This window comes from Pandoraea morbifera (assembly GCF_902459575.1).
Taxonomy (GTDB): Bacteria; Pseudomonadota; Gammaproteobacteria; order Burkholderiales; family Burkholderiaceae; genus Pandoraea; species Pandoraea morbifera.
In genome coordinates this window covers 1-51,124 of the sequence record NZ_CABPSD010000016.1, presented here as the reverse complement: position 1 = coordinate 51,124, position 51,124 = coordinate 1, and the positions used below count along the sequence as shown (strand labels likewise).

Below are 51,124 nucleotides of genomic sequence, written 5' to 3'. Positions count from 1 at the left end.
CCGTCGATCCAACCCCGTGTGCGGCTCTCGCTGGTGGATGGCGGACACATGCTGCCCGTGACGCAACCGGAAATGACGATGCAGTGGCTCCTGGACGTGGCGGCACGCAACCCATCGGCGACGTACTACGGCGTACGCAACGCACCGACCGTCTCGACGCATGCGGCCAACGACGCGGCTTGAGCGCCGCTTGTCGGCCACATTCCGGGAGAGTGCTGCCTGCGGTGGCGCGCATCCGGTGGCACACTAGGGACTTTCCGACTTCGCACGCCGCGCCGCGGCTCGCCCCATGTCCGATCGTCCCGAAGCTTCTTCGGCCCCGACCAGCCTTCGCCTGGCGGCCAGCCTCGTGGTGCTGCGCGAACGCGCGAGCGGCATGGAGGTGCTGCTACTGCGACGCGCCGTTCGCGCCAACGACCACAGTTCGGACGCGTACGTCTTTCCCGGCGGGGTCGTCGATGCCGGCGACCGGCGCGCCCACCTCACCTGCCCCCGGCTCGACGACGCCACGGCAAGCCGGCGACTGCAAGTGCCGCAGGGCGGTCTCGATTACTTCATCGGCGCGATTCGCGAGTGCTTCGAGGAGACCGGCGTGCTGTTTGCAGACGACCTCTCGGGCGCGCCAATCGACGGTGCACGGTTGGCGGCCATGCGGGCACAACGCGACGCCCTGCACGACGGCAAGATCGACATCGCCTCGCTTTGCCGCGCGTTCGACGTGCAACTCGCGGTGCAGCGATTGCATTATCTGAGCCATTGGGTCACGCCGCTGAACCTGCCCAAGCGTTTCGACACGCGTTTTTTCCTGGCATCGGTTCCCGAGGGCCAAAGCGTCGAGGTCGATGCGCTCGAGACCGTGGCACACCGTTGGATGCGTCCGGCCTACGCGCTCACGTATGCGGATCAACTTCGATTGCTGCCGCCCACGCGCAAACTGCTCGAATGGCTGACGCGCACGAAGACGGTCGACGACGCGATGTCGGCCGCCGCGGCGTTGGATGACGTGCCACGCATCCAGCCCCGCCTGGCGTTGGGCAAGCGCGGGCGCTGGCCCATCGCGCCCGACGACCCGGCATGGGCCGAGTTGGTGCTCACCGATCCGCAGGACACCGCCACCGGCAGTTACGAAATCGTGCCGGGCCGCGTGACCTCACTGATGCCGGGCGTGCTGCGGGTGACGGCGGCCAACCCCGGCATGATGACCGGCCCCGGAACGAACACGTATCTGGTGGGCGGTGGGCCGGAGAATGCGTGGGCGGTGATCGATCCGGGCCCTGACGATCCCATGCACATCGAGGCGATCCTGGCGGCGGCACCCGGCCCGATCCGGCAGATTTTCGTCACGCATACGCATCGCGATCACTCGCCCGCCGCGCGAGCGCTGAAGCAGACGACCGGTGCACTGACCTACGGCATGCGCGCCCTGCATCACGAGGGGCAGGACACGTCATTCGATCCGGACGTGGCGCTCGCGGACGGGGCTGCCGTCACATTGCCCGATGGCCGGATCCTGCAGGCGATACATACGCCCGGTCATGCCGCCAATCATCTCTGTTACGCGCTTGACGAGGCTGGCCTCGTCTTCACGGGCGATCACGTCATGCAAGGCTCGACCGTCGTCATCAATCCGCCGGACGGTCACATGGCGACCTACCTCGCCTCGCTCGCCAAGCTCGCGGCACGGGCGCCGGCATGGCTGGCGCCGGGGCATGGCTTCGTGATGGATCGTCCGGCGCAGCGCATCGCACGGCTCGTCGACCATCGGCTTGCGCGCGAGGCTCGCACGGTCGACGCGCTTGGGCAGCTCGGTGCGGCGACGCTCGACGCGCTCACGCCGGTGGTGTATCGCGACGTGCCCGTGGGACGTCATGGAGTTGCGCGTCGCTCGCTGCGCGCCCATCTCGACAAGCTGCGGGAAGACGGTCGGGTGCGCTTATCGGCGGATGGCGAATGGCAGCTGACGGGCGACGGCTGACCGTGGCGGCGATCAGGCGTCGCCGTCGCCGAGCAGCTCGTCCACAATGCGCTCGCCCGCCTTGCGCCCGGCCATTTCGGCGTCCTGGCGGTTGTCGCGATGCCCGTCCGGCGAGCGCACTTCCGGACCTTCCGGCTTGCCGTGACGTATCACCTGCACCCGATAGTCCCAAGGCCCGGCGTATTCGTTCTGGAACGCGTGCACGCGAATCTGATAGCCCGCGCGATAGTCATAGACCTGCTCATGCGATTCGTAGCTCATGACGGACTCCGGTAGCGATGTGGACGGAATGCGGAAATGATGCCGGGGTGGCGGACATGCGGGACGAGATGCACTCAGGCAACGTCGACGACGACCGGCTCGACGCCGGCGCCGTGCAGGATGGTGTGTGCGGCACGCTGCACGATTTCCTCCTCGAACGTTTCGAATCGCTCGAAGAGTGCCTCGTCGTCAGCCTGCGCGTCCGTGGCATCGGTGGCATCGGCGGCGTTGGCCAGACGATTGAGCGAGGCACGGGCGATGTGGCAGGTCCAGACCTTCCCGTCGACGTTGACATTGAAGCGCACGAACTCGCCCCCGGGGACCAGTCCGATGCCGCCGTGCAAAAAGGGATCCATAGCCGTCTCCGCGGTGCTCTGGTATTCGATAACGTCCGGCTTACCGAAAAATGCTAGCACGTTCGAATGCGATGGGTGACATGGCGGCGTGACACCGACAGCGCGGCCCATGCGGCGCGCCCATGAAAAAAGACCCGCCTGAGGGAGGCGGGTCTAAAAGCCGGGATGCATGGGGCACCATGGCAACCCCGGGAAGACAGGGTCATGTGAACATGACGAGTCCATTATGGACGGGCAAATCCGGTGTGGCGCCTACCGACGTATGCACAATTAGACGTAGATCAAGGTTTGTGAATTTGCCGGCCCTGGGCCTCCCTCGACGCGGGCGGAACCGTTTTCCACGGGCGGCCGGCAGCTTCGGCAACGGTTCGGTCGCGTCGGTTGATACGAACAGTGCATATCGGCGATCATGCCCTCCCCGGCTCTGCAATCCGACGAGCGGCGCGATGCATAGGCGCTGGTGCCAAAAAGCGGCAAGGATGGCGAAGGTGACGCCACGGCGTTCGTGGTTCCCGCATGCCCGGCGACATTGCGTCTCGCGGTAAGATGCGCAGGCTTGCGCGCGTGCAGCCTGCGTCGCGGCTGTCGCGAGAGACAACAATTCAACAAGTCTGACATCAACGGGGAATCTTGCATGAAGGCGAAACTCGCGCTGTTGCTGGCATTGCTGTGCACATCCTTCGGCGCCAACGCCGCCGGTGAATTCACACTCTCATACTTTGGCGATGGCAAGGCGGTGGATTTGCCGACACTGATCGGCGACCTCATCACCCCGGAATACGTGAAGCGCTTTCCAGCGAGCCAGTACGAGATCGTCCTGATTTACCACTGCACGCCGGTTACGGCGCGCGGGGACGTCGTGTGCACGGCGACGACGGGGGTTTCCCCAAAGATCAATGCAGCGGGCCGGACTGGCGGACTCGTGCCCCTGGTGCGCATCAACACCGCTGCGATCGCGCCGAAGGGTGCATCGGCGAGCGAGATGGATGAAACCCGAAACAAGGTGATAAGGGAAAGCATTCGCGCCATGATGGCGGATCTGCCCGCCGCCCCCAAGCCCCGAACCGACCGCCCTCGGATGTAAGCGGATTGCGTTGAGCGCGACGATACCGAATTCCCATCCGAGGTCATCTGGTGACGGGTTCGCCATGAGGCTGCGCCACCGGCTTGGTCGCCACCATGGCGCAGTGGGTGTAGGGAATCCAGGTTCGATGACGAACCTGACATTCTGCCGCCGGGAAATGCGATGAGAACAAGGCCCGATAGGCCAGTGCGTCCCGAACGTTCTGGCCTCGATCCTTGCTCACGAGATATCGCGCGATAGCGGATTGTTCGGTGTCATAGCAAGGATCGAGCGTAACGAGTCGACCGCCGGGGCGAAGCGCGTCGCGTGCGAGCGCAATGAATTCCGATGCGTCGTCGTCGTTCAGGTGGTGAAGCAGGCCCACAGCAAGCACAATGTCCGCGGGCTGGATCCCGTTCGCATCGTCTTTAGTGAAGAGACGACAGTGAAATCGCCCTCGGCCCGCGTGACGCTGCTGCGCGGCCGCGATGTACTCGGGACTGATGTCGAACCCCTGGTAATCGACCTCGGGAAGAAACGGCAGGATCTCGGCGGTCCCACACCCTATGTCGAGAATCCGCTGGCCCGGCATGGGCCGTACGAACTCGGTGACAAAGTCACGCCGACCTCGCTTGGCACCCAGTGAATTCTGCACGAAATCGTAAACTGCTGGCGAAGAGAGAATCGCACGAATGCCGGTGGTGATTTGGGCCATCGATGAATGTCGCGCTACTGGTCGGAAAATGTTCCGCGATTCTATCAGTCAGGATATTCATGGAGCATGGCGTCTCAATATTTGGCGATGCGACTACGCGCGGCGTCATCCGTGAACACGGCAGATGCCCAGTACCGCGACAACCCGGAGAGTCTCCTTCGACGCATTCCGCGGCCCCCTGCGATATCGTACGGCGCGAACGCGATCCGCGCTTCCGTGTGCCTGGATGTCTTCATGCAAACCTCCCGCCCGTCAGGGCTTCAAATTTGCCAGAAATCTGCCCTTCTCGACGTTATGTTCATTCGGCGGGAGGTCATCCGGTATCTCCCCCGCGCTTGCGCGTCGGGTTGCAACGGCTTGATGCATTTAAGGCAAACTCCGCAGCAATGAACCGTGACTCATCGTTTTCGGACACAGCGCGGATTCTGTCTAACGCGTCGCCGTCCGTTGCTTCCGTGAATTCACAATTTGGCGGCGACAGGTAGCCGGAATGGGGCGCCGAGACGGTTGAAAGCGTTCATCGCGGCAATCGTTATCGTGAGATCGACAAGATCCTTCGGCGAGAACGCTGCCGAGACGTTCGCGTAGGCGTCATCCGAAGCATGCGTTTCGCTGACGCGAGTCACCTCTTCGGCCCAAGCCAAGGCCGCGCGCTCCTGATCGGAGAATAGGTGCGGGACTTCGTCCCACACCGGCACCAGCGTGACCTTGTCGATAGACATGGTCTTTCGCAAATCCCGGCTGTGCATGTCGATGCAATGGGCACATCCGTTGATCTGCGAAACACGGAGGAACACAAGATGAATCAGTTCCTCGGGCAGGTTAGTGCTTTTGGTCACATAGTGATGGATACCGAAGAGCGCCTTTGCGCCGTCCGGTGCGATCTCACTCCAGTTCAAGCGTGTCATTCTGATCCTCTGCCATATGGCCATGAAATAACGTCTCTTGCGTCACGGTCGCGGTTGGCTATTTCGCTCTAGCACCTGACTCATGACGTAACGCGATGTTATTCGTTCGAGATTGCGGACCACAGGCCCAAGAATTGACGAAATGACTGGGCCAAAGCCAAGACGCGCGGCACACCGCGTAGATCGACGAGCGCGCGAAGCTGCGCGCGGCAAAAGGAAAAGGCGGAAGGCAGACTCGAGCGCATTCATGCGGCACGCTGAGTCTTTCGGGAGGCAAGACATCCGCCCGCTGCGATTTCCGCCAAGCTGCAAAGCCGCGCTGCCGACTCACAGTGACCTGCCCCCTACAAACAGGGCCAGCCGGAGTCTAGTAAAGTTCGTTTTCGGAGAAGAAGACGAACATGAAGAAGCGCTTTACGGAACAGCAAATCATCGGATTTCTGAAGGAAGCTGAAGCTGGCATGCCGGTCAAGGAACTGTGCAGGAAGCACGGGTTCAGTGACGCGTCGTTCTACACGTGGCGCGCAAAGTTCGGCGGCATGGAAGTCTCGGAAGCCCGCCGGCTCAAGGACCTCGAGGTGGAGAATGCCCGGCTGAAGAAACTGCTGGCCGAAGCAATGCTCGATATGGAAGCGTTGAAGGTCGTCGTCAAGGGAAAGCCCTGAGCCCGCAAGCCAAACGCGAAGCGGTGTCGGCGATTCGGGAGAAGGTCAACATCTCCGAGCGCCGCGCCTGCCGGCTTGTCGGGCTTTCTCGCAGCGTGCTGCATTACGACGCGAAGCCGGACCCCGAGAATGAAGTGCTAGCGGCGCGTCTGGTGGAGTTGGCGCACGAACGTCGTCGATTCGGCTACCGCCGGCTGCACGCCCTAGTGGAACGCGAAGGCACGCACGCCAATCACAAGCGCATCTATCGCCTGTACCGTGAGGCAGGGTTGGCTGTGCGGCGCCGTCGCAAGCGCCACGGCGTCATGATTGAGCGCGAGCAACTGGCATTGCCGGGCGCACCCAACGAGGTGTGGTCAATCGATTTCGTGATGGATGCGCTTTCCAACGGCCGGCGCGTGAAGTGCCTGACCGTCGTCGACGACTTCACGAAAGAGGCTGTCGACATCGTCGTCGACCATGGCATCTCAGGCTTTTATGTCGCTCGGGCATTGGACCGTGCAGCTCGCTTCCGTGGCTATCCCAAGGCGGTGCGAACAGACCAGGGACCCGAATTCACGAGCCGCGCGCTTGACCAGTGGGCATATGCGAACGGCGTCACGCTGAAGTTGATTCAGGCGGGCAAGCCAACGCAAAATGCGTACATCGAATCGTTCAACGGCAAGTTCCGCGACGAATGCCTTAACGAGCACTGGTTCACGACGCTCGCGCACGCTCGAGTTGTCATCGCGGCATGGCGTCAGGACTACAACGAGCAAAGGCCGCATAGCGCACTGAACTACCTTGCGCCGTCAGAGTTTGCGGCGAAACATCGGGCAACCGCGGATGCTCCTGCCGCTTTCCAGGAGTTGGTTTAAAGGGACTTTGCTAGAAGCCCATTGGCCCTATTGAAGGGGGCAGGTCAGCGAGAACTGCCGATTCGTTTTCGCCGATACCGGCAACGAGCACGAGGCGACTTACGAATACGCCTTGGGCTACCTGCCCGAGGCGCTCGACATCGCTGTCGAAATCGTCGCCGCCGATTTCTCAGATGAGTTCGCAACCAAGCGGGCAAACCTTGCACGGCTGGCGGCCGGCGAGCCGGAATCTGCCGTGTATGGGAAACGCAAGTTTCAATATGCGTGGACGCCGGAAGCCGCCGCACGTGCGCTTGAACTGCTCCACCCCACCGGCAACCCGTACCTCGACATGTGCATGCTTAAGGGCGGATTCCCCTCGCGGAAGCGACAGTACTGCACCGAATACCTCAAGACCCAGCCACTTACCTCGTATGCGCTGAACATCATCGACGCTGGCCGTGCCGTTTGGTCTTGGCAAGGCGTGCGCATCGATGAGAGCCTGAGCCGCCGCGAGCGGCTACAGGGCACAGGTGCATGCGTGAAATCGTTCGAGGTAGTGGGCGGAGGCCTGTTCAACTACCGTCCGATTCTGCGCTGGACCGTGCGCGACGTGTTTCAAGCGCACGAACTGGCCGGAGTTAAGCCCAATCCGCTGTACACGCAGGGAATGACGCGAGTCGGCTGTATGCCATGCATCAATTGCAGCAAGGGCGAGCTGCGCGAGATCGCGCGGCGCTTCCCCGAGCACATTGAGCGGATCGCAGCGTGGGAAAAATTGGTATCGGATGTATGCCGCCACCGCTCGCCGGTGTCGTTCTTCCACATGGGGACACAGGGCCATTCCGGACAGGACACCACGATTCACGCCGTCGTCGAGTGGAGCAAGACCACGCGCGGCGGACGGCAGTACGACCTGTTGGATGATTTCGATGAACCGCTCGCGTGCTCGTCGGCTTACGGGCTATGCGAATAATCGAGTTCAAGCGCCTCGACGGCGCAAAGGGGGGGGTGATGCTAAAGACGCAACAATGCTCCGTCCCATGCCAGCGTACTACGTTCAATGGGCACCTCGACAGCGGGCCAGTTTTCAAACAAGCCAACGTCAAGCGCACGCTGAATAGCTCGGCGGCAACAGAGCTCTATCGACTGCCCTTCGGCATATCCTCTGGGCACTCCAATCGTCACCGGATGACTATCGGCAGCGCGTGGATCGTGTCGATAAATGAGGACGGCGCTGTCCTGCGCATATGCATTGAACGAACTCGTTTTGCCGTTTCCATCGGCCACAGAAAACCGGAATCGTTCTGCCTCCGGAAGTTCGTGATCAGGCATCTTGGTCTCCTTGAGTTGCTGATTGAACACCCATCATGTGGCGCAAAAATGTCATTTGCAAGGCGATTTTCTGCGATTTCTGTGGGTGTCAAGGAAACCTAAATTGCTCGTAACTAGAATGTTCAATATGTGTCACGGAACATGTTGCATCCCTGCAACTGGCCGCAGCATGACCACCCACTCGGCTACGGCCGAAGCACCGACGTCGTCAGAGAATGGGTTGCAATTGATCTATCACTTGGCGCATCTCGCGCTCAAGCCGTGCGAAGACGTCCGCCAACGAATGCTCAATGGGAAAGGTGAATGCCTGCCAACACCGAGGGCACATCACCGGCGCATCGAAAACGACAACGTCAGCGACCCAATGCTGAGCCTCGGGCTTGACCCGAAACTCCATGTTGAATCCCCGGTATCGGCAGCGCTGGCGTTCCATCCTAGCCTCCCCTTTTGCGGCGACTCTAGCACGGCCGTTCAGATGGCTGCCGTTCCGCCACGTTTGATCTCAGCAGGCCACCAGCCGGTGATCGATCGCCAACTGAACCTCCTCGATCAGCGCCGCCTGGATGACATCGAGTTCCTCGACCTTCGCCAGCTTGAGCTTCCTGGCACCAAAAGGCTCGATAAGCTCGACGCCGTCAAACGGCGTCACCTCGATGGTGACGTCCCACAGGGTTGCGCGCTCGCCGGTCTGGATGTCGACGGTGCAACCGCGATACACGAAGTTGAGGGAAGGCATAGGGGGCGCGGCGTCCGAGAGTGGCCGAGCAACCATGATAGTACGAACGAAATTCTACGAGTGACAGCGCGAAATTGGGGAATCGCAATATGAACGACTACCTCTCCATGCACGAACTCGCCGAGCTGATCGGCTGCAAACCGAACCAGCGCTCGGCAATGATGAAGTGGCTGGACGCCAACCGATGGCGCTACGTGGTCGACAGCCACGGACAGCCGAAGGTAGCTCGCGCCTACCGCGACAAGAAGATGGGCATCGCCCAAGAAACGGAAAAGAAAAAGCATGACGAAACGCCGAACCTCAAAGCCTTCGCCCACGCGTAGAGAGCGCACCAGCGTGCCGCGCCTATATAAGCGCACCGGCGTCAACAAGGTATCGTTTATCTACCTCTTCCCGGATGGACGCGGCGAAACGCTGGCAACCGCCCCTGTGGGCGATCGTTCGGCGATCAACGCGGCTGAGTCGAGCGCAAAACGCCGAGCCCTGGACATTCAGGCGGGGCAGATCGTTTCTGGATCCGTGGGCGACATGATCGACCGTTTCCAAAAGGACTATGACGGAAAGCACTATCGCGACCAGAGCAAGGACGGTATCGCCGTCCGAAAGTCACGGTACGCCAACCTCACGAAGTTCTTCGGACGCATGTCGCCTGCGTCGCTCAAGATGGTGCACGGGTATCAATACCTCGACGCTCGTGCCGCCGCCGGCGCACCGGCAAGTGCGAACAAAGACATGGCTGCGATGCAGACGATCTGCAATTACGCGGTTCGGTGGGGGATCATCGACGTCAATCCATTCGTAGGACTGATGCTGAACGAGACCGACGTCGTCCGGCGGGACGTAACGGGTAGCCAGGTGACGCGCTTCTATTTGTGGGCAGTCCGGCAAGACCTGCCGTTCAAGACGATGGGGTGTGCCGCTATGTTCGCCTACCTCACCGGCTTTCGCGCGGCCGAGGTAAGACCGTTTCATCGCTCGGGGATTCGCGATGACGGTGTGCTCGTCGAGAGCGCCAAACGCAAACGAGGCGAGGAAAAAATAATGAAGTTGCGCGCCTGGTCGCCGCGGCTAAGGCTGGTGGTGAAACGCGCCCAACAAGGGCGTCGCATCCCGGGAATGGCGCTTTTCGGAAACCGGAAGGGACAACCGTACACGCGCAGCGGTTGGGGCAGCGTTTGGCAGGACGCTCAGTTCGCCTGGATTGCTTCGTTCGATGAGGCGGTGCGCGCCGAGTGGAACGATCCTGAGCGACGAGCCGCGTATCTGATCACTGGCCATCCGGCGTATTTCACGCTGAACGACGGGCGTCCTGTCGCGATCACGGAAAAACTTGAGCGCCGAGAGGCAGACGTATTCGACTTCGCGGCTCACGCGGATCCGGGCACGACAATGCGCCACTACGATCGCAGACGCGTGAAAAAGGCGTCACCGACGAAGTGAGTAAATTGACAAATCTGGGATTTCGTTGACAACCGAAGTGGTTACTACCGGGGAAAACAAGGAATTTTGGGGTGACCGATGGGACTCGAACCCACGACGACTGGAATCACAATCCAGTCCCGCAACACGCTATTTGTATTTTAGATCAACACGTTACGAAAAAAACTTCGGAATAAATACGCATCATCTGCACACCATTTCATGCGGGTTTCCAGAGATGCGTTCCGAATTTCTTGCCCCTTCACTTCGGGTTCGGATACACGCGCAACCGCTTCGGTCTGTGCCCAGCGAACTCCAGCCTGATGAAGATCGAGCGCCCCTTCAAGAAATCCTGAGACCAATCGAAGTGACTTTCGTTCGAGCATACGACTACGCCCGTGTCATGGGGCCTAACTTGCATCGGAAAGTACTCAAAGGGATGCGCAACCTCCTGGTCTTTGCGCCATCGCCACCCCACTCCAAGTGAAACAGTCCACCATGTAAGAATCAATGGTCGCTGGGACAAATTGTGAACGTATATCGAATTTCCCTCCGACTCGTTCGACGAGAATGAATAAGTCACAGCAACCCTTGAGCGATCCCGCCACGTTTCATAGGCCTTCCATATCGCCAGAAGAAACGACAGAGCAAATCCCAACCAGGCTACTAACGAAGTCCCCTGCGACATTCCGTCTCCCCCTTCATTATTTGCTTTTCGGAGGGTACCCGATGAAGGGTACATTTTTCACTGTTTTTTTATACAGTGTTTGTGCTAGTTTACCTCCCTCACGAGCACCACGAGAGAGGCCGCCATGCGAGATCCACACACCACTAGATTCATCGTCGTCCCGTTCCGCAAAGGGAAAGGCGACGATCTGCTTCCCGTTGAAGTGCGGCCGGCCAGCACGAGCGCCGGCGCCGTGCGCGTCGCGCACTCAATGCGTGAGCGCCACGCCGGGGTGGCAGCCTACGAAGTTACCGTTGACCCGGAGACCGGCGCTATGGACTCGCCGAAGGTCCTATTCCTGCACGGCCGCGTGCCGATGCTCGACGAGTTCGCTTCGGCATAGCGAGGGGTCCGTGGTATGCCTCTCAGTCCTCGCCCTTCTGACCTGACCATCGATCAGTTGCGCAGTCTGTGGCTCACGCACAAGGATCCTGATCTGCGGCGCGCGATCGAAGAAGTTGCCTTTCGTCGCCTCGATGCGCAGCGGCGAGACAAAGTACTCGTGGAAGTGGAAAAGCTGTACGCCATCATCCACCAGGCGTGGCGCGAGGAAGTCGGTGACACGCTCATCGCGCTCGAGTGCCTTCGTGCCCTGCTTTCGGATCAGCGACAACGCCGAGGCGAGTTGCCGGGTATCCCGGGGGCGCCCAACCGATAGAAGATAGTTTTGGATATCATTTCTCTATTTTTGATAACTATGATTATCTTTTTGGCTCATGAACCGTTCGGTGCGGAAAGCGTCCAGTGCGACGCACCGCCCAAGCGGACGCCCCAGTACATGAGCCAGCGGCGCCAGGCCGGCACGCAGGTTGCGGCGGACGCTTCGCGCAGCACGCGGTCGGCCACTGCCCGGGTCACAAGCTTCGTCGTATAGAGCCAGTCATGCACGGCGGCGGCCTCGTTCGAGGTTCCGCCGGTGAGCCAGTAGACGACCGGCAGTCGCGGTACCGACGCGAGATCGGTGACGAAACCGCGCGGCACCGTGATCACCGCCCCCGCGACATCCGATTGATAGAGCAGGTCCGCCACCAGCCGCCACCGGCCGTCGTCGCAGCCGGCGGCATTCTCGATGACTAAGCGTGTCAGGAAGCGGCTCATTTCGCCGCGGCGCCAGTCGCGACATCTTGCGGCCACGCGGCGATCGCAGCCGCGAGCAAAATTTGCGCGGTCGTCACCCCCATCACGATTCGATCCTGATCCTGCAGCGACAGCGGCGACGCCTTCACGACGGTGATGATCGCCGGCAGCCCTGCGCTCGCGAGCGACTGAAGATTCACCGCATCGACGGTCGAGCCTGCAGAACAGACAGCGTTTACGACCGGCTGCGCCTCGGCGAGCGATTGCAGCGCGCCGTTGCTCATGCCGCTGACCTGCTGCAGCGAGGCAATCGCGACCTGGACCGGCGGGCAGACCCGGGCTGCGACTTGCGATGGGGAGGGGACGGACTGGGCTGTCGTCGAGCAGGCCGCGAGGGCGCACGAAAGCATGGCCGCGCACGCGGCCAACATGGCAAAACGCTTCATGGTGGATTCCTTACGGGGTGGAGAACTTGATGGCAGCGGCAGCCGCACTCGTCACAGCAGCCGAAATGCTGGAAGCAATGCCACCGCCGGCGGTGATCGGCGCGCTGGCCGACACGCCGGTCTCGGCGAAATCGAGGGTGAAGCCCTCGGGGGTATTGGTCACGCGCACGGTGACGGCGCCGACGTCCTTGCTGCTTGAGACAGATGCCTCGCAGCAGATCAGCCGGCCGGCCGAGTCATAAAACGGCCGCACTTCGTACGAGGCGTTGCCCGCGCACGCGGCAAGAAGCAGCGCGCCCAGGCATGCGAAGGGCGCCCGTATCACTGCGGCGTGCCGGGTGCTTCTGTGCTGCCACCCTGAACCTTCGTGGCCGCCCCGGCGTGCACGGCGCCAAGCGCCGCCAGCGCGGCACCGACCGCGGCGATGAAGCCGTCGGTGGGCGTCTTCCCGAACCAGGCGAACAATGCCCAGATGGCCAGCAAACCGCCGTAGCAAAGAACCTTCACGCGGATAGTCATTTCGTCGCTTCCTTATCGTGGTGGTGGATGATTTCCGTGGGTGTGAACTGGTAGCCCTCGACGGCGTACTTCTGCGCGACGAGCAACGGGAACGGCAGCATGTGAATACCCTCGCCCTTCCCTGTGTGGTGCTCTTTACAAAGCAACATCCCGTTGACGGTCATGTCATCGACGAATCGATACGGGTCGAACGGCTGGGCGGCCAGAAAGCCATCCCAATCGAATGCCTGCGCGATCGGGCCCCACACGCCGGCGCGGCAGTCTTCGGCCAATCGCGGCCATTCGATCATGTTTGCCGTGCTGCGCTCGATCGGATGGTGATGGGCCTCGAGCGGGTGCCCGCTGTCCTGCTCAGTGCCGCCGCAGACGAAGCACCTGCCGCGCTCTCGCTCGATCAGCGCGGCCCGCGTGTGCGTGAACAACGGTGTGGTGACGCGCGGATCGTGACCGGGCAGCAGCACGTCGACGGCGAGCGTCTCGCGTTCCTCATGGGTTTCGGTAACTGACATGGCATCACCCCCGGTCACCACGCATGAAACCGCCCGCCCGGCGCTTGAGCTGCAGTTCGATGAACTGCGCGCCGACCGTGCCGAGCACACTGCCGATACCGAGCAGCGCCAGCGGCGGGATATCCGGAATCTGGATCAGCACCACGCCAGCGATCATCGATGCGCCAGCGCCCAATATCGCGCGACCGATGATCAGTCGCCACGTCAAAACCTCGTCGCTCACGAGCAGTTTTCCGAGTCCCATAGCAGCTCCCAGCACCAGCAGGCCCAGAATCGTCCAGGCAGTCTTGTGGTCTTCCATTGATGGTTCCCCGGTTACGGTGCAATGACGCCACCCGCACGCCGATAGGCGTCGAGCAGAGAGTCGAGCGTGTTTTCGTGTTGTCCGTAGCCCGCGCCCGGCAGGCTCGCCCAGATGTTTCGGCACTTCGAAATCGCTGACTCGATCCTTCCGGCCTTGATGTCGGCCAGCGCGCCGCGCTCACGAATCTGCTGGATCGCGATCTTGTCCTGGTTGACGGGAGAGAAGTCCGGGAGCCCGAGTTGCTGCTTGTAGACGTCGAAGTAGCGCGACAGTAACTGATAGCGCCCCGCGGCTGTCGACCACACGTTGAAGCGCTTGATCCATACCGACTTGCGCGGATGGTCCGCATAGCTCGTGAACAGGCCACCGCCCACGATAACGTTGTAGCCGTCATCGGAACCCGCAATCCTAGACGTGAACTCCGACCAGGCGAGCATGTCGAGGAACGCGCAAACGTTCTGGCCACCCGCGGCGATGGGGTCAATTCGAGCCATGCTGATGCCCCCAAATAACGCGGTGCTTTACCTGCACCTGCCAGAATCCCCACAATGCGGCCGTCGCGACGGCCGTGTTGAGCACCACCTCGGGGGCGCTGTGGCACGCGTTGACGGAGCCGATATTCCCGAGCGATGCTGAGTTCACGAAGAACAGGACGACGGTGCCTAAGCTGCGCGTCGGCACCCGATGAGACAGGAGTGCCCATAGCGAGAGAGCGAAAAGCGCGCCGCTCGCGATCTGATTGATGATGGTGAGCATGCTTAGCTCCCAAGAATTTTCCTGCGGGCGGCGGCCAGCCACTCGGGAATTTGCTGCACCAGATTGCTGACAAGCGAAAGCCCAAAGACCGCCGCTGCCGCAATGGCCAGCATGTGCGTGATGCTTCCCGGAATGACCTCATATCTCTCGGCCACGAACCCGCCAACAAGGCAGCCAATACCGAGACTCGCTGCAAACGAGAGCCCGCGCTGCCACCAATTCCCCGGAATAAACTTCAGCGAAACGGCAGCCCCGAACGCCGCGGAGCCCCCGATCTTCACCAGCAACGTCGCTTGATCATCCGTCATCAAATATGTCCTTTTGAGCGCCCTCGCGCTCGTTTGAAACGAAAAAGCCGCCCAAAGGCGGCTTGCAATGATCGTGTACACGCAGATCAATGAGTGTTCGGTTACTCGATGTGCTGCGCGGGCGGTAGGTCCATGTACTCTTGAGCGGCGGCCGGCTGCTCATTGAAAAAGGCCACATAACGTGGGTCGCTCGTCTGCATTTCAACGATGTAGCGCCCCTCGAACAGCGGAGAGTCTGCGGGACGCCCCATCACGCAGAGCGCACGCGACTCCGAATCGTCAGAGAATTCGACCCATACGGTAGTTGCTGCCGACATTTGTCACCTCAGAAGGAATAGGACGTCGCGTTGATCTGGAAGGTCGGCGAACCTGCGCCATTTCCTCTCACACAAACGGTTTGCGGGATCACGATCGGCACGCGCGCGTTCGACGACGTGTTAGCGGCGCCATACTGTGTAACGTACGATGCTTGGCCAATTCCGTTCGTATCCCCCGCGACGTCAAAACCCATCGTCACTCCGGTCGATCCGTTGTTGTACGTGAAGATGAACCCTATGTCCTTGGCGTTGAGCGGGATTGCCGAAGCAACGGAATACCCGAGATACGACGCTGGATACGTCCCGATAGTCGCAGCAACTCTTGGCGGAAAGCTCACCGTACGGTCGCGGAGATTCGTCCCAGCAATGAATTGCCCCGAAGCGTTCGTAGGCAACACAGCAACGAGCGCCGAAGCGGTGTAACCGGCTGGGGGCGCTGCGCCCGCGTAGATCTCGGGCGCGATAGCGCTGGTGGCATTGACGATACGCCGGATGCTGGCCTTCGTCGTCGGGTTGTAGAGCTTGTAGAGCGCGACAAAGCCCGACACCGGCGCAGTGCCAGTGTCCATGTCCGTCGTCAGGTTGAACGTGTCCGAGACGCTCGCGAGGCTGTACCGCTGGCCACCGAGAGCCGTCTCGAGAATAACTTCGTCGGCCGTGAAAGTACCCGTCGTTCCGGCCGTCGGGATGTACATCTTCGCGTTGCGCGACGTGCCGACGACGCCCACCGACTGCGCAGAGACCGCCGTTTTCAGCATCGCGAGAAGCGTTGCCGTCGTTCCATCATCCACCGCGTTACTGCCTGTCAGATCGACAGAGAACTGCGCCAGAACCGCCGACATAATGCTGGCCTGTCGCAACACTTTGTTGACCTGTGCGGACAATGCCGTACCCGCAGTGAAGCCATTGGACAGAATCGCGGTCAGTGCTGCGTAGTCGGGTTGGCTCAGCACGTTCGCGCCCGAGCCTCCCGCGAAAGTCAGGAAATCGTTCGATGCCATATTGGGACTCGTGTTTGGTTCGCTCGCGAGCGCGAGCAGGAATGAGAAGCGAGAGGACGTGTTAAATCGGGGTTGCCCAGGCGCCGGTGTCAAATCCGGCCACGTAGCCGTTGTTCATGTCGAATCCGAATATCGGGGAACTGTCGACCGACGTGACGAGGTAGTAGTTGACTCGCACCGCCTGCGGCTTCAGGGGGATGTAGCCCCCCGATAGCAACGCGAGAAACAGGGCCGAAGGGATCTTCCCAGCGATGCCGATCGTAATCGACATGTCTTGGTTGTCCTGCATGAACACGTGCGTATCACCCGAGAAAATCTGGTCGAGAATCGGCTTCGAGCCAACGAGCGTTCCGTCCCAATGGTTCGCGCCGATCCGGGCGCGGATCAACAGCCTGAACGTTTCGTCGTCCAAGGACGTGACGCCGGTGTCCGGGTCGAACGGTCCTTTCCACACGCCCTGGTCGAACCCCAGACCGCCAGTGTCGAAGGAAAAATAGACACCAGTAAGCGGCGTAGCCACGTATCGCGAGACGCCTACCCACAAGCCAACGTCGTCAAGCTGCTTTCCTATCGCGGCGTCGAGATCGAAGCTTGCAGGCATGCCCCCGAGCGCATTCTGTCCGTCGACGAAGCATTGTGCGACCGCGGCAACCATCGCCGTGAAGCGCGGTTTGTCCGCGTGCTCCGATGTGATTTTCCCGGTGTAATCTGCGATGTCAGCCATATCAGACGGGTGTCATGGTTACGCTGGCGGGCGTGCACGTCGCAGCCTGATCAAACGCGAGCGGCACATCCGGGGTGCCTGCGCCGCCCGGGCCGTTCAGCGTCAGCGTTTTGATCTTGAATGTGTTCGCCCCGGGGACACTCTTCGCGGCCGCGATGCACGCATCCCATTCGACTACGCCGGGCGCACCACCGCCGATCGCCACCGAGTTGATGTAATCGGAAATCGCCTGCTGGACGGACTGACCGATTGCGGTCGTGAACCCAGCGAGCGCGGTGAACTGGACCACGGCGGAAACGGCTTGATTGGTTGGTCGGTAGAACCGTATGACGATCGGACGGCCGTAGATGTCGTTGACGGTGATCGCCGTGGTGCCGGTTGTACCGCCGCCGGGCCCTTTCTTCGCGGCAATGGCGTTCGCTATCGCAGTTGCGTCACCGCCCTCAACCACCAACGCGATCGAGTGCGCAGGCAAACCGTTCGCATCCGTCGCATCCGTGTCGTTCTCGTATCCTGCGTAGCGCGTCACACCAGCAACGTTGGCGACGGCGCCGATGGTGCCCTCGAAAACGGTCAGCGACGGAATGGCGGTCGACGTCTTCTGGCGCGCTCGCAGCGCCGCGTCCGTTTCAACCGGCGCACCCGGCGCGGCATCAGCCGGATTGGTCACCGTCTGCCACCCCAGCGAGGGCGTCATGATCTTGACGATGGTACCGGCGGGCGCCTCGATATCGCCGATCGTGGTGCAGGTCACCGTGACGGTGATCTCGCCTTCTGGGGGGATGGTGACAGACGCGGGCAACGCCCAGTTGAGCCTATTGGCGTCCTGTACCAGACCGTTTGTGATCGTCGTTCCCGCCTGCCCGACCACCAGCACGTCCGCCGTCGAATACGACGAGTCATGCCGCCGGATGCCGTTGATTTTCACGTTGCTCGAGAGCGCAGCGAATTGCGCAGTCGCCGGGCTGAAGCTGTTGTAAATGGCGATCGCGACACCGTTCGCGTCGTTGATCGCTGACGCGATGATCGCGAGGAACTGCCCGTCCTTGCTGTCCGGTTCGAGATAGGTATCGGCACCGAAAATGGCGCGGTACTGCGTCTGCAGATAGTCGAGGACGTCAGCATATGCCGGCGCGTGGATCCCGGTCGCGTCGATAGTCGGCGCAGTCGTGGTGATGGTCACAGCGTTTCCTGTATCGTCGTCGATCCGTAGATCGTGTTGATCGTCGCGGTGACGGCGAGCGCGCGCGAATCTGCGTCGAACTCGCTCGAATAGTCCGAAATCTCGACGACGCCTTGCGTGCCGAGAATGCACTGCTTGATGGCGCTATCGGCAGTGGCCTGCGTGTTTTTGCCGAGCACCTGCTTCCAGGGCATGCCGGCCGTCTTATCGAGGAACCATTCGCCCTGGATCAAGCGCAGGCGTGTGGAAACGGCCTGCGCCACCGCCTCGGGACTATTCACAAGGAATGCAGCCGCCCCGCCGAGGACGTAATCGCCGTCAGCGTCTTCTTTTCGGTATCGCATGCTCAATTCACCGTGCCAGAATTGCCCGAACCGGGTTGCACGTTGTTGTGGGTGTGAGTGTCGTCCACTCGCTTGCCGTTGGCGGTGATCTGGCCGATCACGTTCAAGATTCCGTTGAACACGGCCGCAGCGCCGCTCGCCGCGCTGCCGACCATGCCCCCGACGAACGTCAGCAGGCCCGTGATGGTGACCGCCTGAGAGAAGGTGGCCAGCGGCGCCACGACGTCGAACCCGCCGGGCGCCACAATCTTCACCTTCTGGGTCGACGGGTTGAGATCGATGAACGTCGCGCCGTCGTCGCTGCGCAGTTGCGCCGAGGCCGTGCTTACGCCTGCCAGCGCGCGGGGCCGCGAGCGGGTGCCCAGCAGCACGAAGCCATCTGACAGGTCGTGCATGCGCGTGTCGGCCTGTTCTTGCACGCCGCCCGACTGCCACCAGGCGTCGATGCAGCGCGAGCCGAAGACCACCAGGCATTCGTCGCCCCGCTTCACCGGGAACGTCAGAGTACAATTCCCACCGGCGGGGAACTGCACGGGACAGTCCACAAGCAGCGGCAGCGCGATCGACGTGACGGTACCGTCCGGCCCGCGGGCCCGCATCTGGATCGCAGGCTGCACCGAGCAGGTCATGGCCTGCGGATCGAACGACTGGATGATGCCCGGCAGGGCCGTCTGGACGTCGGACAGAACACTTCGAAGGGCAAGCAGCAACATCTGGTTGGGGTCGCCAACGCGCTCTTGTCGATTCATGGGGAGATTCGTGTGAAAAAGCTGATGTTTCTGATACTGGCTGCGACGTCCAGCGTTGCTGGCGCAAGCGAAGCCTATGTGTTTCCGCCGGGGCAGAATCAGGTTGGCGACATCGTTCCGCGCGAAAAACTCATTTACGTGCTGTACACAAAGGAGAAATGTGCGCTTCCGGTTATCCACGCGAGCGACATGCGCCGAGCTGACGTCTTCAATCGCGCCGAAGCGGACGTCGGCTGCTGGGGAAAAACTCTTTCCGGCGATCCCAACTCTGTCGTGATCGTTGACCGGTTCGGGAACGTCACGAACTCATCGACTTCATCTTTCGCCCTAGCCGACGTTGCACGCGACGGTAGCGCCAAGATCACACGCCCATCCGCGGGCATCTCGGATTTTCGAAAGCGCTTCCCCGGCGTGCGTTAGCCGTTGGTCTTCACGGCGCCAGGAACCGGACCTATCGCTCCGAACGTCGATCTGCGTTGCATCTCCTCGCTCGGGATCACCGTCGGGTCTGCGGAAATGCATATGAGGTCGGTGTACCAGTCATTTCCCCGCGTGTCGCCCTGATGTTCAGCCACCATCACGTAGTAGTAGCCGTTGGCGTCCAGCGGGTTCGTGACCTGTACGAAAGCATTTCGTGGCTGATCTGCGTTCGCCAGTCCGTACTCCAGTTGCTGCACCGACCCAGGCCTGAGTTCGATCAGCGTCCCGATTTTGTAATTCGGGTTGAGCAGCGTACGCACCTGCACGCCGTTCTGGGTTTGCACCGGCAGACCAACCATTCCAGTGTCTGAATTTACGACCTGAATTTCCGCGGGCATGTAGCTCGATTCTGGTACGACCTGAAGTTTTCCGTCCTGAATGGACCAAGTCGTTTCTGTGTTTCGAGCAGTGCATGCCAGCACGTCCCGCGCCATCCCGAACATCACCTTGCCGCGCGGCAGCGGATTCGATTGCAGCCCCGCCGTGTACCCGACCCCCACACCGTGCTTCGCCATAGACTGCGCGGCAACATTGAAATGATCCTGGGCAGTCGATCCAGCCGCCAGCGTCGTGCTCACGATCGCGAAGTTGTACGCCGCGTCGCCATCGGCTGCCGTGATGTCGAGGTGCGTATCGACCTGGCTGGTGCGCCCTCGCCGGGTTTGAACGACGGTCCCGTCGAAGATCAGCCCGAAATTCCCCCCATACCCGGCTTGTAGCACGACGCGTTTGAACTCCTTCTGCACGCGGGCCATCGTGTCCGGATTCATGTTGTAGACCCGGATGCGCGCCGAGTTCGGCGTTTGGAAATCGCCGCGCTTCACCACGAATGAGAAGCGCAGCTCGGACAGGTCGAGCGCGTCGCCGGCGTTCTCGCCGATGATGAGCGACGCCTTGCGTAGGTATTGATCGGTCATCAGTCGGTCACCCAGAAGACATGCGACCCAGCGCCGAGGTCGTCGAACGTTGGGACATTGTCAGGGTCGTCAGCACCCTGGACCCAGATTCGGCCGCCCAGGCCAAGGTAGCTGTACTGCTCGAGCAGGTCAGCGCCGGTCACCAGAGGTATGCCCCCGATGATCGGCGCGCCGGACGAGTCTGCGATGTCGAGCACCCAGCCGGCACCACCAGCCGCGCGATACTGCACCGTTAGGGTGTACTCGACGCCTGATAGCGTGATGCGGAACGCCTGCGGCGTGGGCGAGAACGGGATTTCGTAGTAGCTGGCCATGTCATTGCGGCGTGACCGACCCGCCGGGCGCCGGCGTGGCCGGCACCGCTTGCTTCGAGCCGGTGTTCTGTGTCTCGGCGGTGCGCGACGGATCCGCCTGGTCGTCCCGAGGCGGAAGCCTCGTCGCCTTGGTCTGAACGATACGAATCTGCCGCAGCGTCGCCGTGAGCATCAGCGCGCCGCTCGTTTTCGCGTCGTGCACGACTCGCAGCCCCTGCAGCAGAACGTTCGAGTACTTCCGGCGCGACGTCACCGCGTCAAACCGAACGCGTGACTCCTGCAGCTTGAGCAGTTGCGAATACACCGCATCGATGTATTCGGACTGCGTGGTGCTGCCGAATTCGTCGAAGTCCACCACGGGCGAGCTCAGCAATGCCGCGTAGTCGGCGTTCGACCAGCCGCACTTCAGCACCACGTCGGGCTGCCGCTTGTAGGCGTGGTCCGTGATGGCTGCGCCCTGCTCCACTGGGTGTTCGGTGATCTGCAACTCGTCGTTGTAAACCTCTTCGATCGTCACACCGATGCGGATCGTGTCCAGCATCTTCGGGATGATCATCATCACGTCGAAGCCAATGGTGCTCATGACAGCGCGCCCTGCAAGTTTCGAGTGAGTTCCTGGTTCACGCCGACCTGCTCGTCGCGCACCGCGCGGCCGGCAGCCTGGGGATCATTCACGCCCGTTACGGTGATGTTGGTCTGGTTCGTCTGCGCGACGCTAATCTGGCGCGATCCGCCGCCGGACGCCCCAAGGATGGCTTCCGGTGTGAACGGATTGCGGCCGTTCTCGTGCCGCGTAATCTCCGCCGTCAGCCCAGCGATGACCTTCGGGTCATTCATGTTCAGCGCCTGGTCTTCGCCCACCCCAAGCCGCTTGGCCACAGCCCCGACATACGCGCCGGTGTCGTTCTCGCTCGGCGGTGCCCACCGGTTGATAACCCCGCGTACCGTGTTCAATCCGCGCCGCGCGTAGCTGCGCAGCAGCTCGCCCAGCGCCCGAAGACCGTCTTCGGCCGTCTGGAAGATGGCGAAGCCGCCCGAGTCCTTGCCGATTGCGCCTTGATCCTGTGCGAACTTCCCGTACCGAATATTTCCCGGGTTGTTGTTGCGCAAGCCCCGCGGTAGCGATTTGTCTTGCCCGGGTACAGCGCCGCCTGGCGGCGGAACGTTCGACGTCGTGCCGTCGGCGTTGGTGATGGTCATTCCGCGTTTGCGGCGCTCCGCCAGGTCTTCCGGCTCACCCTTATTCAGCCCCTCGCTATGGAACATCAAGCCGAGAGCGCCGCCGATGCGCGCGAGCGGCGCGAACCGGCTCAGCAAGCCAGCGATACCTGCCCCAATGCCGCCGCCAGCAGCAGCCCCACCTGCGCCGGCCGCCGCGCCCGCCGCCGTGGCGGCACCGCCGAGCGCCCTCAGAGCGGTGACCATCTTCCAGATACCGCCAATCAGTTGGAAGCCGCCGAGAATCTTGAAGATTGCGATGGCGCCGATGATCTTTGTCGACCAGCCGTCGGTAGACTTGTCGAGGTCGACGAACAGGTCGATCACCTTGGCGAGCACCGGGCCGATGGCTTCCGCCGCCGCGATGATCGCGAGCGCGATATCGCCGACGCGCTGCTCAATCACCGGCCCGTTTCGCTCGAACCACTTCTGGAACTCGGTCAACTTCGGCCCGAGACGCTGCACCAGACTGCTTTCGAGCCTGGCAGTGAAGCCGTCCCAGACCGCCCCCAGGTCGCGCAAGGCGACCATGAACTTGTGCGAGTCGCTGGCCGCCTTGTCGAAGCCGGTCTTCGCGGCCATCTCGCGATACTGCTGCAGATACTTCGAGAACTCACCGCTGCGCATGGCCAGCAGCAGATTCTCGTCGATTCCGAGCAGGTTGCCGTACTGGCTCGCGAGAAACGTTGGCTTTTTGGCGAGCTCACTGCCCAGGTCGGCCATGATGTCGACCGTGTCACGCAATTCACCGTTGGCGTTGCGCGTCTGGACACCGAGGCTTGCGATGTAGCTCTCGCCCGCCGGGTTGTTGCGCATGAAGCGCGCGAGCGCTTCCACACTTCCCCGGGCCGTCTCGGCGGATATGCCCAGGTTCTTCGCCGAGAACTCGACCGCCTTCAGGCTGGTGACCGTGGCGCCGGTCCGCTGGGAAACGAAGTACAGGCCTTCAAGCTTCGAGGCGAATGCGGCTACGCCAACGCCAATGGCAATCGCTGCTCCCTCGATCGTGGCCACCATGCGGACCACGCTCTTCGTCGCATCTTCGACACCACCCTTGAATTTCTTCAAGCCCTTCTCATCGACCTTGTATCCCAGGGCGACGAGGAATTCTCGAATGATCGTGGGCTCAGACATGCTAGTTCTCTCGCAGGCGCTCGGCCAGCGCGCGGTTATCGGCGCGCACAGACAGTGCGTCGTTCATCAGGGCTACGTCGTGCAGCCCGAGAACTCCGTCGAGCAGCGACTCGTACTTGCACATGCCGGCGAGCACAGGCGCCAGTAGCCAGTCCTCGCCGTCCGGCAGCCGCGCCCACGCTACGCCATCGTCGAAGGGTGACTCGCGGGGCTGGTAAGCCACCCGGCAATAAAAGGGCCGAGGCTATCGGCAATCACCTTCACGGAAAGCTCGATCATGGTTGCGAGGTCGATGTCCTCGTAAGTCGGCTGCTTGGCAGCCGGCGCCCAGATCGAGAACCAGGAATTCCCCTGAAAGCGCTGCACCACCGACAGGCACTCGCCGATCACATACTCCGCCTGGTCGTCCGGAAGGCTCGCCAGACCGTCCGCAAACGGCTGCAGCAACTGGGGCCGCGACAGGATGCCGCTGCCATCCGCGACCGCGGCTTCCGGTGCCGTGCCGCCAACCAGCGGGGCATCGGCTGCCGCTTGAACCGGGGCCATTCCCTTCGGCGAGGCCAGTTCCAGCATGATCGGCAGAAGCGCCGGCACCAGCGGCGCAATCTTGCGCGAGACGTGCAATTGCTTCATTGCCGAGAGCTTGCCGATGCGGTACTTGATACCGCGGATCTCGAGATCAATTGCCATCAGTAAGTCCCCAGCATCGAGTCGATCTTGCCCGCGTGGAAGGTCCATTCCATCATCGCACCTGCCTTGTCGTACACAACACGCGGCTTGCGAGCGAACGCACAATCTCGACCGACGTGCAGGTCACCTGCCGCCGAGTTCGACACCGTGATGATGTTCTTCCCGTGAAGCGAACTGCTCAACGTTTGAGCGTCATAGGCGGCCTGCAGCAGAGCATTCTGCGGGCTGGTCTTGAGCAGACGCACAGTGATCGTTCCCGACTTGTCTGCGTGCAGCGCGTGCATGACCTCACCGTCTGCGCCCACCGTCATGGTGTTCTTGTCGCCGGTGGCCTCGATGGTGATGCCCTCTTCCGAGGCTGCCGAGCCTGCGCCGATCGAGAATGCCGCGCCCGGGCCAACGATGTTGGCCTGGACGTCTTGAAAGCTGTAAGTTGCCATTCGAGGCCCCTGTTATCGGTTGACGTTGACGAGAATGTCGGCGGAATGGATTGCTCCCGCTTCCTTCGCGGCGATCTGGAACGGCACCGACTTGCGTGCCTCGCGATCGGACTGCGCCTGCGTGGCGATTGGCGGCGTGTAGACGTAGTAGCCCTTCGCCAACGTATCGCCCTGCTTCAGCGCACCGAAGCCGGCGGAATTCCAGACGCCCGGGGCGAGATAGCCGTTGTTCACCGCTGCAGCGCAAGCGGACTCGATCACCGTGGCGATCAGCGCGTTACCGGCGTCGGTCTGCGGGATCTTCGTCGGGCTTTGATACAGCAGGTTGTAGATGTCGGTCTGGATACGGTTCTGGAACCAGATCGAGTTGTACACCGAGTCGATGAAGATGCCGCTCGGCGTTACACCGTTCTGCAGGATCGCCGTCCCGTTGGCGTAGTTGACATACACATTCCCGTTCTTCGCCTCGATCGCGTTCGCCTGGCTCGTGGTCAAAGTCTCGGCGATCACCCCCGGTTCCTGCTTGAACATCAGCGTGATCGTCGTCGAATTCCCATTGAAATTGACGGTGAGCAGCCGACCGAGCGCCGAAACGGCGGTGTACGGGCTGGACGACGAGTACTGCGCGAAGCTGTACTTGAACTTCAGCGCCTGGAATCGGCTGAGCAGGTCCGTCGTGACCGTGGCATCAAGCGACTGCGGGTTCTCGGTCGTGGCCGCGTAGATGTGCTTCTGGTCCGCTTCGATCATCTGCGCAACGGCGACATGCTGGTCGTCGGTGACGGCGGCGTCAGCGATCGCGAGGCCGACAAACTGGTTTGCGAAGCGATCGAGGAAGATTGCGACCGCATCCGTCGGCGACTCGGCAGCGATTCCCGGCGCCGGCGTTCCGGCAAGACCCGACGTCAGGCCGAGCTGCGCGGAAATGTCGGTACCGCTCGCCGGCGCCACGGCATAGCCGATGCTGGACGTGGCGCCCGTGCTGTTCGACGTGACAACGAACTGAGAGCCGTTCCACGCGCAGCTCGCGCCAGTGAGAGCGCCGTTGATCACGGTCGCGACACCATTCAGGTTGGTCTGCGCCGAGAAGTCCAACCCTGATACAGATTTCGTGGTGCCGTCGATGGGGATCTTGAACGCGCCCGCAGTGACCGTCGTCCAGTTGGTCATTGCCTGCTGCGCGGCCGACAGTGCGCCGCCACGCAGAACGCCCGACGTGGCCGTCTTTGCCCACCGGCCAATGCTAAGCGTTTGGGGCTGCGGAACCTGGTTGAAATGCAACTGAGCGGCGAGATACTCGGGCGCGAGCGTGCCGAAATCGGCCGCCACTTCGTCGATCCCTCCATAGGTGCGCATCCGTTCGCCTGTGTCGATCACGGCAGACGCCCCCAAAATCAGCGCGTTGTTCAGGTTCGCACCCTGGGCCGCCAGCGGCGACATGTTGATCGAGACGTTGATCAGCCGCGATACCGGCAATCCATTGGACATGGTGATCCTCTACGTTGGTGAAGTTGGTGTTTCAGGGCTGATCCGTCGTGGTCGACGTTTGAGCAGACTCGAGATTGAGCACGCGGTAGGTGCGTGTGATCTTGCGGCGCAGGAAGACGCTGATGTCATATCGCCGCCTGACTTGCCGGTTGACCACGTCGGGGGCGCCAACAATGCTGGACGTGCCGATGAGGCCGAAATCGTTGAGCTGCAACTGCTCGCGGTTTTGTGGTACGTACAGGCCATCGCGCAAGACGCGCGCATATTCGCCGGCGTTCGGGCCGTAGAACTGGCATTTGACCTCGATGTCCTCGTGCCGAAGGTATGTGTCGCTGCCGTCGTCTGCGGGCTGGTGGATGAGCCCTGCGTTTGCGTCCGGCTGGAAGTCGGCAACGGTGAATCCGCACCAGTTCGTCCCAGGCTCGGGAATTTTGGGCGCCACGGGTTGCGGGTATGGCCGGACAAATGCCCCGTCCAGCGACGTGACGCCCGCGATCATGGTTTGCAGGAAATCCTCGAGCGCGGAATCCTCGATCGGCGGCGTCGACTGCACAGGGGACAGGAAGCCACCGGTCGAGCTGTCGTTCATGGGTTACCCCGAAAGCGGTTTGAGGTCGCACGTGGCGCAGACGAAGCCGCGCCCGAAATGCGAGTAGTCGTTGACGTTGACGACCGTGTACACGCGTCCCTGCCAGGTGACCTCGTCGGCGTCAAAGCCGGCGCTGCCATCGATCAGGCGGAACGTCGTGTGGATGGTGATGGACCCGATGATCCTCGAGCCGTCGGCGTTCCGGTGCAAGATGTCGCCCTTATCACTCGTGACCACGCCCGAGAATGGCTGCGTGGTCGGCGCATTGGTTGCGCGTCCCTTGGCATCGACCGACTGGGCGTTGCGCGACACAGACAGGCCCGTGTCCATGAAATCCGGGTCGAACAGGACGTCGGTGACGTCGAGAAAAGCCATGTCTTACCTCGGCAACAAAAAAACCCGCCGAAGCGGGTTTTTGGGGTGGGCGGCCGGTGCTGATCTCCGGCATTACTTCCACAACTTGGTCCGCCACCATCTCTGGTTTTGTACGGCCTGGAAGCCATCCGACAAGTCGGATTTCGCGCGCATCAGCCTGCGCATTCGCCCGAACTGATTCTATCGCGCCCTCTTACGACGCACAAACGTAATTGCGTTGCGCAACTGGCCGGTGTTGATCAGCGGGATGATGCCGGCGGCCGACTGAATCTCGGCCAGACTCATGCCGGCGGCCTGCGCGCCAGCGTCGACCATGTCGAGGTACGCCTGTTCACCCTTGCGACGAGTGGCCGTCCCGCGCTGCCGCGCGCGATCGCGTATCGTGCCCGGCTTGAGCGCCGGCGGAATGTTGCTGCTGAGCTTGGCTTTCACCGTGCTGGCGCCCAGCAACCCGACTCGGTCCATCCTCTGAAGCGCCAGATCCCGCTTGCCGTCTAGCGCCAGCCCGGCGGCGCCACCAAGTTCCTTGGCAGCGCGGTCCTGAATGCTCTTTACGCCGGGCACGAGAAACGGGCGGGCCGGAATGTTATTGGCAGCCGACCCGTTCTCTTGTACGTACCCGATTTCGGCATTGTTGATCGGCCCGGCCTCGCCGTCCTTGCGCTCTGCGGTGGACGCCGGGATGCCGACGAGGACTTCCTCGTTGACCAGATCGGCGATGGACTTGAGCACGTCGTCCAGACGATCGACGGGCATTTTGAATGGCATGGTGAGATCCCGGCAGATCGCCGGGACGAGCGTCAGAGTTGCAAGCCGCCGGCGCCCATCATCTGAGCGAGTTTGAGGTAGCGAATGCCGTACTTCGACATATTCCAGAATCCGGCGCCGTCGATCGTTACCGACTTCGTGTCGTAGCCGACGCTGACCTTGTCGACGGACTTCGACGCCGTAGCCCCTTTGACTTCGCCCGGCGTGCCGCCGGCCGTGGCAACGGTCTGGTCCTGACTGGCGATCACCAGGTGATGCGCGGTCACCAAACAGACGCCCTGATCAGTCAGGACGTCCCAGCGGTCGGCGTTGACGAGCGACACCGCGACGGTCATCCAGAACTGGACCTGGCTGTCGGGATACTTCGTCTTATCGTCGAACTCGGGAAAGTACGTGCGGAACTGATCAGGTGTCATAGGCGGAAGGATGATGCCCGGTGAAGGGCATCATACCCCTCACTTCTTGGCGGGGGGAGCGGACTTGGCAGCCGCTGCTGCCTCGACCGCGGCCTGCTCGGCGGCCTTCTCGCGGGCCGCTACCGCTTCCTCACGCTTCGCCAGATCAGCGTCTCGTGCATCGGCGGCCTTCTCGCGGGCAGTGAGCGCTTTCTCTCGCTGCTCGAGGTCGGCCAGCAGTTCCTCAGCTGCGGCTTCCGCCTCGCTCGGCGGCTCGGGTTCGCCGATGTGGGCCTTGGCGTACCAATGTTCGGCGACGTCCGCGCCCACCGTATGTGGGCCGACGGGGAAATGCTGCTGTTCCCCGCCACGGTTCAAGGTGAACGCCTTCTTGACGTAGATTTTCGGCATGTCTTATCCCCTTAGATGCCGTCGCGGTAGGCAACGGTCTCGGGGTACACCACCTCGACCACGCCCAGACGACCGTAGTACGTCACAAGCTGGCGGATGTCGCGATATTCCAGCGGCGTGCGTTGCAGCGGGACCATCGGGAAACGGATCTTATCCTGTTCCTTCGTGTACGCCACCATCCGGTTTGCACCAGCGGTTCCACGACCGGTGAGCCATTTCGACGGCACGATGTCGAGCGGCCGACCGTTCTGCGCGTTCGTAAGGCTGTTCTCGCGCAGGAAGTTCAGGATGCTGATGTTGCCTGCGTCGGCCACCTTGCGCGAGACGAGTCGCGCGAAATTGGTCGGGTCGATCAACAGGCGTTGCGGACAGATTGCGAAGCCCGAAGCCGCCCAGGTCGAATTCAACAGTTCGTTGACGTCGTCGAGGATCTGATCCGGCGTCGCAGTGGCCCAGTTGCCCGTCTGGGCATTCGTCACGTTCGAAACGCTGACATGGTTCACCAGTCCGGTGACGCCCAGCACGCCATCGCCGATGTACACCTGCTCATCGACGTCCATGTTGTGCTTGAGCTGCATGCCAGTGTACTTCTGCTGGTCGACGGGGCGTCCCAGCTTCTGTGCCGATTCCAGTTCCGGAATCGTCCAGCCGAGCTGCATGCCCCACAGCGTCAACGGGTTGGCCGTCTTCCCGATGTCCAGTGCGATACCGGCGATGGCGCTCGCATCCTTGCCGATCCACGACTTGCCGTTCGGCGACGCACCGCCAGCGGCGGCGAACGACGAGTTCGTGAACGACGACGTTTCATCGGCAATCGACACGTCCTCGCGCAGATCGATGTCGCGCGACCACGTGACCGAAGCCAGGGGGCCGTGCAGCGTCGGGTCGAGGCGTTCCAGTTCGCCGATCAGGAACGCACCGGTGCTGTCGATGGTCTGCGCGTCGTACGTCTGAAGGCCGTCGCGCGTGCGGGCACGGATGATGCCCGGTGCGCGCGCGATGGCGATACCGGCGGCCGAGGCCAGCAGGGTCTTGTGATGAGTGGTCATTGCCGTCCTCGTCAGATGTTGTATTCGATTTCGACGTTGCCGTTGGCATCGCCCGCGTTTTTGAACTTCGCGGTCGGAATGACGACCGTGTTCGTGCTGTCGGCCGCCGCTTCGATACCGCCAATCGGCTTGCCAGCGGCCGCTGCCGCTACTCGCACGTACACCGCGCCACCGTCGGCCGGCGCGCCTGCGTTGTTGCGCACCGTCATGTAGCCGCGACGCATCAAGTCGCCGATGCCGCTGGTCGGCGGGGTGGACGTACCCTGCGGTTCGGAACCGGCACCGCCAGTCGTCGGGTACGGGCGCACCAGAAAGCCGACGATCAGGTCGGCGGTGTCACCGGCAGCGAGCGGGCGCATCTTGCCGCCGACCTTCTTGGCGGGAATGCCATACGAAGCGAACGGATTCGCCGAATCGAACGTTGCCGGTTCGATGGTCGACTGCGACGGGCGCGAGACGTCGCCCTGGATGCCCGAAGGCATGCGATACAGAATTGCGTTGCCCATTTGTCGGGACTCCCTTTACGAGGCGGAACCTTGGCGGTCCCAGAACTTGCGGTTTTCGGCGTTGATGTCGGCGACGGATTTGCGCGTGCCGAAATCGCGCGTGGTGACCTTGCTTGCGCCGGCGCCGCTGTTGTTGCGTGCCTTCATGAGTTCTGCGGCGCCGGTGAACGCGGCGTGCACACTTGCCATCGGCATCGCGTCGAAGTCGGCAGTCCGACCGCCCAGGAACGGATCGATCGCGGCCTTGCCGGCTTCGGTCTGGTAGGCGTTGTCGAGCGCCTTCCGTTGGCACTTGCACAGCGCCGCAGCGCGGTCCTTGGTGCTCATCTTCGCGTCGAGCGTCGGCAGTTTGATGCCAGGCGACAGGATCTCGGCGCGCGCCATAATGTGGGCAGCGGCGTCACCCGTGAAGATCTCGACGCCCTCTTCGCTGGTCTTCTTGGCCGGTACCGCTTCGGTCAGATCGCCGTCGCCGTCACCGGTCTGGGAGCCGTCATCGTCATCCTCATCGTCGTCATCTTGCGCGGCAGCCTTCTTCAGTTCCTGAATATCCGCGTCCATCGCCTTCAGGCGCTTGAGGATCTGCCCGAGCGCGTCGCCGGTCTTGCCGTCCTTCTCGGCGGCTTCGCGCTTCTTGCGCTCTTCCTCCGTCTCGGACTCGTCTTCGTCGGCCGTCTGGCCCTCTTCGAGGGCTTCTTCGAGGGCCTCGGCATCCTGCGCCTTGAACGCGGTACGCACTCGATCGAGCCAGGTGCGCTTCTTCGCGGGCTTGCTGTCTTTCGTCTTCATCTCGGGTTCCTTATCGCCGATCGCGCAACGCGGGCCACAACGGCCACGCGGGACGATGGCTACGTGGTTGACAACGATGTTCCGCTGAACCCCGCGGCCGGGTGATACCTGCTCGTAGTCAGCCTCGTAGCCGAGACTGACCTCTTCGATTTCGTCTTCCTGCACCGCCTTGATGGCGTCCGCGGCAGTAATCAGCAGGTCGCACAGGATCAGGTCGGATTGCTCGCCGGTGCCCTGCCGGACATTCATCATCGAACCCTTGGCCAGTTCGCTGAAGTTCGCGGGATTCACGAACTCATCGGGGTGATCGACCGTCACGGGCTTGCCGACGCAACTTGCCAACGTCTCAGGCCGAAACACCTCGTCAGGTTCTCGGCTGATGCGGACCAGGCCATCGAGACCAGCCTCGACGGGCACCTCACCCTGCACGTATTCCATAACGCCAGTGCGCGCCACGGGGACGTCCTCGCACAGCAGGAAGCCCTCGGGGGTCAGCGAGCGCTTCGGGCCCAGCTTCTGGGTGGTGTAGAAGCGCATTTAGAAAACCTCTTTCGGTTGCGGTACGCGCGGCATTGGCGGCAGCGGTAAGGGATGGTGCACCGGCTCGACCAGCGTTATGTCGCAGGCCGCATAGCGGCGGAGTCGAAACGCACCGAATTGCAGCTCGATAGTCAGCCACGTGATTTCGGTGATCCGCGCCTTTCTCAGACGGGTTTCACCTGGCAACCGGACGTACCAGACCGCGCCAGCGCGCGCCTTGGGAAGTACACGGGCCATATCAATCCTCTGGAATCACTGGTTCCGGGTAGCACCGGCAGTTTGGGAACTGCCCAGCGTGGCCGGTCATCTTGTCGAGCGTTGGCGGTGAATCCCACCGAACGTATTTGCCATTCATCTCGGCGTGCGAGTGCCGGACGTCGCCATCGCCCGCCGTGCGCCAGATGTAGCCCTCGGAACCGACGTGATGCGCGCGCGCCTGCGTCAGCGTCGACGCACTGCGGGCCACTTCCGTCCGCGCGATCAGGTCGGCGCGGCTCTTGGCCACGTCGCCCGATCGTTGGATCTCTGCCGAAATTTCACGCGCGCGCGTGCCGTTCTCCAAGCCTTCGATCGTGAGTCGGTGCACGCGCTGCGCCGCGTCGAGCGGAATCGACTTGATCAGCGTCACCTGCTCGGCCATGAGCACACGCATTGCCTCGCCGGTAGGCGCCGAGCGCAACTCGATCTTGAGGGCGCGCGACATTTCTTCAGCGTGCTCGGCCCACGCCTGGGCGTCGCGCCGGTTCACGTCTTCCAGCATCGCGGCGGCGGTACGTTCTGCCCAGGGTGTCAGGGCCTCGGCATATCGACGCAGCAGCTGTTTGATCGTGGGGACGTACTCAGGATCGCCAGCGGGAAAGCCATTGACCAAATCGCCCACCTGCTTGGCGATCTTTCGTAGCTGGGTTCGATACCGCCCCTCGGCCGCCCTTGCCTTCACCGGATTGCGGCGGCTCTTCCGAGTCCGGTCGGCTGTTCGGGTCTGCTGCATCGTCGGGTAGGTTCCGTTCCGCAGGCGGCGGTGGTTCATCGTCTGCGTCTGCGATTTGCTCGTCGGTGATGCTGGTACCAACACCGGTGGCATGCGACGACGCTCGGATTTCCTTCATTCCGCCAGCTTGGGTCATGAGGCCAGCGTCCACGGCCTCAACGACCGCGCCGATAACCTTGGCGGCCGTTTCGGCCTTTTCCGGCGCCGTCATCTGCCACAGCGGGCGGAATTCCCACGAGAAGCCCTCGGGTGGTTCCGTCCCGAGCTCGGACCGGATAAGCACGTCGAGCAGGCGCGTGATCGGATTGCGCAGCTTTCGCTCTTGCTGCTGCGCGATGCCGTCGTAGTAGTTGCGCAGGTCGGACTCGCCCGTGGCACTCAGGCCTGCTGGCGATTGGCCGAACAGACGAACCAGCGGGATCTGCGTGGCGCCAGACAACTGCTGCCCGAACTGCAGCAGCACGTTGTCCAGGCCGGAAAAGCTGTATTGGTCGACCTGCATTTCGTCTTTCGTGTCGACGAGCGAAATGCCCTCATTCGACTGAAAGCGCCGGATCATGTCGACGTTCTTGATCAAGCCTTCCAGAGCAGGGCCACCGGCTGCAATGATTTCGCGCAGCCCCTCGACCTTGTATGTGCGCAGATGGGCCTTGTAGACCAACTGCGCCGCGCCCGCCGTCGTGCTATCGAATGCGACCAGACGGTCGATAAGCCGCTCGATGACGGATTGACCCCAGAGGTTCTCCGCGATCTTCTGCCAGTAAGGCAGCTCGACGCCGTCCATGCGAAGCACGCGACTGTAATGGATGCGCTGCCGCGTCAACGCCATGCTGTCGGCCACGACGTCGTAGTACTTCGGCATGCCCATGTCTGGCCCGAGCTCGGTCACCAGATCGTTGAGCGATGGTTGCACCAGCCAACGGTCGAGCACGTACAGGCCCTTGAACTGACCGGGCGCAATGCGGTCCGGCCGCAGTGGCGTACTGACGTCTTGCCCGTCGATCAGCATGACCGCAATGGCGCCCCCATACAGACGAGACCACTTGCCAGTTTCGTTCACGCGATCCCACAGGGACATACGCTCGATCGCGTTATTCAGCTTGTCCTTGTCGTCCGGATCAAGCTGCGAGCCGATTTCGATGCCGGCGCGCGTCATATCGTCGGCAACGGTGTCGACCATCGCGCCAACAATCCACGAGGATCGGTACATTGCCTCCATCTGCACGCGATTGCGCGAGATGAAGTCGAAGCCGTACGTGTACTGCGACGCCTGGTTGCTCGTCCCCAGGCCGACACGTGCTTCGAAGTTCTGAAACGAGTCGCCCGAAGCCCACCGCTTTCCGCTTTGAGCCTGTCGCATGGCGTGCACGGGCACGGCCGCGACAGGCGCGCGGGCCAGCTTTCGATCCTTTCGTTTCATGAGGCCAGTCTTTCCCAGGTGCTGAGTACTCGGCCACTGGCCAGTAGGTCATTGATCGCGTCGACCATCGGGTCGATCTGATCGTCGTGTGCGTGCGTGTCGTCTGGCGTGAAGGCGTCGCATTCCTGCGTGAAGTCACTCACCCAAGGTGCGTCATTCGGCACCAAGACGTAGCCGGAATCGATGTAGCTCACCACGTCCATGACGCGTGTCAGCTTGTCGCGATCGCGCTCGATCCCCTCGATAGGGATGCCACCGCTTTCCCTAATGTCCTGAATCAGGCCCGTGCCGCTCGCCTTATCTTCGACGCGCATCTTCGTGAGCGCGGCGCCGTGCGGCATGCCCATCGGAAGATGCTTGTTCCAGAAGTCGATCGCGCGACGCCGCAGTTCGGGGGCTTCCCACTTTCCACGGATCTGGTCGATCAGGTAAATGCGGCCATTCTTGCCGAGGCCCCAGCACTGGAACACGCTGTAGTCGTTTCGCTCGGCCGTCTTCTGCGCCGTGTCGGCGAAGATCATCCGCTTGACCAGGTCAGGCAGGACGTCGTATCGGCCGAAGTTGGCGCTCTTGATGATGCCGCCGCCCAGCGGGGATGGGCGTTGCATGTACTGGCCGCTGAACACGTACCGGTCGGCCTTCTCGCTGGCGAGTAGGTCTTCGAGCGGTTCCTTGTAAGGCCAGTAGCTGAACCGCCCGTCGTCGTCGCGATCGTCGACTTCGACCATCTCGCGCACGCGCGCGGGCAGACGCTCGACGTACTCGTCGGTGATCAGCGCCGGGATTTCGATGAACTGCCAGTCGCCCGGGACCTTCCCGGACTTGATAAAGCCCGTCGGATCTTCCTCTGCGAGGCGCTGCATGATCACGATGATCGGCGTGTCCGGGTTGGCCTTCCGGCTCTTCACCGTGGACAAAAGCTTGCGGTTCGCCTTGTCCCGATTGGTCTTGCTGTATGCGTCTTCGACCTTCAGCGGATCGTCGATGATGATGGCGCCCTGCCACCCTTCGGCCATGTGGCCGGCTCGGAAGCCTGTAATCTGGCCGCCCAACGACACAGCGTAGACGCCGCCCGCCTTCTTGCCGTCGACGACGACGTTCCAGCGCTTTTTCGACTTCGCGTCATCTGCAATGGCCAGCGGCCAGAGCGCCTGGTACTCATCCGATCCAACGATCTCGCGGGCCGTCTCGCTGTTCAGCAGCGCCAGATCGTCCGAGTACGAGATGTGCAGGAAGCGCGCACGCGGATTCACCGCGAGACCGCGGGCGATCAGGTTGATCGCGACGAGCTCAGTCTTCGACGAGCCCGGCGGCACGTTGATCACGACGTTCTTGAGTTCGCCGTCGATCACGCGCTGCACCGTGTCGGCGATCAGCACGTGGTGCCAGTTGACGCGAAACTTGATGCCCTGCCGGTGCTTGAAAAAGTACCGGCTGAAGAACAGGTGATCGCGTTCGCACTTCGCTTTTATGACTGCCCGCTCGACGGCAGGGTCAATACTCGTCCTCGAGCTTTGCGACGGTGGCTGCGACCTCTCTTTCATCGACGACGGTTGTCCGTTGTTCCACGGGGCCGCCGTCGGCCCCCGTGTGCTCAAGCCGCTGCGGCGGCTCTTTCCAGCCTGCCCGGACCTTCATCCAGAAGATGGCGGCTGCCACGGCGCCCTTGCCGGTTCCGGTCGCGTGCTTGAACAGATTTTGCGCAACAAGCGAATTTGCCTTCGTCGCGCCGGTGTCCAGTTCCATACGGAAGTGTCGACGCAGTGACTTGGGGTCGAGCGACTTTGCGGTCTGTGGGTTGATGACTTGCAAGGCAATGTCCTCGTGCGGCACACCATAACCGGCAAGCGTTTCGACCAACTTGCGGTCCGCCGCCGTGGGCACGAAGGGTTTGCGTCCAGCCATCACTCGTCAGGTTCGGGAAATTCAACGTTCGTCATATCGACCGTGCCGCACGCGGCGACGGCCTTCTTCCAGTCGCCCTTTACGAACACGAGGACGTTCTGGTGGACCTTGCCCAGCTTGCGGCTCGATGCAAACTGTTTGCCTGCGCGGATTGGCGCGCTGCCCAGCGCCGTGAGCAGGATCGCTTCGTTGTAAAGCGTCAGCCCGGCGTCGAGGAAGGCGGCAATCGTGTCGGACACGAAATTGCGATAGGCGCCACTGCGCGCCCGGACATCGCCCACAACGAAGCAGGCGAAACGGTCAGGCTTCAGCAGCGCCGCCGCGCCCGTGACGACGTCCCGGTACACTGCAAGGAATTCGGGGTACTTCATCGTGGACAGGTCTTCCGGCCTGTCCGAGTAACGTTCGAGGTCAGCGTATGGCGGGCACGAGAAAAGGAAGTCGGCTTCGACGCCCTTAAGCGCCTGGCCGATCTTCCGGCTGTCGCCCACCGTCCACGCGGGCGCCGGATCGTCCGGCGCGATCAGGTGAAGCTGCTCGCGGTTGGCCGCGACCTGCTCGTCGCGCAGTTCCATGCCGACGTACTGACGCCCGAGGCGCGCCGCGACGATGCCGCGCACGCTGCCGCCGGCGAACGGATCCAGCACGATCCCACCTTCCGGGCAAAACCACCGGTAGGCCAGTTCGCACAGCACCGGGTCGAACACACTGGTTCGGTGCTGAGCCGTTGCGCCGCGTGCCGCCTTCTGTGCCTCGCTGGCATCGCCGTATGCTGGGGCGTCGCGGCCGACTTCGGACTGGATGCCCAGCGCCAGCCAAGCTTCCTTACGTTCCTGCCACGCCGCGGCGCGGGCGTCGAGCGTGCTGAACGGCGGCACCATGAATAGTTCGGCAAGCGCCCCATCCCCGCCGGGACCGGGTTCGCCGGGATCCGTGAATAGTTCGCGCAACTCAGCGTCGCTGAAGCCGATAACCGACAGGTCAAACCCGTCAGCCTTCAAATCCGCCAGTTCGGCCGCGAGCAGCCCTTCGTCCCAGCCGGCATTCAGCGCAAGCTGGTTGTCGGCGAGGATGTAGGCACGTCGCTGAGTGGCGTCGAGGTGCGACAGGTCGACCGTCGGCACCTCGAACGGCTTGGGGCACATGGCGATGCTCTCGCCCGCTTCCCACATCCCCGTCGCCGCTTCAATACGGCCATGCCCGGCGACAACCCCGCCGTCTGCGATCAGGACTGGATTGGTCCAGCCGAACTGTCGCAGCGACTCGCGGATCTGCTCGATCTGCGCCGCGCTATGAGTGCGCGCATTGTTCTCGTACGCGGCCAGTTCATCGGTCGATCTGTAGACGATCGCGAGTTGGCCGGGCTTTTTCATAGGCGGGAAAAATGAGGGGCTACTGAATTGGGTACTTCCACGCGCCCCCGCCGCTCTTCACTCACAGGAGGTATGGAGTGGCGACACGTGACGCGTTGCCGGGGTTGTTTCGGAAAGGATCGGGCACTGGCCGGCTGGCCCGGGCAGCGGTGTAGTGGCCTATGCCCTGACGGACGAAGCGGCCGACGATGAATCGCTGCGCGGAATGCAAAAAGCCCGCGTTGAGCGGGCTTTGGGTGTACTCGCGGTGAGTATGGGCGAATCTTAGGTGCTTTGTCGCAAAACTGCAAGCGCTTTTTCGTTCGAAGTCCTTACGCTGCAACGGACTGCGCGAAGTCGCACGTGGGACGGTTTGCGGCGGGCACCACCCCGTGCAGAACGAAACCCGATTCGAGTCGCGCGACCGCCAGATTTTCGAGTTCGGTAAAGCGCCGCGCCATCCACTTCGCGGCACGGAAAGCCTTGTCCTTGGTCACCTTGTGCCGCTCGGCCAGATCCCGAATTGACGCCCCTTCACGTTTGGTACGCGGCAGGTAGTTCCACACGACCAAGTCCTCCAGCAGCCCAACCGCCGTGATGCCGCTCGACTTCCGCGACCAGACGGCCAACGCCTTGATACCCCTCACCTTCTCGTCACCATGCGCGAAGCGCGCGAGCACCGCCGCGTATTCAGGCGACGGCAAGCGCGTGCGCGCTGCATCTGTGATCATGGCGCACTGAGCGCGATATTCCTCAAGCGTCAGGCGTTCGGGATCAAAGTCCCCCTGCGGGCCACGCAGCTCGTTCAGCCACGCTTCCTGCGCTCTCGTCGGCCGGTCGAGGTCCTCGAGGATCCGAATCAGCATGTTCCGGAAGGGCGCCTTTTGGCGCGGCGGTAGCGACAGAACGAGGTACGCCACGTGTAGCGCCTGTCGCGTGTCTTTAAATGCTTCGTTCATTGGCCTGTTCCCCCGTCAAAAGTGCCAATCCATCACGCCGCTTCCAGCGGCAACTGCTCGACCTGCACCCGCACACCGGGCGTCAGGCTGTAGCGCTTGCTGATGCGGTATTCCACCGCCTGGGCGTCGTCGTTCCAGACGATGCCGTTCATTCCGTCCTTGACCGCCTTGAGCACGTTGTCAGCGTCGGGCTTCTTCGTGGCCGCCACCTTCCCGGCCACGGCCGCCGCCTGCTTCTTCTTCGACCAGCTCGCCGGGATCGTGAGTCCGATGTCGAGCCACAGTTCGACCGGGCCGTCGATCGGCGCGGCACCCGCCATTGCCTCGCCGGCGGCCAGCTTCACGAGCGTCTCGTAGTTCACCGTCTTCTCGGGCGTGTACGTGCGCACGAAGCCGCCCTGCCGCGCGAACTTGGGGCGCCCCTTCGCCACCGGCTGGCCGGGCACGGAGAAAACAACCCGGCGCAGAAGCCGGGTGTCGTCGAACAACAGGCGGTTTTCGGTCATGCTTTCCTCGCTGCCCATCGGGCCTTCACTTCGTTCTCAATCTCGACGGCGGCCGCCGCGCCCAGTTGCTCGCGCCACCTGGCCAGCGTCTCGCGGCGCATTTCGACCTTCGGCAGCGCCAACAGGTGCCGGACGCGACAGCACGGCTTCGTGAAGTCGAGGCGTCCGGCATTGGCGAGGCACAGCGTGCACAGGTCCATCGTCAGCCTCGCGGCGAGCGCTGCGCGCCCTTCTCTGCCCCTCGCGCGTACGCGAGGACGGAATCGGGGAGCAACTTCGCCACGGCGTCGGGGCGATCTGCAACCGGGAGCAACGCCTCGCGCGTACGCGAGAGCGAGCGTTCCGAGCGCCCCTTGCATCCCGCCAGAATCGTGGCGAGGTGCGCACGGCCTGTCGCCTTGTCCGTCACGGCTTTGCCGGGCGCAGGCAGCGCGGCCATCGCGGGCGGAACGGGCGGCACGTTGCCTTCTCGCCGCACAGCCTCAAGCGCTGCGCCAAACCGCTTCACGAGCAGCTCGCGGCCGAGGTTGAGCATCGTGTGTGCACCGACGCGCTGGGCCGCCCAGTACACGACCGGGTCCGACCAGACATCGTCCCCGCCATAGCGTCGGCGGTTAAGCTGTGTCACAGCCTCGTCGAGTAGCGCATCCACATCGGCCGGCGGGCAGATCTTGGCGATGATGTCCGCCGGTCGAGGGTTAAAACTGCCTCGCACGGGATCCTTGAGGTGCGCAAAGAACGCGACACGTACGGCGCTCAGCGGATACGGCTCAAGCGCCTTGAAAAATACGGCCTTGGCACTTGCGGACATGGGCTTTGAGCCGTACGAGCAAACCGTGTCGAGCACGGCGACGAACTCGTCGAAATCTGCCTCAACCATTGATCACCTCTCGCTCAGGCTTGCGCCCGAAAAGCATTTCCTTCGCTGCGGCGTTATCTGCCTCGATCTGTTGTTCTCGACCCTCGTGGCCTTTGGGCGAGGCACGCGGTGCGCTCGAGCTGGCCAGCACGCGGTCGACGTATGCCGGCAGGTAAGCGATCGGTTCGGTCGCCTCGGCGTATGCGCGCTCGATGGCGTGGCGCATCCGACCGAGCGTGATATCGGCATTCACCCATGCTGTCGCCAACGGGACGAACTTCCGCCGATCGTGCTGGCTGCTCACAGAGACCTCGATGCCGTACTCGGCGCCGAAGAACGTCGCCCATTCGGCCGCGTTGGCTGGCACGTACGCATCCGGAAGGCTGCGGATTGCATCGTCGCCGCTTACGGCGATTGAAGTACCACTACCTTTTGATACTCCACTCCCTTCCACTCCACTCCCCTCCGGGGGTGAACGGTCGTCGAACACTCCCCGTTCATTCGACGACTGTTCGCCGAACATTCCCCGATCATTCGTCGAACGTTCGCTGTCAAATCCGTGATCGTTCGGCGAATCTTTCGATTTCATGCGGGTTTGACGGCGTTTCGGCGCACCAGAAGGAACTGTGCCGTCCGGCAGTGGGTGCTTGAACGTCGGTTGGTCAATCTTCTGGTGATGCCAGCCCGTGACGATCCAGAATCGCTGTCCGGCGACTTCATACTCGTCGAGCAAGCCGACGCGAAGCAGTTCGTCGACCATTCGGCGAACATCCGCCGAAGTCAGATCATCCGCCGGGAATACCTCGGCCTTCAGGCGCTTCTCGTTGGCCGAGTGAATTCCCGCGTCGTCGCAGAAGTTCCACATCCCGATGAACAGGATGCGTGCGTCGCGAGACACGTCCATCACCTGCTCGGACGTCCAAAATTCAGGTTTTACTGAGCGAATTCTTGCCATTTTTCCCCCGCCTACGCGGTGCCATACAGCGCCGCAACCAGTGGATCACGACGAACAAGCCGCCCTGTCTTGATCGCATAGCGTGCGCGGGCACGCGCGTTGCGCGCGGCTGTGTACGCAGGATCCTTACTGGCCCGCTGCTTGTAGCGCCGGTCCACCACTTCGGGCGGTATCGGATCTGGTTTGAGTGCGTCAACGCCGGCACCGAGCGCGTAGCGGGCAGCCCATACGCCGGCAGGGGCGTAGCGCGCCCATCCGGCGATGTGAAGCTCGCCGGCGGTGTAGCGTGCGCGCAGCTGAATGAGGACTTGGCGACGCGAGAAGCCCGTCACCATGGCCAGAAACTTGGAATCGGCCATCGGCACCTTACGCAACTCGCGCTGGATCGCTTCCCACGCGACCGACCGATTCGGGCGAGGCATGTTGATCCGGTCGGGCAACCCGAGTCCATAACGGGCGCGCTTCTGCACGGCGACTGGTGTACGGTCGGCAGAACGCGCCGCAATCTGCTTGATAGACATGTGCGTTGCCCAGAGCTGCACGAGCAAGGCGTCCTCTTCAGCGCACCACGCTTTTCGAGATGCCATGTCAGTCCCCCAACGAGTGCTTCAGCATCACGCGCATCGCCTCGTACTGGGCACGCGGAATGGTGATCGTGTCACCCGCCGCAGCCGGGCCCTCACAGTCTTCCGGGATCAGCGAAAGATCGAGCCCGAGGAATGCGAGGAGTTCACAGAACTTGCCGAGTTGCAGACCATGGCCACGGTTGTTGTGGAAACGGCTGAAGTTCGACCGCTCGACGTTGATCGCATCGGCCACGGTTTTCTGCAGGTGCTGCGCAATCAGGCGCCTTACCACAAATTCATTTCGGTCTGCAACATTCATCGCATGCTCCCAGTTGCGATTCGCGATCGATACGATGGCTTTCAAGAAAACGAACGAGGCGGCGCCGCAGCGCCGAACTGAAATGGCGAGAAACTCCACCTGCCGTAGAATCCTTGGCTCCTACACCGTTGACGCCACAGCAAGGGAGTCCCTCTTGAGCTTTGATCTTGCGAACACCGTGACAGCCGTCGCAACTGCCGTCACCGGGATTTACGCGGCCATGCAGTACCACTTCATGCGAAAGCAGGCCGAGCCACACCTGAGTGGTTTCCTTGAATCGAGAGAAGATGGCTTGCTGCTTCTGGAATTGCACGTCTTCCCGAGCACGCTTCCGCTCAAGATTCACCGCCTGACAGTCGACGGGTGCAAACTCAGCGAAGCAATGCAGCCGATCAATACACGAGGACGTCTTTCCTTCGAACCTGCTCATAGTCCGGAATCCAAGTCGCTGCCGCTCGACGTTCGCGTCCCTCCCGAACGGGTATCTGGCGAGTCAGTCACGGTGCGGGCATTCGCTGCTCCCCTGAGTTCACGCAACTCATTTCTCATCTCGGTCCATACGCGATTCATGTGCCTGCCAGTCAAGTACAGCATCGAGCTCAAGGCAAGAAGCGCCAGGGCGTAAAGCGCAATAGGGACTTGGATGCACATCATCGACGCCCCCGGAACTGTTTCGGATCGTAGTAAGGACTGGGCGGCCGGCGGTCAGCGCGATGCAGCCGCCATGCGCTGAACAGCGCGACGACGGTGCCGAGCAGGCCGATGCGGCGACGGATCGGGATGATCTTTCTCATGCCGGATTCGGTTCGCACGCTTTAGCGGCGGCGGCAAGCAAATCCGGCTTGGCGTGTTGAAGCGTCTGAAGGCGCGCCTTCGGAATTCCGGTTTTCTTCCATTCGGACACCGATGGGGGTTCGATATCGAAGAATTCGGCCGTTTTCGTTGTTCCGCCGAAGAGTTCGATGACAGCAACTGCGTAGGCATCCATCACTGGCTCCGATGACAATTTCCCGGAAGTTTAGGATTTCCTTACTTTTCAGTCAAGGAATTCCGAAGTCTCATTCTGTTAGGCTTACCTAATGTCTACACTCGCTGAACGTCTTACCGAATGTTTCGAGGATTCCGGGGCCAAGCCGGCGGAACTCGCACGCGCGTGCGGAATTAAGCAACCGTCTATCAACGACTGGATGTCCGGTCGCACGAAGAACATCAGTGGTGAAAACTTACTGCTGGCCGCTCAGTTTTTTAAGGTGAATCCTTGGTGGCTCGCTACAGGTAAGGGCCACAAAACCCTCGATGGCGGGACATCAGGCATCGGGAACGTTATGCCTGCGTCCATAGGGCAGCGCCGTATCCCGCTTATCAGTAGTGTCCAGGCCGGGAGGATGACTGAAGCGCTCGAGCCGTTTCCTCCGGGTGCGGCGTTCGAATACCTCCTGACTGACCTCGATCTGTCGGATCACGCATTCGCGCTGGAAATCGAGGGCCAGTCGATGGAACCCGATTTCAAGGAGGGGGACCGCATCATTGTCGACCCGGCACTGCAGCCGCAGCCCGGCGACTTCGTGGTCGCGAAAAACGGCCGAGAAGAAGCGACCTTCAAAAAGTACCGGCCCCGCGGTATCGGCCAGGGCGGCCGAGAAGTGTTCGAGCTCGTGCCGTTAAACGACGACTACCCGACCATCAACAGCGAGCACGAGCCGGCTCGGATCATCGGCGTGATGGTCGAGCACCGCCGATATCGCCGGCGATAGGCGCTGACATGACCACGAACGCCAACACCTTCCCCGCGGCGACCCAGGCATGCGAGGGCCTCGCCCAGCGCATTACAGCTATTCTGGGCGACGGTGGAATCACGCAGGATGCGCTCGAGGCGGCGGCTGGCGTAGCACCGGGCACCGCGGCAAAATGGCTTTGCGGCGAGCTGCTCGATATTGGCCACGACCAGGCCGCACGCCTTCAAGAAGCGTACGGCTTCAATATGTTTTGGCTGATCACCGGCAGGGGAAATCAGCGCATTCCTTCGCTCATTGGGCCGGGGCAAAAGCCGGCCCCGAAGTACCTCAATTCTTACCCCCCGGAGAGCTTCACAGCCAGGCTGCACTACGCGATGGGCCTGCGCGGCGTCCGGCAGAAGTCGGATATCGCCGAAGCCAGCGGAATCAGCACAGCAGCCGTTTCCCTATGGTTCAACGGCTCTGCGGACGCGGTCGACGACGAGAAGGTGGTCGCGCTGGCGAAGTTTCTGCGGGTTGAACCCGAGTGGCTGCGTGACGGGACTGGCCCCATGGATGGCCCGGTGAATGTGCGCCCCGCAGAAGTGGGCAAGCGACGCATACCGTTGATCAGCAGCGTGCAGGCAGGACTGATGCATGAGACCGTGATGCCCTTCCCTGCCGGCAACGCGTTCGAGTATCTACTGACAGATCTGGACCTGTCCGAAAGCGCTTTCGCGCTCGAGATCGAGGGGCGTTCGATGGAAACCGATTTTCGAGAAGGCGACCGGATTCTCGTTGATCCCGCAATCCGGCCCATTCCCGGGGACTTCGTTGTGGCCACCAACGGGCGCGACGAAGCGACGTTCAAGACCTACCGACCACGTGGTGTAAACTCCAGCGGCATCGAGATATTCGAACTGGTGCCGCTGAACCCAGACTACCCGACGATCAGCAACGAAGGCGAGCCGTTGCGCGTGGTCGGGGTCATGGTCGAGCACAGGCGATACCGGAGACGGTGATAGCGGTCTGGGCGGCATGCAATCTTGAAAATTATATGTTATAAGCTATAATGACAAGAGTAAGGCTCCACAGGGAGGCCAACGAGGACATCCAGAAAATCAAGTTGACATCGCAGAAAGATGCTGCGATGGCGCTTCTGATCGTCCGCGGGTTGATTGATGACCCTTCACCTCTCGAGCATTTGACCACACCGGACACGATCTGGCCCGGATTAGGGTTTGACTATGAAGTCACTCAATTCCAGTTCTTCCACAAACGCGGTCACGACGTATGGCGCATAAAGGCATATGACGCTCCTGGCCACACATTTCCTTACAGGCTTATCTACTTCTACGATATCGAAGCAAAAGACTTCTACATTGTGGCGGTAGTACATCGGAGCCTAGATTATGAAAATGACCCCGACACGTGCAAACGTATTCGTGAGCTTTATAAGCGACTCGGGCTCAAAGTTCACTGAATTCGCTCCGTCAGCGACCAGTGAACCCTTTGCTCTAGAGTTCAAACAAACGAAGTTCATTAACACGCTTCCAGACGACGAGTTCGTTGATATTGATGCGGAAATCGCCGCATTCGCGAACGAACCAGGTGGCCGAGAAGCGTTGGCGGCGGCGGCCTCAGACTACGAGGAAGTCAAGCGCCTAGAAAATTTATCCTTGCGCGAATTTCGTCTCGACCGTGGAATCTCGCAGACGCAGTTGGCGGCCCTCGCATGCATGAAGCAACCCTCCATTGCGAGAATTGAATCTGGCCGCGGAGATCCTAGGCTTAGTACATTCGTTCGCCTTTCTAGTGTTCTCGATGTTCCGCTATTGGATGTGGTTGGCGCATTCGTGCAGGTTTGCAAGCAGGAGAACAAATGAGTGGCCGTCACATTGAAGCAATATTTTGCGATGACATTCGCAACGAAATCGGGAATAAGATGTCATTCATGGGCGTCTACTTAAATGACATGCATGTCTCTGATTTCCCCATTACTATCCCAAAGCTTTGCATTTTTGCATCCGTTCACACAGCGATAGAAAAGCCATTTAAGGAGCTTGAACTCGTAGTGCGAAAAGATGGAGAAACTATTAGTTCGATTAAGTTTGAACCAGAGTCTCTCGTCCTAAATGCGACAAGTCGTGAGGGATTCGCCCCTCCTACGCGCGCGCACGCCGGCGCAGCTCTCATATTCTCGCCATTCCAGTTCGACGGCCCCTGCCGTTTAGACGTTGTGGCGATTACAGAAGAAGGCGAACTAACTGGGCCCAAACTGTACGTTACTAAGGCCCTCGCCCCAGCGACTTGACTCGTACGCCCACATCTATCAAAAGCCCGCCTCGGCGGGTTTTTTCTTGCCCGACTCCCACAAGCCCGCCCTGAGCGGGCTTTTTTGCGTCCGTCTGCCGGCAGCCCAGACCCATTCCCCAGAGTCAACTTAGGAAATCCGAAAATAAATTAGGAAATCCTATTGACCAAAACTTAAGGATTTCCTAATATTCACTCCAACGCAGCACACAACCCACCCCAATCCGCTGACTGACGAGTCATGACGCGGGGTCGCCGGGCCGGGAACCGGTAGCTGCGTCAGCCGCGCGAAAGCGCATTCGGAAGTGAACGCACGAAGGGGCCAGCGCGATGAACGTCAGCTACGTCGAGAGCATCGAGGAACAGCGGTATCAGACCTCGCTCGACGTGGCCGACGATCTGGCTGCCTACGCGGAAGAGCACGGCCTGACGATCGGGGAAGCGCGCGACGAGCTGCGCGACCCCGACTCGATCAGCGGTGATCTGCGCCGCCTGCTCGTGCGCCGTGCTACGGGGGAATGAGATGAGTGGCAAACACACGCCGGGTCCGTGGACGATCTGGACGAGCAATTCGTATCGCCGAATCGTCAGCGATACGACCCGCCGCGAAGTTCTGTGCGGCACCGTGCAGCGCAGTGATGGCTGCCCCGATCTCCATTTCCCGAACGGTGGGCATGAAGGGCCAGACGCCCGTCTGATCGCGGCCGCGCCGGAATTGCTGGCCGTTGCCGAAATGGCGCTCTCCTACATTGAGGCGGTGTGCTTCAACACGCCGAACGAGAAGAAGCGTAGGAACTACGCCGACGCCGCTTCGCAGATCCGCGCCGCCCTCTCCAAAGCACGAGGTGCCGCATGATCCGCCTCGCCCTCGACTTCAGCCAGTTCTGTGGCCGCGTCCTCATCGTCCTGGTCGTCCTTGCCCTGCTCATCGGCGGCGCGAAGTACTGCGTCGACGCCGAAGCCAGCGAAATGCCGGTCTACGGGAGGTCCGCATGAACGATCCCCTCTTCCACGAATTCGTCGAGCGCATGCGCGCTCGGGGCTGGCGGCTGTCGTGCCGCTGGTCCGGCAACGATCTGATTTTCGTCCGCATCCACTGAGAGAACCGCCATGCAAAGCATCTACACCGTTCGCGCCTCGAGCTGGGGCGCCCTCTTCGACTGCTCGTACCGATGGGAAGGAATTCACCTGCTCAAGCTGCGCAATGTCGTCGGCCTGCGCGCGGCACTGGGCACCGCCATCCACGCGGGCACTGCCGTGTTCGATCAGGGCCGCCTGGATGGCGCTGGGCTCACCGCTGACGACGCCGCCGGCGCGCTCATCGACAAGCTGCGCGATCCGGAAAACGAGTTTGATCCGTCGCAGGACGATCTGACGATGTCCGAAGCCGAGCGCATCGGCATCACGCTGCTGACGAAGTACTGCCGCGAGGTGTCGCCGCAATTCGAGTTTGTGGCCGTGGAAATGGAAACGAAGCCGCTCGACATTGATTGCGGCAATGGCGTCATCGTTCGCCTGACCGGAACCATGGACCGGGCACGCGTACGCCGTACTGCCGAAGGCGTAGGCATCGCCGACCTGAAGAGTGGTTCGGCAGCCGTGCAGAAAGGCGCGGCCGTGACGAAGGGCCACGGCCCGCAGGTGGGCACGTACGAGCTTCTCTACGAGCACTCCACGGGCAATGTGATCGGCGACGACGCCGAAATCATCGGCCTCAAGACGAAGGGCACGCTCGAAATCGCCACCGGCACGATCAAGAACGCCAAGCGCGCCATGCTCGGCACCGAATCGACGCCTGGCCTGATCGAGTTCGCGGCCGACATGTTCAAGACCGGCCGCTTCTATCCCAACCCGAAATCGCTGCTGTGCTCGGAGAAGTACTGCCCGCGCTACGCCGCCTGCCAATTCCACGACTGAGACACGACCATGAACGCACCAACCACGCTGGACAATCTCCGCTCGCCCGCGCCGCGCGAAGCCAACCTTCCCGCCGTCACACCTGGCTTCAGCAGCCTGCAATCCTTCGAGCTCATGCAGCGCGCCGCCAAGCTGCTTTCCAGTTCTACGCTCGTTCCCGTCGCCTACCGCGCGTGGGACGAGAAAAAGGGCGAGAACCAGAACGCGCTCGCCAATTGCGTCGTGGCGCTGAACATGTCGCAGCGCATGGGCGCCGACCCGCTCATGGTGATGCAGAACCTGTACATCGTCGAAGGCCGGCCTTCGTGGTCATCGCAGTGGATCATCGCGGCTATCAATGGCTGCGGCCGATTCTCGCCGCTTCGCTTCGACCTGAAAGACCTCGGCCCGAAGGAAGTCGAGTATGAGGTGACGAAGTGGGTGGACCGTCAGCGCGTGACCTCGAAGCATAAGACCACCGTACAGAACCTCGAGTGCGTCGCCTGGGCGGTGGAGAAGGAAACCGGCACGCGCATCGACAGCCCCAAGGTTTCCGTCGAAATGGCGGTCAAGGAAGGCTGGTACGGCAAGAGCGGCAGCAAGTGGCAGACCATGCCCGAAGTGATGCTGCGCTACCGCACCGCCAGTTTCTTCGGGAAGCTCTATGCCCCCGAGCTGCTGATGGGCCTGCAAACCGTCGAGGAAGCCCAAGACATCATCGACCTCAATCCCGATGGATCGTATGTCGTGCAGTCCACCACGATGAGCGAGATGCGCGCCAACGTTGCACAGCCGGCCACGCGCGACGAGCCTGCCGACGCCGTCGGCGACCAGGCGCCCCAGCCTGGGGCCGCCGCAGACGATGGCCAGCAGCCCGGTCTCGACATCGATGACCGCGATGATGCCGATCGCGATGGCGACGCCCCGACGTTCAAGGACATCAACCGCGAGCTGCTCACCGCGTCGACCGTCGAGGAATTGGACCTCGCCCGCAGCATGATTTCGGGCCTCACCGACGAAGCGCAAAAAGCCACGCTGAATCAGGTCGCCGCCCGCCGGGTGCGCGAACTGATGAAGGCTGACGACGAGCCGCCCGCCGCCGCACAGACGACCACGCGCCGCACGCGCGCCCCTCTCAACGCGGACTGAATACCTCGCCCCGGTACGGCCCGCGTAGACGGCTAGCGCGGGAGGAAGAGCGTCGCCGCGCTGCCGGTTTCACGCTGGCGCGGCGGGCAGATTACCCACAGGAGAACGCATCACCATGAGCCACTCGCCCGAAATGAAAGACACCATGAACATGACCGCCACCACGCTCGGTAAGGATCTGCTCGGCGCGCTGGTGCAGGAAATCAAGCTTCTGCCCGACGTATGGGTGAAGCTTTCGCAGAAGAAGCAAGACGACATTCTTGACCGACTTCGCAATCGCGTCGATGCGTCGGTCAAGATGGCTGTACACCTCATCGCCAGCCAGGGCCGCGTGGTGGTAGTCGGCGATCTGGATCAAATCACGATCAAGGATGGCGCGAAGGCCGTGGTGAAGATCGGTAAGTCGGCCACCGCGCTGCACGAATTGGCCGAGGCCCAAGGTCAGGCGGTGCTGCTCGTTCTGTCCGGCGGACACGAGTCGTACACCTCGGGCATGGACGAAGTTACCGGCGAGTCCGATCAACGCGCGTTCGACCTCGGCAAGGAATACACCGACCAGGACGGCGACGGCATGCCCGACGATATCGTCGATGCCGAGGTGAAGACCATCGAGCACCAGCCGCTGAAAGAAGAACTCGACGCCGCGTTCGACGAAGGCTATACCGCCGCGTCCGAAGGCAAACCTGAAAGCGATTGCCCGGTCGTGGCCGGCCCTCTTTGCATCGAATGGGTGAAGGGTTGGAAGGCATGGCACGACGAGCAGGCAATCGCAGCAGATCCGCTGTATGACCAAGCGGTGAAGCATGTGATCGAGACGCAGCAAGCATCTATTTCGAGCCTGCAGCGCCATCTGCGCATCGGGTACAACCGTGCGAACCACATCATTGAGCGCATGGAAGCCGAGGGCATCGTCAGCGCACCGGACGAGACTGGCACGCGCACCGTGCTGCGCACGACCGAGGAACAGGAGGGATAAGGCGATGCGGCTCACCCACATCCACGCCACCAACTTCCTCGGCATCCGCTCGGCCGACGTCGAGCTGCGCACGCCGGTCGCCCTCTTCTGCGGGCCGAACGGTGCTGGGAAGTCGAGCATTCAGGACGCCGTACGCCTGGCCCTCGCTGGCGAGAGCGTGCGCGTGGCGCTCAAGAAGGAATACGGGCGCCTGGTACACGACGGCGCAGAGTCGGGATCCATCGTCGTCGTGGCCGACAACGGGCGCGCGAATAACGTCGCGCTGCCCGGCGGGAAGATCACGCAGACGATCCCGGCCGATCCGCGCACGCCGTTCGTGCTCGACGCACAGCGCTTCGCCAGCCTTGATTCGAAGGCCCGCCGCACGTTCTTATTCGACCTGATGGGCGTGACCGTGGGCACCGATGACGTGCGCAAGCGCCTCGCTGCCCGCGGCATCACCGGCGACAAGGTCGATGCCGTGCTGCCACTGGTGCGCGCCGGCTTCGACGCCGCGGCGACCGAGGCGCAGTCGAAAGCCACCGCCGCAAAGGGCGCGTGGCGCGCCGTCACCGGCGAGACCTACGGCAGCTCGAAGGCCAGCGGTTGGACGGCAAAGGCACCGGAAGGGGCCGAGCATGCCGCCGATCTCGCCGCCGCGCTGGTCGAGGGCCGCGAGACGATCGAGAACTTCGACCGCGAGTGCGCCGACCTTCAGCAGCAGCTCGGCGCCATCGACGCGGCAGACCGCCAGCGGCAACAACGTGACGCGCGCGCCGCCGCACTGCGCGAGGCTGCCGCCAAGCTGCCGAAGGCGGAACAGTCGCTCGAGCGCGCGCGCGCCGAACTGGCCGAATTCCTGCCGAAGGTCGAAGCGCTGCGCGCCGCCGCCGGCGGAAAGGTCGACGGTATGCCTTGCACCTGTCCGGAGTGCGGCGCCCTGCTGCGCTACCTCGCCGGGAAGCTCGCGGCGGACGCACCCGTCGAGCGAAACGAGGATGCAGTCGCAAGCCTGCCCGAGTACGAAAAGAGCCTGGCCGTGTTGCAGAACGCCATGAAGAGCCGCGAGGCCGAATTCGACCGCGCGCGCGACGCCGCCGCGCAGTTGGAACTGGTGATGAAAGAGTCCGCCGAGGCAGCGTCGGACGATGCCCCGGCCCGGGCCGACATTGAGCAGGCGCTGACCGAGGCCAAAGCGAGCGCCACCAAGGCGCGCGAGATTGTCGCGGGCATCGAAGCGACGCAGCGCGCGATCGCCGACGCCGGCGAGAAAACGAAGCGCGCCGCGCAGCATCACACAGACGTTGCAGCCTGGGAAGCACTCGCCGACGCGTTGAGTCCGGTCGGCATCCCCGCTGATCTGCTCGCCGAAGCCCTCGGGCCGATCAATGCCCGCGCGGCAGAACAATCCGACGCCGCGGGCTGGGCACGCGTAGCGATCGCGGCTGATATGTCGATCACCGCGGCCGGTCGCGATTACGCCCTGCTGTCTGAATCTGAGAAGTGGCGTGCAGACGCCTTGATCGCCGAGGCCATCGCCCACCTGTCCGGCGTGCGCGTGCTGATGCTCGACCGCGCCGACGTGCTGGTCGGCGCCGAACGCGACAACCTGCTGTATTGGCTCGACGACCTGGCGCACGCCGGCGACCTCGATACCGCTCTCGTGTTCATGAGCATGAAGGCCGCGCCCGGCGCCATGCCGGGATCCATCACCACTTTCTGGATCGCCGACCACTGCGTCGGTGGATCGAAGGCGGCAGCATGACGCGAACTTTCGAACAATGGGCCGAATCGGAAGGGCTCGATATGTCGGTCGACTGGAAAGGCGAACTCGCTTCGCCGGTGACTGCTGGGGCGCTGCGCGGATGGGAAGCCGCACAGAGCGCAGGGCAAGAGGCGGTGGCGTGGCCGATCATGAAGGGCGTCGG

74 protein-coding genes and 1 pseudogene (1 of these 75 cut by a window edge) are annotated in these 51,124 nt (G+C 62.1%); 23 read left to right on the top strand and 52 right to left on the bottom strand.

The window, feature by feature from the left end; all coding sequences use genetic code 11:
- Window positions 1-183: the final stretch of an alpha/beta fold hydrolase gene (locus PMO31116_RS20675; protein ID WP_150568340.1), read on the top strand. 834 nt of this gene lie to the left of the window's left edge; 183 of the gene's 1,017 nt are visible here — the last part of the coding sequence; its start codon lies off the left edge, out of view; its stop codon occupies window positions 181-183.
- A gap of 106 nt (window positions 184-289) precedes the next feature.
- The gene (locus tag PMO31116_RS20670; RefSeq protein WP_150568339.1) at window positions 290-1,975 is read left to right on the top strand and encodes an MBL fold metallo-hydrolase; all 1,686 of its coding nucleotides are present in this window, start codon (window positions 290-292) and stop codon (window positions 1,973-1,975) included.
- 12 nt (window positions 1,976-1,987) lie between these two features.
- Here the strand turns inward: PMO31116_RS20670 and PMO31116_RS20665 are convergent, their stop codons facing one another.
- Together PMO31116_RS20665 and PMO31116_RS20660 are read right to left on the bottom strand one after the other, a co-directional pair.
- Window positions 1,988-2,236, bottom strand: coding sequence for a hypothetical protein (locus PMO31116_RS20665; RefSeq protein WP_150568338.1), 249 nt, complete (start codon window positions 2,234-2,236; stop codon window positions 1,988-1,990).
- A gap of 74 nt (window positions 2,237-2,310) precedes the next feature.
- Entirely contained in the window at window positions 2,311-2,592 is a 282-nt protein-coding gene (locus PMO31116_RS20660; protein WP_150568337.1) for a hypothetical protein, read from the bottom strand.
- Between the two features lie 634 nt (window positions 2,593-3,226).
- Here PMO31116_RS20660 and PMO31116_RS20655 point away from each other — a divergent pair.
- Window positions 3,227-3,676 (top strand): hypothetical protein, encoded by a 450-nt coding sequence (locus tag PMO31116_RS20655; protein ID WP_150568336.1) that lies wholly within the window; start codon window positions 3,227-3,229, stop codon window positions 3,674-3,676.
- Window positions 3,677-3,719: 43 nt separating this feature from the next.
- On the opposite strand, the gene PMO31116_RS20650 is transcribed toward PMO31116_RS20655, so the two are convergent.
- Both PMO31116_RS20650 and PMO31116_RS20645 read right to left on the bottom strand, forming a co-directional pair.
- Window positions 3,720-4,370 carry an SAM-dependent methyltransferase gene (locus tag PMO31116_RS20650; protein ID WP_150568335.1) on the bottom strand — a complete coding sequence of 217 codons (651 nt, stop codon included), beginning with the start codon at window positions 4,368-4,370 and terminating at the stop codon, window positions 3,720-3,722.
- A 461-nt stretch (window positions 4,371-4,831) separates the two neighbouring features.
- Window positions 4,832-5,278 carry a carboxymuconolactone decarboxylase family protein gene (locus PMO31116_RS20645; protein ID WP_150568334.1) on the bottom strand — a complete coding sequence of 149 codons (447 nt, stop codon included), beginning with the start codon at window positions 5,276-5,278 and terminating at the stop codon, window positions 4,832-4,834.
- 401 nt (window positions 5,279-5,679) lie between these two features.
- Here PMO31116_RS20645 and PMO31116_RS20635 point away from each other — a divergent pair.
- Together PMO31116_RS20635 and PMO31116_RS20630 are read left to right on the top strand one after the other, a co-directional pair.
- Window positions 5,680-6,800 (top strand): IS3-like element IS407 family transposase gene (locus PMO31116_RS20635; RefSeq protein ID WP_150568332.1). Its coding sequence is split into 2 segments (ribosomal slippage): window positions 5,680-5,938 and window positions 5,938-6,800, totalling 1,122 coding nucleotides; the frame shifts between segments, so codons are not numbered across the junction.
- Window positions 6,801-6,849: 49 nt separating this feature from the next.
- Window positions 6,850-7,755 (top strand): annotated as a pseudogene (locus PMO31116_RS20630) (phosphoadenosine phosphosulfate reductase domain-containing protein); the annotation flags it as partial.
- A gap of 41 nt (window positions 7,756-7,796) precedes the next feature.
- Here PMO31116_RS20630 and PMO31116_RS20625 read toward each other — a convergent pair.
- Complete coding sequence (locus PMO31116_RS20625; protein ID WP_150568330.1) at window positions 7,797-8,114, bottom strand: hypothetical protein; 318 nt, start codon at window positions 8,112-8,114, stop codon at window positions 7,797-7,799.
- Window positions 8,115-8,616: 502 nt separating this feature from the next.
- Window positions 8,617-8,850 (bottom strand): hypothetical protein, encoded by a 234-nt coding sequence (locus PMO31116_RS20620; protein WP_150568329.1) that lies wholly within the window; start codon window positions 8,848-8,850, stop codon window positions 8,617-8,619.
- Between the two features lie 89 nt (window positions 8,851-8,939).
- Here PMO31116_RS20620 and PMO31116_RS20615 point away from each other — a divergent pair, with 89 nt between their 5' ends.
- From PMO31116_RS20615 to PMO31116_RS20600, 4 genes are all read left to right on the top strand, one after another.
- On the top strand, window positions 8,940-9,173 hold the full coding sequence (locus PMO31116_RS20615) for a DUF4224 domain-containing protein (RefSeq protein WP_145863490.1): 234 nt from the start codon (window positions 8,940-8,942) through the stop codon (window positions 9,171-9,173).
- Window positions 9,174-9,378: 205 nt separating this feature from the next.
- A complete protein-coding gene (locus PMO31116_RS20610; RefSeq protein ID WP_150568328.1) occupies window positions 9,379-10,290 on the top strand; it encodes a site-specific integrase in 912 nt (303 codons plus the stop codon).
- A gap of 791 nt (window positions 10,291-11,081) precedes the next feature.
- Window positions 11,082-11,339, top strand: a complete 258-nt coding sequence (locus tag PMO31116_RS20605) for a hypothetical protein (RefSeq protein ID WP_150568327.1) — start codon at window positions 11,082-11,084, stop codon at window positions 11,337-11,339.
- A 15-nt stretch (window positions 11,340-11,354) separates the two neighbouring features.
- Complete coding sequence (locus PMO31116_RS20600) at window positions 11,355-11,654, top strand: hypothetical protein (RefSeq protein WP_150568326.1); 300 nt, start codon at window positions 11,355-11,357, stop codon at window positions 11,652-11,654.
- 56 nt (window positions 11,655-11,710) lie between these two features.
- On the opposite strand, the gene PMO31116_RS20595 is transcribed toward PMO31116_RS20600, so the two are convergent.
- The 15 genes from PMO31116_RS20595 to PMO31116_RS20525 all read right to left on the bottom strand — a co-directional run bounded on the left by PMO31116_RS20595 (window position 11,711) and on the right by PMO31116_RS20525 (window position 19,233).
- On the bottom strand, window positions 11,711-12,094 hold the full coding sequence (locus PMO31116_RS20595) for a DUF1353 domain-containing protein (protein WP_150568325.1): 384 nt from the start codon (window positions 12,092-12,094) through the stop codon (window positions 11,711-11,713).
- Entirely contained in the window at window positions 12,091-12,519 is a 429-nt protein-coding gene (locus tag PMO31116_RS20590; protein ID WP_150568324.1) for a hypothetical protein, read from the bottom strand. The genes PMO31116_RS20595 and PMO31116_RS20590 overlap by 4 nt, the downstream gene beginning before the upstream one ends.
- 10 nt (window positions 12,520-12,529) lie before the next feature.
- The gene (locus tag PMO31116_RS20585) at window positions 12,530-12,844 is read right to left on the bottom strand and encodes a hypothetical protein (protein WP_150568323.1); all 315 of its coding nucleotides are present in this window, start codon (window positions 12,842-12,844) and stop codon (window positions 12,530-12,532) included.
- Window positions 12,841-13,038: a hypothetical protein gene (locus PMO31116_RS20580; RefSeq protein WP_150568322.1), complete on the bottom strand. Its 198-nt coding sequence runs from the start codon at window positions 13,036-13,038 to the stop codon at window positions 12,841-12,843. Before PMO31116_RS20580 ends, PMO31116_RS20585 begins: the two co-directional genes overlap by 4 nt.
- Window positions 13,035-13,547: a hypothetical protein gene (locus PMO31116_RS20575; protein ID WP_150568321.1), complete on the bottom strand. Its 513-nt coding sequence runs from the start codon at window positions 13,545-13,547 to the stop codon at window positions 13,035-13,037. Before PMO31116_RS20575 ends, PMO31116_RS20580 begins: the two co-directional genes overlap by 4 nt.
- 4 nt (window positions 13,548-13,551) lie before the next feature.
- Window positions 13,552-13,848 carry a phage holin family protein gene (locus tag PMO31116_RS20570; RefSeq protein WP_115344744.1) on the bottom strand — a complete coding sequence of 99 codons (297 nt, stop codon included), beginning with the start codon at window positions 13,846-13,848 and terminating at the stop codon, window positions 13,552-13,554.
- A 14-nt stretch (window positions 13,849-13,862) separates the two neighbouring features.
- Window positions 13,863-14,345: a glycoside hydrolase family 24 protein gene (locus PMO31116_RS20565; protein WP_150568320.1), complete on the bottom strand. Its 483-nt coding sequence runs from the start codon at window positions 14,343-14,345 to the stop codon at window positions 13,863-13,865.
- Entirely contained in the window at window positions 14,332-14,607 is a 276-nt protein-coding gene (locus PMO31116_RS20560) for a hypothetical protein (protein ID WP_150568319.1), read from the bottom strand. Before PMO31116_RS20560 ends, PMO31116_RS20565 begins: the two co-directional genes overlap by 14 nt.
- A gap of 2 nt (window positions 14,608-14,609) precedes the next feature.
- Entirely contained in the window at window positions 14,610-14,915 is a 306-nt protein-coding gene (locus PMO31116_RS20555) for a hypothetical protein (protein ID WP_150568318.1), read from the bottom strand.
- 101 nt (window positions 14,916-15,016) lie between these two features.
- Complete coding sequence (locus tag PMO31116_RS20550; protein ID WP_150568317.1) at window positions 15,017-15,232, bottom strand: hypothetical protein; 216 nt, start codon at window positions 15,230-15,232, stop codon at window positions 15,017-15,019.
- 8 nt (window positions 15,233-15,240) lie between these two features.
- Entirely contained in the window at window positions 15,241-16,233 is a 993-nt protein-coding gene (locus tag PMO31116_RS24165; protein WP_246185409.1) for a hypothetical protein, read from the bottom strand.
- Window positions 16,234-16,294: 61 nt separating this feature from the next.
- Window positions 16,295-16,957 carry a DUF2612 domain-containing protein gene (locus PMO31116_RS20540; RefSeq protein ID WP_150568316.1) on the bottom strand — a complete coding sequence of 221 codons (663 nt, stop codon included), beginning with the start codon at window positions 16,955-16,957 and terminating at the stop codon, window positions 16,295-16,297.
- Window position 16,958: 1 nt separating this feature from the next.
- Entirely contained in the window at window positions 16,959-18,140 is a 1,182-nt protein-coding gene (locus PMO31116_RS20535; protein WP_150568315.1) for a baseplate J/gp47 family protein, read from the bottom strand.
- Window positions 18,137-18,484, bottom strand: a complete 348-nt coding sequence (locus tag PMO31116_RS20530) for a contractile injection system sheath initiator (RefSeq protein WP_150568314.1) — start codon at window positions 18,482-18,484, stop codon at window positions 18,137-18,139. Before PMO31116_RS20530 ends, PMO31116_RS20535 begins: the two co-directional genes overlap by 4 nt.
- Window positions 18,485-18,486: 2 nt before the next feature.
- Window positions 18,487-19,233: a Gp138 family membrane-puncturing spike protein gene (locus PMO31116_RS20525; protein WP_150568313.1), complete on the bottom strand. Its 747-nt coding sequence runs from the start codon at window positions 19,231-19,233 to the stop codon at window positions 18,487-18,489.
- Window positions 19,234-19,245: 12 nt separating this feature from the next.
- On the opposite strand from PMO31116_RS20525, the gene PMO31116_RS20520 reads away from it, so the two are divergent.
- Window positions 19,246-19,653 carry a hypothetical protein gene (locus tag PMO31116_RS20520; protein WP_150568312.1) on the top strand — a complete coding sequence of 136 codons (408 nt, stop codon included), beginning with the start codon at window positions 19,246-19,248 and terminating at the stop codon, window positions 19,651-19,653.
- Here PMO31116_RS20520 and PMO31116_RS20515 read toward each other — a convergent pair.
- Genes PMO31116_RS20515 through PMO31116_RS20470 form a run of 10 tightly spaced genes read right to left on the bottom strand, consistent with a single transcriptional unit; the run spans window position 19,650 to window position 26,878 of the window.
- The gene (locus PMO31116_RS20515) at window positions 19,650-20,630 is read right to left on the bottom strand and encodes a phage protein (protein ID WP_246185408.1); all 981 of its coding nucleotides are present in this window, start codon (window positions 20,628-20,630) and stop codon (window positions 19,650-19,652) included. The genes PMO31116_RS20520 and PMO31116_RS20515 overlap by 4 nt on opposite strands.
- Window positions 20,630-20,944, bottom strand: coding sequence for a phage baseplate plug family protein (locus PMO31116_RS20510; RefSeq protein WP_150568311.1), 315 nt, complete (start codon window positions 20,942-20,944; stop codon window positions 20,630-20,632). The genes PMO31116_RS20515 and PMO31116_RS20510 overlap by 1 nt, the downstream gene beginning before the upstream one ends.
- 1 nt (window position 20,945) lies before the next feature.
- Window positions 20,946-21,527: a phage baseplate protein gene (locus tag PMO31116_RS20505; RefSeq protein WP_023874022.1), complete on the bottom strand. Its 582-nt coding sequence runs from the start codon at window positions 21,525-21,527 to the stop codon at window positions 20,946-20,948.
- Window positions 21,524-23,296, bottom strand: coding sequence for a hypothetical protein (locus PMO31116_RS23810; RefSeq protein ID WP_174971604.1), 1,773 nt, complete (start codon window positions 23,294-23,296; stop codon window positions 21,524-21,526). The genes PMO31116_RS20505 and PMO31116_RS23810 overlap by 4 nt, the downstream gene beginning before the upstream one ends.
- Before the next feature lies 1 nt (window position 23,297).
- Entirely contained in the window at window positions 23,298-23,519 is a 222-nt protein-coding gene (locus PMO31116_RS20495; RefSeq protein ID WP_150568310.1) for a DUF6889 family protein, read from the bottom strand.
- Entirely contained in the window at window positions 23,477-23,986 is a 510-nt protein-coding gene (locus PMO31116_RS20490; protein WP_150568309.1) for a phage tail assembly chaperone, read from the bottom strand. The genes PMO31116_RS20495 and PMO31116_RS20490 overlap by 43 nt, the downstream gene beginning before the upstream one ends.
- Window positions 23,986-24,426, bottom strand: coding sequence for a phage structural protein (locus tag PMO31116_RS20485; RefSeq protein WP_150568308.1), 441 nt, complete (start codon window positions 24,424-24,426; stop codon window positions 23,986-23,988). Before PMO31116_RS20485 ends, PMO31116_RS20490 begins: the two co-directional genes overlap by 1 nt.
- A 12-nt stretch (window positions 24,427-24,438) precedes the next feature.
- A complete protein-coding gene (locus tag PMO31116_RS20480; protein ID WP_150568307.1) occupies window positions 24,439-25,914 on the bottom strand; it encodes a DUF3383 domain-containing protein in 1,476 nt (491 codons plus the stop codon).
- 31 nt (window positions 25,915-25,945) lie between these two features.
- Window positions 25,946-26,503, bottom strand: a complete 558-nt coding sequence (locus PMO31116_RS20475; RefSeq protein WP_028730765.1) for a phage neck terminator protein — start codon at window positions 26,501-26,503, stop codon at window positions 25,946-25,948.
- Window positions 26,504-26,506: 3 nt separating this feature from the next.
- Entirely contained in the window at window positions 26,507-26,878 is a 372-nt protein-coding gene (locus PMO31116_RS20470) for a hypothetical protein (RefSeq protein WP_150568306.1), read from the bottom strand.
- Here PMO31116_RS20470 and PMO31116_RS20465 point away from each other — a divergent pair.
- Window positions 26,877-27,056 carry a hypothetical protein gene (locus PMO31116_RS20465; RefSeq protein WP_150568305.1) on the top strand — a complete coding sequence of 60 codons (180 nt, stop codon included), beginning with the start codon at window positions 26,877-26,879 and terminating at the stop codon, window positions 27,054-27,056. The two genes, PMO31116_RS20470 and PMO31116_RS20465, sit on opposite strands and share 2 nt — an antisense overlap.
- Before the next feature lie 2 nt (window positions 27,057-27,058).
- Here PMO31116_RS20465 and PMO31116_RS20460 read toward each other — a convergent pair whose 3' ends face one another.
- The 19 genes from PMO31116_RS20460 to PMO31116_RS20370 all read right to left on the bottom strand — a co-directional run bounded on the left by PMO31116_RS20460 (window position 27,059) and on the right by PMO31116_RS20370 (window position 41,267).
- A complete protein-coding gene (locus PMO31116_RS20460) occupies window positions 27,059-27,634 on the bottom strand; it encodes a hypothetical protein (protein ID WP_246185407.1) in 576 nt (191 codons plus the stop codon).
- A 44-nt stretch (window positions 27,635-27,678) separates the two neighbouring features.
- Window positions 27,679-28,062 (bottom strand): DUF4054 domain-containing protein, encoded by a 384-nt coding sequence (locus tag PMO31116_RS20455; RefSeq protein WP_150568303.1) that lies wholly within the window; start codon window positions 28,060-28,062, stop codon window positions 27,679-27,681.
- Between the two features lie 39 nt (window positions 28,063-28,101).
- Entirely contained in the window at window positions 28,102-28,452 is a 351-nt protein-coding gene (locus PMO31116_RS20450) for an STY1053 family phage-associated protein (protein WP_150568302.1), read from the bottom strand.
- Window positions 28,453-28,463: 11 nt separating this feature from the next.
- Window positions 28,464-29,501 carry a DUF2184 domain-containing protein gene (locus PMO31116_RS20445; protein ID WP_150568301.1) on the bottom strand — a complete coding sequence of 346 codons (1,038 nt, stop codon included), beginning with the start codon at window positions 29,499-29,501 and terminating at the stop codon, window positions 28,464-28,466.
- Between the two features lie 11 nt (window positions 29,502-29,512).
- Complete coding sequence (locus PMO31116_RS20440; RefSeq protein WP_150568300.1) at window positions 29,513-30,007, bottom strand: structural cement protein Gp24; 495 nt, start codon at window positions 30,005-30,007, stop codon at window positions 29,513-29,515.
- A gap of 15 nt (window positions 30,008-30,022) precedes the next feature.
- Entirely contained in the window at window positions 30,023-31,333 is a 1,311-nt protein-coding gene (locus PMO31116_RS20435; protein WP_150568299.1) for a DUF2213 domain-containing protein, read from the bottom strand.
- Complete coding sequence (locus PMO31116_RS20430; protein WP_150568298.1) at window positions 31,334-31,573, bottom strand: hypothetical protein; 240 nt, start codon at window positions 31,571-31,573, stop codon at window positions 31,334-31,336. It abuts the gene before it with no gap.
- A 1-nt stretch (window position 31,574) separates the two neighbouring features.
- Window positions 31,575-32,207 carry a phage head morphogenesis protein gene (locus PMO31116_RS20425; RefSeq protein WP_246185406.1) on the bottom strand — a complete coding sequence of 211 codons (633 nt, stop codon included), beginning with the start codon at window positions 32,205-32,207 and terminating at the stop codon, window positions 31,575-31,577.
- A complete protein-coding gene (locus tag PMO31116_RS20420; RefSeq protein ID WP_425494815.1) occupies window positions 32,176-33,747 on the bottom strand; it encodes a DUF1073 domain-containing protein in 1,572 nt (523 codons plus the stop codon). Before PMO31116_RS20420 ends, PMO31116_RS20425 begins: the two co-directional genes overlap by 32 nt.
- A complete protein-coding gene (gene terL / locus PMO31116_RS20415) occupies window positions 33,744-35,291 on the bottom strand; it encodes a phage terminase large subunit (RefSeq protein ID WP_150568296.1) in 1,548 nt (515 codons plus the stop codon). Before terL ends, PMO31116_RS20420 begins: the two co-directional genes overlap by 4 nt.
- On the bottom strand, window positions 35,242-35,652 hold the full coding sequence (locus PMO31116_RS20410) for a hypothetical protein (protein ID WP_150568295.1): 411 nt from the start codon (window positions 35,650-35,652) through the stop codon (window positions 35,242-35,244). Before PMO31116_RS20410 ends, terL begins: the two co-directional genes overlap by 50 nt.
- A complete protein-coding gene (locus PMO31116_RS20405) occupies window positions 35,652-37,025 on the bottom strand; it encodes a ParB/Srx family N-terminal domain-containing protein (protein ID WP_150568294.1) in 1,374 nt (457 codons plus the stop codon). Before PMO31116_RS20405 ends, PMO31116_RS20410 begins: the two co-directional genes overlap by 1 nt.
- 311 nt (window positions 37,026-37,336) lie before the next feature.
- Window positions 37,337-37,963, bottom strand: coding sequence for a hypothetical protein (locus PMO31116_RS20400; RefSeq protein ID WP_150568293.1), 627 nt, complete (start codon window positions 37,961-37,963; stop codon window positions 37,337-37,339).
- A gap of 32 nt (window positions 37,964-37,995) precedes the next feature.
- Window positions 37,996-38,469, bottom strand: coding sequence for a RusA family crossover junction endodeoxyribonuclease (locus PMO31116_RS20395; RefSeq protein WP_150568292.1), 474 nt, complete (start codon window positions 38,467-38,469; stop codon window positions 37,996-37,998).
- Window positions 38,466-38,669 carry a hypothetical protein gene (locus PMO31116_RS20390; RefSeq protein ID WP_150568291.1) on the bottom strand — a complete coding sequence of 68 codons (204 nt, stop codon included), beginning with the start codon at window positions 38,667-38,669 and terminating at the stop codon, window positions 38,466-38,468. The genes PMO31116_RS20395 and PMO31116_RS20390 overlap by 4 nt, the downstream gene beginning before the upstream one ends.
- 2 nt (window positions 38,670-38,671) lie before the next feature.
- A complete protein-coding gene (locus tag PMO31116_RS20385) occupies window positions 38,672-39,349 on the bottom strand; it encodes a hypothetical protein (protein ID WP_150568290.1) in 678 nt (225 codons plus the stop codon).
- Window positions 39,342-40,283: a hypothetical protein gene (locus PMO31116_RS20380; protein WP_150568289.1), complete on the bottom strand. Its 942-nt coding sequence runs from the start codon at window positions 40,281-40,283 to the stop codon at window positions 39,342-39,344. The genes PMO31116_RS20385 and PMO31116_RS20380 overlap by 8 nt, the downstream gene beginning before the upstream one ends.
- A gap of 11 nt (window positions 40,284-40,294) precedes the next feature.
- Window positions 40,295-40,804 (bottom strand): hypothetical protein, encoded by a 510-nt coding sequence (locus tag PMO31116_RS20375; RefSeq protein ID WP_150568288.1) that lies wholly within the window; start codon window positions 40,802-40,804, stop codon window positions 40,295-40,297.
- A gap of 67 nt (window positions 40,805-40,871) precedes the next feature.
- The gene (locus PMO31116_RS20370; RefSeq protein WP_150568287.1) at window positions 40,872-41,267 is read right to left on the bottom strand and encodes a hypothetical protein; all 396 of its coding nucleotides are present in this window, start codon (window positions 41,265-41,267) and stop codon (window positions 40,872-40,874) included.
- 55 nt (window positions 41,268-41,322) lie between these two features.
- Between PMO31116_RS20370 and PMO31116_RS20365 the strand changes: the two genes are divergently transcribed.
- Window positions 41,323-41,793, top strand: coding sequence for a hypothetical protein (locus PMO31116_RS20365; RefSeq protein WP_150568286.1), 471 nt, complete (start codon window positions 41,323-41,325; stop codon window positions 41,791-41,793).
- 25 nt (window positions 41,794-41,818) lie between these two features.
- On the opposite strand, the gene PMO31116_RS23805 is transcribed toward PMO31116_RS20365, so the two are convergent.
- Window positions 41,819-41,962: a hypothetical protein gene (locus tag PMO31116_RS23805; RefSeq protein ID WP_174971601.1), complete on the bottom strand. Its 144-nt coding sequence runs from the start codon at window positions 41,960-41,962 to the stop codon at window positions 41,819-41,821.
- Complete coding sequence (locus PMO31116_RS20360) at window positions 41,959-42,156, bottom strand: helix-turn-helix domain-containing protein (protein WP_150568285.1); 198 nt, start codon at window positions 42,154-42,156, stop codon at window positions 41,959-41,961. Before PMO31116_RS20360 ends, PMO31116_RS23805 begins: the two co-directional genes overlap by 4 nt.
- A 91-nt stretch (window positions 42,157-42,247) precedes the next feature.
- On the opposite strand from PMO31116_RS20360, the gene PMO31116_RS20355 reads away from it, so the two are divergent.
- The 11 genes from PMO31116_RS20355 to PMO31116_RS20310 all read left to right on the top strand — a co-directional run bounded on the left by PMO31116_RS20355 (window position 42,248) and on the right by PMO31116_RS20310 (window position 50,961).
- Window positions 42,248-42,922 (top strand): LexA family protein, encoded by a 675-nt coding sequence (locus tag PMO31116_RS20355; RefSeq protein ID WP_150568284.1) that lies wholly within the window; start codon window positions 42,248-42,250, stop codon window positions 42,920-42,922.
- Window positions 42,923-42,930: 8 nt separating this feature from the next.
- Window positions 42,931-43,905: a LexA family protein gene (locus tag PMO31116_RS24160; RefSeq protein WP_246185405.1), complete on the top strand. Its 975-nt coding sequence runs from the start codon at window positions 42,931-42,933 to the stop codon at window positions 43,903-43,905.
- A 390-nt stretch (window positions 43,906-44,295) separates the two neighbouring features.
- Window positions 44,296-44,769, top strand: a complete 474-nt coding sequence (locus tag PMO31116_RS20345; RefSeq protein WP_080685085.1) for a helix-turn-helix domain-containing protein — start codon at window positions 44,296-44,298, stop codon at window positions 44,767-44,769.
- Window positions 44,766-45,197 carry a DUF6941 family protein gene (locus PMO31116_RS20340; RefSeq protein WP_150568283.1) on the top strand — a complete coding sequence of 144 codons (432 nt, stop codon included), beginning with the start codon at window positions 44,766-44,768 and terminating at the stop codon, window positions 45,195-45,197. The genes PMO31116_RS20345 and PMO31116_RS20340 overlap by 4 nt, the downstream gene beginning before the upstream one ends.
- A gap of 329 nt (window positions 45,198-45,526) precedes the next feature.
- On the top strand, window positions 45,527-45,718 hold the full coding sequence (locus PMO31116_RS20335) for a hypothetical protein (protein WP_115344705.1): 192 nt from the start codon (window positions 45,527-45,529) through the stop codon (window positions 45,716-45,718).
- A gap of 1 nt (window position 45,719) precedes the next feature.
- Entirely contained in the window at window positions 45,720-46,052 is a 333-nt protein-coding gene (locus PMO31116_RS20330; RefSeq protein WP_150568282.1) for a hypothetical protein, read from the top strand.
- A complete protein-coding gene (locus PMO31116_RS23800) occupies window positions 46,049-46,192 on the top strand; it encodes a hypothetical protein (protein WP_174971598.1) in 144 nt (47 codons plus the stop codon). The genes PMO31116_RS20330 and PMO31116_RS23800 overlap by 4 nt, the downstream gene beginning before the upstream one ends.
- Before the next feature lie 114 nt (window positions 46,193-46,306).
- The gene (locus tag PMO31116_RS20325) at window positions 46,307-47,113 is read left to right on the top strand and encodes a RecB family exonuclease (protein ID WP_150568281.1); all 807 of its coding nucleotides are present in this window, start codon (window positions 46,307-46,309) and stop codon (window positions 47,111-47,113) included.
- 9 nt (window positions 47,114-47,122) lie between these two features.
- Complete coding sequence (locus PMO31116_RS20320) at window positions 47,123-48,241, top strand: hypothetical protein (protein ID WP_150568280.1); 1,119 nt, start codon at window positions 47,123-47,125, stop codon at window positions 48,239-48,241.
- 145 nt (window positions 48,242-48,386) lie between these two features.
- A complete protein-coding gene (locus tag PMO31116_RS24305) occupies window positions 48,387-49,217 on the top strand; it encodes a DNA translocase FtsK (RefSeq protein ID WP_281350165.1) in 831 nt (276 codons plus the stop codon).
- Window positions 49,218-49,221: 4 nt separating this feature from the next.
- On the top strand, window positions 49,222-50,961 hold the full coding sequence (locus PMO31116_RS20310) for an AAA family ATPase (RefSeq protein WP_150568278.1): 1,740 nt from the start codon (window positions 49,222-49,224) through the stop codon (window positions 50,959-50,961).
- The last annotated feature ends 163 nt before the right edge of the window (window positions 50,962-51,124 follow it).

What these genes read in the sequence shown, in the direction of transcription:
- PMO31116_RS20670 (WP_150568339.1), top strand. Translation starts at nt 290, where the DNA reads ATGTCCGATCGTCCCGAAGCTTCTTCGGCCCCGACCAGCCTTCGCCTG.
- PMO31116_RS20665 (WP_150568338.1), bottom strand. Translation starts at nt 2,236, where the DNA reads ATGAGCTACGAATCGCATGAGCAGGTCTATGACTATCGCGCGGGCTAT.
- PMO31116_RS20660 (WP_150568337.1), bottom strand. Translation starts at nt 2,592, where the DNA reads ATGGATCCCTTTTTGCACGGCGGCATCGGACTGGTCCCCGGGGGCGAG.
- PMO31116_RS20655 (WP_150568336.1), top strand. Translation starts at nt 3,227, where the DNA reads ATGAAGGCGAAACTCGCGCTGTTGCTGGCATTGCTGTGCACATCCTTC.
- PMO31116_RS20650 (WP_150568335.1), bottom strand. Translation starts at nt 4,370, where the DNA reads ATGGCCCAAATCACCACCGGCATTCGTGCGATTCTCTCTTCGCCAGCA.
- PMO31116_RS20645 (WP_150568334.1), bottom strand. Translation starts at nt 5,278, where the DNA reads ATGACACGCTTGAACTGGAGTGAGATCGCACCGGACGGCGCAAAGGCG.
- PMO31116_RS20625 (WP_150568330.1), bottom strand. Translation starts at nt 8,114, where the DNA reads ATGCCTGATCACGAACTTCCGGAGGCAGAACGATTCCGGTTTTCTGTG.
- PMO31116_RS20620 (WP_150568329.1), bottom strand. Translation starts at nt 8,850, where the DNA reads ATGCCTTCCCTCAACTTCGTGTATCGCGGTTGCACCGTCGACATCCAG.
- PMO31116_RS20615 (WP_145863490.1), top strand. Translation starts at nt 8,940, where the DNA reads ATGAACGACTACCTCTCCATGCACGAACTCGCCGAGCTGATCGGCTGC.
- PMO31116_RS20610 (WP_150568328.1), top strand. Translation starts at nt 9,379, where the DNA reads ATGATCGACCGTTTCCAAAAGGACTATGACGGAAAGCACTATCGCGAC.
- PMO31116_RS20605 (WP_150568327.1), top strand. Translation starts at nt 11,082, where the DNA reads ATGCGAGATCCACACACCACTAGATTCATCGTCGTCCCGTTCCGCAAA.
- PMO31116_RS20600 (WP_150568326.1), top strand. Translation starts at nt 11,355, where the DNA reads ATGCCTCTCAGTCCTCGCCCTTCTGACCTGACCATCGATCAGTTGCGC.
- PMO31116_RS20595 (WP_150568325.1), bottom strand. Translation starts at nt 12,094, where the DNA reads ATGAGCCGCTTCCTGACACGCTTAGTCATCGAGAATGCCGCCGGCTGC.
- PMO31116_RS20590 (WP_150568324.1), bottom strand. Translation starts at nt 12,519, where the DNA reads ATGAAGCGTTTTGCCATGTTGGCCGCGTGCGCGGCCATGCTTTCGTGC.
- PMO31116_RS20580 (WP_150568322.1), bottom strand. Translation starts at nt 13,038, where the DNA reads ATGACTATCCGCGTGAAGGTTCTTTGCTACGGCGGTTTGCTGGCCATC.
- PMO31116_RS20575 (WP_150568321.1), bottom strand. Translation starts at nt 13,547, where the DNA reads ATGTCAGTTACCGAAACCCATGAGGAACGCGAGACGCTCGCCGTCGAC.
- PMO31116_RS20570 (WP_115344744.1), bottom strand. Translation starts at nt 13,848, where the DNA reads ATGGAAGACCACAAGACTGCCTGGACGATTCTGGGCCTGCTGGTGCTG.
- PMO31116_RS20565 (WP_150568320.1), bottom strand. Translation starts at nt 14,345, where the DNA reads ATGGCTCGAATTGACCCCATCGCCGCGGGTGGCCAGAACGTTTGCGCG.
- PMO31116_RS20560 (WP_150568319.1), bottom strand. Translation starts at nt 14,607, where the DNA reads ATGCTCACCATCATCAATCAGATCGCGAGCGGCGCGCTTTTCGCTCTC.
- PMO31116_RS20555 (WP_150568318.1), bottom strand. Translation starts at nt 14,915, where the DNA reads ATGACGGATGATCAAGCGACGTTGCTGGTGAAGATCGGGGGCTCCGCG.
- PMO31116_RS20550 (WP_150568317.1), bottom strand. Translation starts at nt 15,232, where the DNA reads ATGTCGGCAGCAACTACCGTATGGGTCGAATTCTCTGACGATTCGGAG.
- PMO31116_RS24165 (WP_246185409.1), bottom strand. Translation starts at nt 16,233, where the DNA reads ATGGCATCGAACGATTTCCTGACTTTCGCGGGAGGCTCGGGCGCGAAC.
- PMO31116_RS20540 (WP_150568316.1), bottom strand. Translation starts at nt 16,957, where the DNA reads ATGGCTGACATCGCAGATTACACCGGGAAAATCACATCGGAGCACGCG.
- PMO31116_RS20530 (WP_150568314.1), bottom strand. Translation starts at nt 18,484, where the DNA reads ATGCGATACCGAAAAGAAGACGCTGACGGCGATTACGTCCTCGGCGGG.
- PMO31116_RS20525 (WP_150568313.1), bottom strand. Translation starts at nt 19,233, where the DNA reads ATGAATCGACAAGAGCGCGTTGGCGACCCCAACCAGATGTTGCTGCTT.
- PMO31116_RS20515 (WP_246185408.1), bottom strand. Translation starts at nt 20,630, where the DNA reads ATGACCGATCAATACCTACGCAAGGCGTCGCTCATCATCGGCGAGAAC.
- PMO31116_RS20510 (WP_150568311.1), bottom strand. Translation starts at nt 20,944, where the DNA reads ATGGCCAGCTACTACGAAATCCCGTTCTCGCCCACGCCGCAGGCGTTC.
- PMO31116_RS20505 (WP_023874022.1), bottom strand. Translation starts at nt 21,527, where the DNA reads ATGAGCACCATTGGCTTCGACGTGATGATGATCATCCCGAAGATGCTG.
- PMO31116_RS23810 (WP_174971604.1), bottom strand. Translation starts at nt 23,296, where the DNA reads ATGTCTGAGCCCACGATCATTCGAGAATTCCTCGTCGCCCTGGGATAC.
- PMO31116_RS20490 (WP_150568309.1), bottom strand. Translation starts at nt 23,986, where the DNA reads ATGGCAATTGATCTCGAGATCCGCGGTATCAAGTACCGCATCGGCAAG.
- PMO31116_RS20485 (WP_150568308.1), bottom strand. Translation starts at nt 24,426, where the DNA reads ATGGCAACTTACAGCTTTCAAGACGTCCAGGCCAACATCGTTGGCCCG.
- PMO31116_RS20480 (WP_150568307.1), bottom strand. Translation starts at nt 25,914, where the DNA reads ATGTCCAATGGATTGCCGGTATCGCGGCTGATCAACGTCTCGATCAAC.
- PMO31116_RS20475 (WP_028730765.1), bottom strand. Translation starts at nt 26,503, where the DNA reads ATGAACGACAGCTCGACCGGTGGCTTCCTGTCCCCTGTGCAGTCGACG.
- PMO31116_RS20465 (WP_150568305.1), top strand. Translation starts at nt 26,877, where the DNA reads ATGTCTTACCTCGGCAACAAAAAAACCCGCCGAAGCGGGTTTTTGGGG.
- PMO31116_RS20470 (WP_150568306.1), bottom strand. Translation starts at nt 26,878, where the DNA reads ATGGCTTTTCTCGACGTCACCGACGTCCTGTTCGACCCGGATTTCATG.
- PMO31116_RS20460 (WP_246185407.1), bottom strand. Translation starts at nt 27,634, where the DNA reads ATGCCCGTCGATCGTCTGGACGACGTGCTCAAGTCCATCGCCGATCTG.
- PMO31116_RS20455 (WP_150568303.1), bottom strand. Translation starts at nt 28,062, where the DNA reads ATGACACCTGATCAGTTCCGCACGTACTTTCCCGAGTTCGACGATAAG.
- PMO31116_RS20450 (WP_150568302.1), bottom strand. Translation starts at nt 28,452, where the DNA reads ATGCCGAAAATCTACGTCAAGAAGGCGTTCACCTTGAACCGTGGCGGG.
- PMO31116_RS20445 (WP_150568301.1), bottom strand. Translation starts at nt 29,501, where the DNA reads ATGACCACTCATCACAAGACCCTGCTGGCCTCGGCCGCCGGTATCGCC.
- PMO31116_RS20440 (WP_150568300.1), bottom strand. Translation starts at nt 30,007, where the DNA reads ATGGGCAACGCAATTCTGTATCGCATGCCTTCGGGCATCCAGGGCGAC.
- PMO31116_RS20435 (WP_150568299.1), bottom strand. Translation starts at nt 31,333, where the DNA reads ATGCGCTTCTACACCACCCAGAAGCTGGGCCCGAAGCGCTCGCTGACC.
- PMO31116_RS20430 (WP_150568298.1), bottom strand. Translation starts at nt 31,573, where the DNA reads ATGGCCCGTGTACTTCCCAAGGCGCGCGCTGGCGCGGTCTGGTACGTC.
- PMO31116_RS20420 (WP_425494815.1), bottom strand. Translation starts at nt 33,747, where the DNA reads ATGAAACGAAAGGATCGAAAGCTGGCCCGCGCGCCTGTCGCGGCCGTG.
- terL (WP_150568296.1), bottom strand. Translation starts at nt 35,291, where the DNA reads ATGAAAGAGAGGTCGCAGCCACCGTCGCAAAGCTCGAGGACGAGTATT.
- PMO31116_RS20410 (WP_150568295.1), bottom strand. Translation starts at nt 35,652, where the DNA reads ATGGCTGGACGCAAACCCTTCGTGCCCACGGCGGCGGACCGCAAGTTG.
- PMO31116_RS20405 (WP_150568294.1), bottom strand. Translation starts at nt 37,025, where the DNA reads ATGAAAAAGCCCGGCCAACTCGCGATCGTCTACAGATCGACCGATGAA.
- PMO31116_RS20400 (WP_150568293.1), bottom strand. Translation starts at nt 37,963, where the DNA reads ATGAACGAAGCATTTAAAGACACGCGACAGGCGCTACACGTGGCGTAC.
- PMO31116_RS20395 (WP_150568292.1), bottom strand. Translation starts at nt 38,469, where the DNA reads ATGACCGAAAACCGCCTGTTGTTCGACGACACCCGGCTTCTGCGCCGG.
- PMO31116_RS20390 (WP_150568291.1), bottom strand. Translation starts at nt 38,669, where the DNA reads ATGGACCTGTGCACGCTGTGCCTCGCCAATGCCGGACGCCTCGACTTC.
- PMO31116_RS20385 (WP_150568290.1), bottom strand. Translation starts at nt 39,349, where the DNA reads ATGGTTGAGGCAGATTTCGACGAGTTCGTCGCCGTGCTCGACACGGTT.
- PMO31116_RS20380 (WP_150568289.1), bottom strand. Translation starts at nt 40,283, where the DNA reads ATGGCAAGAATTCGCTCAGTAAAACCTGAATTTTGGACGTCCGAGCAG.
- PMO31116_RS20375 (WP_150568288.1), bottom strand. Translation starts at nt 40,804, where the DNA reads ATGTCTATCAAGCAGATTGCGGCGCGTTCTGCCGACCGTACACCAGTC.
- PMO31116_RS23805 (WP_174971601.1), bottom strand. Translation starts at nt 41,962, where the DNA reads ATGAGAAAGATCATCCCGATCCGTCGCCGCATCGGCCTGCTCGGCACC.
- PMO31116_RS20360 (WP_150568285.1), bottom strand. Translation starts at nt 42,156, where the DNA reads ATGGATGCCTACGCAGTTGCTGTCATCGAACTCTTCGGCGGAACAACG.
- PMO31116_RS20355 (WP_150568284.1), top strand. Translation starts at nt 42,248, where the DNA reads ATGTCTACACTCGCTGAACGTCTTACCGAATGTTTCGAGGATTCCGGG.
- PMO31116_RS24160 (WP_246185405.1), top strand. Translation starts at nt 42,931, where the DNA reads ATGACCACGAACGCCAACACCTTCCCCGCGGCGACCCAGGCATGCGAG.
- PMO31116_RS20345 (WP_080685085.1), top strand. Translation starts at nt 44,296, where the DNA reads ATGAAAATGACCCCGACACGTGCAAACGTATTCGTGAGCTTTATAAGC.
- PMO31116_RS20340 (WP_150568283.1), top strand. Translation starts at nt 44,766, where the DNA reads ATGAGTGGCCGTCACATTGAAGCAATATTTTGCGATGACATTCGCAAC.
- PMO31116_RS20335 (WP_115344705.1), top strand. Translation starts at nt 45,527, where the DNA reads ATGAACGTCAGCTACGTCGAGAGCATCGAGGAACAGCGGTATCAGACC.
- PMO31116_RS20330 (WP_150568282.1), top strand. Translation starts at nt 45,720, where the DNA reads ATGAGTGGCAAACACACGCCGGGTCCGTGGACGATCTGGACGAGCAAT.
- PMO31116_RS23800 (WP_174971598.1), top strand. Translation starts at nt 46,049, where the DNA reads ATGATCCGCCTCGCCCTCGACTTCAGCCAGTTCTGTGGCCGCGTCCTC.
- PMO31116_RS20325 (WP_150568281.1), top strand. Translation starts at nt 46,307, where the DNA reads ATGCAAAGCATCTACACCGTTCGCGCCTCGAGCTGGGGCGCCCTCTTC.
- PMO31116_RS20320 (WP_150568280.1), top strand. Translation starts at nt 47,123, where the DNA reads ATGAACGCACCAACCACGCTGGACAATCTCCGCTCGCCCGCGCCGCGC.
- PMO31116_RS24305 (WP_281350165.1), top strand. Translation starts at nt 48,387, where the DNA reads ATGAACATGACCGCCACCACGCTCGGTAAGGATCTGCTCGGCGCGCTG.
- PMO31116_RS20310 (WP_150568278.1), top strand. Translation starts at nt 49,222, where the DNA reads ATGCGGCTCACCCACATCCACGCCACCAACTTCCTCGGCATCCGCTCG.